This window comes from Bradyrhizobium sp. MI1.4, from assembly GCF_055811315.1.
This window is the reverse complement of the sequence record NZ_JBVVPP010000024.1, coordinates 1-55,266: the sequence shown is the minus strand read 5'-3', so window position 1 is coordinate 55,266 and position 55,266 is coordinate 1. Positions and strand designations below refer to the sequence as shown.

Below are 55,266 nucleotides of genomic sequence, written 5' to 3'. Positions count from 1 at the left end.
AACGCCAATGTCGACCGCCTGCTCGAGATTGAACGCGAGAAGGGCGACAAGCTGAAGATCGACGACATCCACGACCAGGTCGCGGGCGTCTATCCCAGGATCATGCTGGACGGGCAGATGGACGCCGGCGCCTGGAGCTGCGGAATGGTCGCAGGCCTCATCCACGACATCCCCACCTGCAAGGAACTCGTCGACAGGATCATGGCTGAGGCGGAAACCATCATCCGTACCCGTCTAATGGGGTTTCTTGAAGAGACGGGTGCACCGCGAAAGGTCGCCTGACACCGCCAAACTTCTTAACGACGGCGGCAGCTGACCGCTGGAATTGCGCGCGACGCCTCCTAAATAGAGGTAAATTACCTCTTAACAATCAATTTCAGGAGGCGTCCGTGATTCTGAAGAGCGCTCCTTTTGCAATGGCCGTTGCCCTCGTGCTCGCATGGGGCGGCGTCGCGCGCGCTGACGACTACAAGCCCGACGACTATCTCGGCCTCGATCTTTCGAAGGCGGTGTTGTCGCCCAAGCGGCTCGGGCCCGAAACCCGGTTCGCGCCTGTCGCGCTGGAGGCGCGCGGTGGCAACGAGGCGCAGGCGCGCGCCGAGCCGGTCGACGTGCCGAAGAAGGTCGCCGCCGAACGCGTGCGCGTGTCGGAGCCGAAGGTCGCGCACGTCAAGCCCGCGCAGCCACGCGGCGCGGCACGCACCAAGCTCGCGCATCGCCACGGCAATCCGCTCGACGCGCAGGCGATGGACACCCGGATCCAGACCTGGCCGTGCCGCAGCGGCGGCATCTGCAACTGGAAGCACTAGGTCAGCTCCGAGCCGTCATCCGGCACGTTGCAAAACCGTAGGCCCGCGGTCAAGAAACCGTAAGCCGGGGGACGGTGAGGAAGCACCTAACCCGATCTTGATTGGCCGCCGTGCGTCTGCCGCACTATGCTGTCCGCTCCCGCCACCTCTTTTCCATCCCCGAAGAGTCTGCTCACGCAGCATCGCTGCTGGCCTCCGGCGGGCCGAACGATGTCAGGAACTTGTTCATGGATAATCTCAAGACACAGGGCATCAGCATGCCCAAGCTCGGCCTCGGGACCTTCCGCATGCAGGGCGATACCTGCCGCGCGGCGGTCGAGAGCGCACTGTCGATCGGCTATCGCCATATCGATACCGCCGAGATGTACGGCAACGAAGAACCGATCGGCGCGGCGCTCGCCGCGGCCCGGCTGCCGCGGGGCGAGCTGCACGTCACGACGAAAGTCTGGCACGAGAACCTCAGCCCCGACGCCATCCGCCGCTCTTTCGACGCCAGCCTGACCAAGCTCAGGCTTGACCATGTCGACCTCTATCTCGTGCACTGGCCGTCCAAGGCGGCGAACTGGGGTGCTGTGTTCGAGACCTTGATGACGCTGAAGCAGGAGGGGCGGACGCGGGCGATCGGCGTCGCCAACTTCACCACGGCGCTGCTGAAGATCGCGGTCGAGGACATCAAGGCGCCGATCGCATGCAATCAGATCGAATACCACGCCCTGCTCGATCAATCGAAGGTGCTGGCCTATCTCAACGCCAAGTCGATCCCGCTGGTCGCCTATTGCCCGCTGGCGCAGGGACGCATCGCGTCAGATGAGGTGCTGGCCGAGATCGGCGTCAAGCATAATGCAACTGCGGCGCAGGTCGCGCTGAAATGGCTGCTGGACCAGGACGGTGTGGCCGCGATCCCGAAAGCCTCGCGCCGAGAGAGCCAGCAGGCCAATCTCGACGCGCTGAAGATCACGCTCGACGATGCCGACCGCAACAAGATCGCCGCGCTGCCGAAGGACAGGCGCTGCGTCAATCCCGGCTTCGCACCGGCATGGGACTGAGAGTCGACGCTGGGCCGCACCGCCGGACCCTCTCCCCTTGTGGGAGAGGGTGGCTCGCCGCGCAGCGGCGAGACGGGTGCGGGGTCTCTCTCCGCGCGCACATTTGTCAGTTTGAATTCGCGGAGGGATACCTCTCATCCGGCGCTTCGCGCCACCTTCTCCCACAAGGGGAGAAGGAAGAAGGCACGCAAAGAAAATGGCCCCGTGAAGGGCCATTTCCATATTGCGTTGCGCATTAGTCCCAATGATGACGGTGACCACGCTTGATCACGACGACGCGGTCGCGATGGCGCCAGCCGCGATGCCAGCCGTGATCGCGATGCATGCCGTATTCGGCGCGGGCGCCATACATGCCGTGATGATGACCACCGCGCTTGATCACTACCGTCTCCGCGCTGGCGAGCGTCGGCATTGCAACCGCGAGCGCGCCGACAGCGGCAAGCACATAACCAATCTTCTTCATGATGTCCTCCTCCAATGGAATGCAAATCTAAACGGCGCATTCGCGGGAACGTTCCGGAGGAATCGCAGGAGATTTCTGAACGCCTGTTCAGGTGGGTTAATCGCAGCGCTGTTGTGAAGGTGTTGGCGCGCCGGTCGCGACGTATTTGCCGTCCCTGATCGTGTACTCGCCGCGCTCACTGCGATTGTAGATTGCGCGCAAGCTGCCTTGCTTCGAGAGTAGCAGACCGAACTCGCGCGTCTGCTGCAGCAAGGGGAAGTACACCATCACATTGAGCAGGCCGTCGGGGTTGACCATCGCCGATACCACTTCGTTTTCGTCCTTGGCCTCGCCGAAATTGCGCCGGTACATCACCCTTCCGTCCTTCCGGATCTCGTAAGTCAAGAGCGCGCCCTTCTCGCGGTCGGGCCGGCCGGCGCAATCGACCGCCCATGAGCCGAGCAGGCCCCATTGCTCGACGGTCGCCGCAAGCGACTCGGCACCGGCCGCGGGCGTGAACGCAACCCACAGCACTGCTGCCGCGATAGAGCGGCACAAACAACGTCTCATGTCCTGAAAGGCCCCACCTGCAAAGAATTCCGAAGTGTAGCATCCCGCGCGCCATCGTCCACGCTGACCGCCATTCGCGCGCGAATTTGATCCGCGTCAATGAGGCAGCCCGTTTCCCCGGTAGGATGGCGCTCCCGAAGGGAAATTGGATAAACCGATGCTGAATCAAGTCAGGGATTTCGCAGGCGAGGTGCTGCCGGGGAGCTGCGCCGTGCCGCCTTATTCCGAGAGCGCGTTTCTGGCCGAGCTGGGCGACCGCTTGAAGTCCTCGCGCATGCGCTGCGTCCTGTCGCGGCGGGAGCTCGCCCGCCGCTCCGGGATATCCGAGCGCTACATCGCCCAGATCGAGGCCGGAAAGGGCAACGTCTCGATTGTGCTGCTGCTGCGGCTGGCCTCCGCGATCCACGGCAGCCAGCCCCAGATCGTCTGAAGGCTCAAGCTCGATTCTCCACATTGGCACTGCGGGCCGGCACGCCGAACTCCTTGCGGCAGACCTCGGCCAGCACGGCCACGCCCTCGCGGATCTGCTGATGCGAGGGGCTCGCAAAGCACAGCCGCAGTCGCGATCTGGAGTGGTTTTTGTCAGTCGACCATTCCGGCCCCGGATTGATCGATACGCCGGCGGCAAGCGCGGCCTGATACAGCTTCAGCGTATCCACCTGATCGGGCAGCTTCACCCACAGGAAGATCCCGCCCTTGGGCTCCTCGAACTCGGCGGCCGTCCCGAACTGCTCGTTGACGGCCTCCATCAGCGTATCAAGCTTGGTCCGTAGCGCCTTCGTCAGTGCCGGCACGTGGGTCGAAAAATGCGGCTTGCAATAGGCAGCGAGCACCATCTGCTCCAGCGCGCCTGAGCCGGCGTCCGTCTTCAGCGCCAGCATCCGCGACATCACATCCCAGGGCGCGACGATGAAGCCCACGCGCAGCGCCGGCGCGATCGACTTGGAGAACGAGCCGATATGGATCACGCCGCCGTTCGGGCTCATCGCATGGATCGCCGGCGGCCGCTGTCCCGACCAGACCAGATCGGCATAGCAATCGTCCTCGAAAACAGGCACGCCGTAGTCTGCCGACAGCCGCAACAGCTCGGTGCGGCGGCCCTCCGGCATGATGCTGCCGGTCGGGTTCTGCACGGTCGGAATGGTGTAGATGTATTTCGGACGGATGCCGCGGCCCTTGAGGTCGGCCAGCGTCGTGGCCAGCACGTCCATGCGCATGCCGTCGTTGTCGAGGGGAATGCCAATCACGTTGACTCCGAGCCGTGCCAGGCGGGTCAGCGAGCCCTGATAGCTATCCTGCTCGAAGATCACGGTGTCGCCGCGCGTCAGCAGCGTGGCGTTGACGAGGTCGAGCGCCTGCAGCGAGCCGGACACGATCAGGAGATCGTCGACCGTGCAGTTGATGCCGGCATCGCGCTTGAGTTTTGCCACCAGGAATTCGCGCAAGGGCAGATAGCCCTGGGGACCATGTGCCAGCCCGTAAGTGGCGAGCGAGCGGCCTTCGCGTTGCAGAGCCAGATTGGCCGCCTCGATCAGATCATCGAGCGGCACCTGCTCGGAGTCGTTGTTGCCGCCGACAAAACTGTATTTGGCGAGGCCCGTCCAGCGCGCAGAGGGGGCCGGCAGCCCTGCGGGAAACAGGGGCGCAAAATCGAAGCTGGACGTCATGGGAGCGTTCCTCGTTATTTTCTTTTTGAGCCGGCCGGCGTTGCGTCGGCCATGCCTATTTCTTTTGCCCGCATCCGGCGGACAGACGGCCTTAGTTCTTGCCGGCCGTCCGGGTCGGACGGCCTTGGCTGATGAAAGCGTAATGCGCATTGGCGACGCCGCCAACCATCAAGGCCTCGACAGCAGGCTCGGCGATCTCGCTTGCTGCGGCCCAATCGACCAGGAAATTGGCTCCGGTCCCGCCGCGTACGTCGTCGGTCGGAATGAAGATCGAGACGGTGGCGAGGGGCTTCAACGCGACGGGCGCCTTCAGATAGCTCTCGACCTGCTTGCCTGCGGTGTCGAAATAGGCGATGCGTTTGACGACCAGCGGCTGGGTCTCGGAGGCGTTGTGCACGCTCAAGGTCACCGAGAAGTCGACGCGCAGCTTGCCCTGGCTCATCGCGACACTGGAATAGGCGGGCACGTAGAACCCGCCGGCGACGGCGAGTTCTTCTTTCGGCAGCGCGGTGAGGGAATCTGCAAAGTTTTGTTCGATATTGACCTTGGATTGAGCGGCTGCGGGCACGGAGCAGGCGAGGGGGCATAGCAGCAGTGCAATGGCGAGCCCCATCCGCATGTGACGAATTGCTCGCTTGCCGCAACGCACTCGATCACTAGGGTGCGGCAAAACGGACCAATCTGGCATGCACGAGCTCATTCGCGACATCACTCTCTGTATCCTGTTTGCCTGGATGCTGGGCCTGCTTGCCCACTTCTCCAGGCAACCGCTGATCCTGGCCTATCTTATCGCAGGCTTCTGCATTGGTCCATTTGGCGCCGGCTGGGTCAAGTCGCAGGAATCGATCAGCGTCATCTCCGAGCTTGGCCTGATCTTCATGCTGTTCATGATCGGCCTGGAGATCGACCTGAAGAAGATCGTGCGGGCGGGAAAGGTCATCCTGTTCGCGGCGGGCGGCCAGCTCCTCGGCGGCTGCCTGCTCGGGGTGCTGTTCTTCGTCGGCATCGGCCTGTCGCTCGGGGGCGGACAGTTCGATGCGGTTTACCTCTGTGTCGCCTGCGCGCTGTCGAGCACCGTCATCATCGTCAAGGTGCTCTACGAGAAGCGCGAGCTCGACACGCTGCCCGGCCGCATCACCCTCGGCGTGCTGGTGCTCCAGGACATCTTCGCCATCCTGTTTCTGGCGGTGCAGCCGAGCCTTGCCAATCTGGAAATCAGCGTGATCCTGCTCTCGATCGGGCGGGTCGCGGTGCTGGTCGCCGCGGCACTGCTGGTGAGCCGCTACGTGCTGCCGCGCCTGTTTCACCAGATCGCCCGCCGCCCCGAGTTGATCCTGCTCGGCGCGCTCGCCTGGTGCTTCCTGGTCGCCGAGACCGCCGAGCGGCTGTCGCTGTCGCGCGAGATGGGCGCCCTGATCGCCGGCGTCTCGCTCTCGACCTTTCCCTACGCGCTCGATGTCACGGCCAAGGTCACCACGCTTCGCGATTTCTTCATCACGCTGTTCTTCGTCGCGCTCGGCATGACCATTCCCGTGCCCGGCCTCTCCGTGATCGGACTTGCCCTGATGATCGCGGCGTTCACGGTGGTGAGCCGCCTCGTGACCACCTTCGTCCCGCTCTATCTGATGAAGCAGGGCCTGCGCGCCAGCCTGTTGCCGGCCCTGAATCTCGCGCAGATCTCCGAGTTCTCGCTGGTGGTGATCCAGACCGGCGTTGCCGACCACCACATCGCAGCCCAGACGGCGAACGCGGCCTCCTTCGCCTTCGTGGTGCTGGCGGTGCTCTCGACCTTCGTGATGACCCGCAGCGACGAGATCACCCGCTGGGCGATCGGTCCCCTGAAGCGGATCGGCCTGCGCGATCTCGACCACGGCAATGGCCACGGCGAGGAAGGACACGAGGGCCATGGCGAGGCGCGCCGCATCGTCATCCTCGGCTTTTTCCGTGCGGCGAGCGCGCTGCTGGCCGAGATCGAGCGGCAGGCACCGGTGCTGCTCGAGCAGATCACCGTGATCGACTTCAATCCCAATGTGTACCAGACGCTGCTGTCGCGCGGCCTGCACGTGATCTATGGCGATATCAGCAGCGCCGACACGCTGCTCCATGCCGGCGTCGGCAAATCCGAGATGATCATCCTCAGCGTCCCGGATGCGCTTCTGAAGGGTGCCAGCAACGAGAAGCTGGTCCGCCACGTCCGCACCCTCAACCCGACCGCCATGATCATTGCCACGGCCGATCTGTTGTCGGATGTAGACGAACTCTACGCGGCTGGCGCCAGCTATGTCACCGTGACCCGGCTCAGCGACGCCCATGAGCTGTTCACGGTGATCGAGGCCGCCCAGGCCGGCCTGTTGGCCGACAAGCGGGCCGAGCTCGATCAGCGGCTCGGCGAGCGGCGCGAAGTGCTGCCCTGACCGCTCCCGGCCGGCTTCTCACCGGGCTTAGGCCCGACGCGAGCCGCCCGTCGGGCAGGGCTGCGGTCCGGCATATGCGGTTGCGCCGGGGACACTAGCGCCCCGGCTCAAGTCCGGCTAAGCCTCCGGGCCATAACCGATAGAGATTGGGAAATGCCGGATAACGTCCAGGAAGTCTTGCAGGCCTTTGCCCGGGGTGAGCTCGTGGTCGTCACCGACGACGAAGACCGCGAGGGCGAGGGCGATCTGATCGTCGCCGCCTCGTTCTGCACCGCCGAGAAGATGGCGTTCATCATCCGCCACACCTCCGGCATCGTTTGCGCCCCGATCACCAGCGAAGATGCGCGCCGCCTGCGGCTCGATCCGATGGTGGCCCACAACGACTCAGCGCACACCACCGCATTCACGGTCTCGATCGACTACAAGCCCGACGGCGGCACCGGCATCTCGGCCGAGGAGCGCGCCTCGTGCTGCCGCGCGCTGTCCAATCCCAATGCCGGCGCCAACGACTTCGCCCGTCCCGGTCACATCTTCCCGCTGATCGCCAAGGACGGCGGCGTGCTGCTGCGCTCCGGCCATACCGAGGCCGCGGTCGACCTGTGCAAGCTCTCCGGCCTGCCGCCGGTCGGCGTCATCAGCGAGTTGATGAACGACGACGGCAGCGTGATGAAGGGCGAGCAGGTCGCCCGCTTCGCCGCCCAGCACAAGCTCAAGCACGTCACCATCGCCGACATGATCGCCTACCGCCAGGTGCGCGAGAAACTGATCGAGCGGGTCTCGACCTTCGTCACCGAGAGCCCGATCGGGCCGCTGCAGGGCTATGCCTACCGCTCGCCGTTCGATTCCATCGCCCATGTCGCCTTCGTCTACAACGGCGTCGGCGACGGCAAGAACGTCCTGACACGCTTTCACAAGCCGAACATCGTCAAGGACATCTTCACCGGCCACAAGCGCATGGCGGCGGTGCTCGAGCACTTCAAGAAATCGGGCCGTGGCGTTCTGGTCTATCTGCGCGACGGTGCGGCCGGTGTCCCTGTGGCGCCGCTGCCCGATGAGAGCGCGACCGAGGCCGACCGCAACCGCCAGTGGCGCGAAGTCGGCGTCGGTGCACAGATCCTGCGCGATCTCGGCGTCACCTCGATCCGGCATCTCACCTCCTCGGTGCACGACTACAAGGGCCTTTCGGGCTTCGGCATCGAGATCGTCGCCAACGAGCTACTCGAAAGCTAGCGCTGTGATCCAGGGGTGCGCGAAGCGCATCCCCCGAGGCGCGCCTCGCGGGTCCCCGGGAATCACGCAGACCCGTACATCTGCAACGCAATTGCACTTGTTGCCGCGGCGCTTTACTTTGTCGGGCAAATTTTGACGGAACCAGACGAAAGGACGTTTCATGACCGCGCGCCCTCAGGCCAAGGACAAGCCGGCTTCGGCTTCTTTCCAGTGGGACGATCCGTTCCTGCTCGACGAGCAGCTCACCGAAGACGAGCGCATGGTGCGCGACACCGCGCGCGCCTACGCCCAGGACAAGCTGCTGCCGCGCGTCGCCAAGGCCTATCTCGAAGAGAAGACGGATCGCGAGATCTTCAACGAGATGGGCGAACTCGGCCTGATCGGCATCACGTTGCCGGAGGAATATGGCTGTGCCAATGCAGGCTATGTCGCCTATGGTCTGGTCGCGCGCGAGATCGAGCGGGTCGATTCCGGCTACCGCTCGATGAACTCGGTGCAGTCCTCGCTGGTGATGTATCCGATCTACGCCTATGGCGACGAGAACCAGCGCAAGAAGTACCTGCCGAAGCTCGCCAGCGGCGAGTGGGTCGGCTGCTTCGGGCTGACCGAGCCTGATGCCGGCTCCGATCCGGCCGGCATGAAAACGCGCGCCGAGAAGGTGTCGGACGGCTATCGCCTGACCGGCAGCAAGATGTGGATCTCGAACGCGCCGATCGCCGACGTGTTCGTGGTCTGGGCCAAGTCGGCCGCGCACGACAACCAGATCCGCGGCTTCGTGCTGGAGAAGGGCATGAAGGGCCTGTCGGCACCGAAGATCGGCGGCAAGCTGTCGCTTCGCGCCTCCATCACCGGCGAGGTCGTGATGGACGGTGTCGTGGTTCCGGAAGACGCGCTGCTGCCCAACGTCTCCGGCCTAAAAGGCCCGTTCGGCTGCCTCAACCGCGCCCGCTACGGCATTTCCTGGGGCGTGCTCGGCGCGGCCGAGGACTGCATGCACCGCGCCCGCCAGTATACGCTCGACCGCAAGCAGTTCGGCAAGCCGCTCGCCGCGACCCAGCTCGTGCAGAAGAAGCTCGCGGACATGCAGACCGAGATCGCGCTGGGCCTTCAGGGCTCGCTGCGCGTCGGTCGCCTGATGGACGAGGGCAAGTTCGCTCCCGAGATGATCTCGATCATGAAGCGCAACAATTGCGGCAAGGCGCTCGACATCGCCCGCGTCGCGCGCGACATGCACGGCGGCAACGGCATCTCGATCGAGTATCACGTGATGCGCCACGTCCATAACCTCGAGACCGTCAACACCTACGAGGGCACCCACGACGTCCACGCCCTGATCCTGGGCCGCGCGATCACGGGCATTCAGGCGTTTTTCTGAGCAAACCGCCCCAGTGTGGGATGCGACTGAACTCTCCAATCGCGTCATGGCCGGGCTTGTCCCGGCCATCCACGTCTTAGACCACGCGAAGAACGTGGATGCCCGGCACGAGGCCGGGCATGACGAAGTCAGCAAGGTACGAGCAAGCCATGTCCGGCAACGACGACGTCCCGTTCAACCGCGACTTTCCGCTGAAGCCCGGCATCGTCGAGGAAGTCCGCCCCGGCGTGCGGCGCGTGCTCTGTAACAATCCGAGTCCGTTCACTTTCACCGGCACGGTCAGCTACATCGTGGGCCGGGGCAACGTCGCGATCATCGATCCCGGTCCGGACGACGAGGCGCATGCGGCGGCGCTGCTCGATGCCGTCAGCGGCGAGACGGTGAGCCATATCTTCGTCACCCACACCCACCGCGACCATTCGCCGAACACCGCGCGGATCAAGCGGTCGACCGGCGCGCCAGTTTACGCCGAAGGCCCGCACCGCGCCTCGCGCCCGCGCTTCGAGAGCGAGAAGCACAACCCGGAATCCGGCGCCGACCGCGACTTCGCGCCCGATATCAGGATCGGCCATGGCGACGTGGTCGAAGGAGATGGCTGGCGGCTCGAGGCCGTGGCGACACCCGGCCATACCGCCAACCACCTCGCTTTTGCCTGGCCCGAGCGAAAATTCAACTTCGTCGGCGATCACGTGATGGGATGGTCGACCTCGATCGTGGCCCCGCCCGACGGCTCGATGATCGACTACATGGAATCGCTGGATCGTCTCGCCGCGCGCGAGGAGGATGTGTATTTCTCCGGTCACGGCCCCGAAATTCCAGAAGGCCCGCGCTTCGTGCGCTTCCTGATCCGTCACCGCAAGGCGCGCGAGGCCTCCATCCTGCACCGCCTTGCCAAGGGCGAGACCGACATCCCGACCATGGTCCGGGCGATCTATATCGGCATCGATCCGAGGCTCACCACCGCGGCGGGCTATTCCGTGCTGGCGCATCTGGAAGACCTGGTCGCCCGCGGCGTGGTGGCGACGGACGGCGATCCCGTGATCGGCGGGACCTATCGGATGGCGAACGCTTAGCCTTCCGTCACTTCTTCACCGTCTTCGCCGGCGCCTTCGGCGGCGCCACCGGCGTCTTCTTCACCGGCTTGAGTGCGTCGGCATCGGCGGCGGTGTTGAGATCGTCGATGAATTTCTTCACGCGTGCGGCGTTGCTGCCGAGGTCGCTCTCGAAATAGCGCGAGGCGGAGCGGATATCGACGCGGGAATCCTCGCCGTCGGGCACGACCCGGATGGCGATGTCCTCGCGGAAACCCATGATCGGTGAGCGCGCCACCGCCTCGATGCGGCCGATGCGGCGCGGGGGCTGCGGCGCGCGCTCGTCGATGATCAACCATTTGCGCTTGTTGACCAGCTGAAGCGCGATCGCATAGGCGCGGTCGACTGAAATCTCGAGCTCGATCGGCTCGATATCGGGATAGAATTGACGCTGCTGCTCGGCCGAATAGAGGCCGGCATACACAGCGGTATTGGCACCATCGCCGGTGCGCAGGCGGGCCAGGGCGTCGAAGCGCGGCGGGTCGATCGGGTCGGTGGTGATGTCGTGGATCGCCGGCAGCTTGCGGTATTGCAGGCCGAGATAAGCGGGATAGGCGAGGATCGCGCCGTCGATCAGGAACGCAAGCAGGATGCGCGCCATGCCGCGCGAGCCGTTCTGCCAGATCGCGGCGAAGCCGGCGAGCCCGAACAGGATCGAGAGCGCGGCAATCCCGAGCCCGCCGAAGAAGGTCGCGAGCGCCGGCTTCATCTCCAGGAAGCCGAACCGGACGATGATGATCGAGACAACCACCGCCACCACGGCGAACACGGCCAGATTGCGCGCCCAGCTCGCGAGGCTGGAGACGGGCTCCGACTGGTAGGGAGCGGAAAACCTGCGGGCCATCGGGTCAGCTCTGCCGGGATCTTGGGGACGGTGCCGGCCGATCTGGCACGACGATGGGCCGTTGAGACCACGGCCCGCGGGCAAATTCAAGAGTTCCGCAGAAGGCTGCATCGTCATGGCCGGGCTTGACCGGCCATTCACGTCTTTTTGCCATGAGGACGCGGATGTCCGGGCCGTCGCCGCGCCGAAGGGGCTTTGGCCCCGCAGGCGGGACGAAGCCCGGGCACGACGTCCGAGATGGCCTACGCCGCCGCGTTCGGGAAGCGGTATTCCCTAAACTGATCGCGCAGCGCGGTCTTCAGGATCTTGCCCGTCGCCGTGTGGGGGATACCGTCGACGAAGGCAACGTCGTCGGGCATCCACCATTTGGCGATCTTGCCATCCATGAACTTCAGGATGTCCTCGCGGCTGGCCTGCTGGCCCTGCTTCAGCTGCACGATCAGCAGCGGACGCTCGTCCCATTTGGGATGGAACACGCCGATCACGGCGGCTTCCGCCACCGCGGGATGGCCGACTGCGAGGTTCTCCAGCTCGATCGAGGAAATCCACTCGCCGCCGGACTTGATCACGTCCTTGGAGCGGTCGGTGATCCGCATGTAGCCGGCTTCGTCGATGGTCGCGACGTCGCCGGTGTCGAAGAAGCCGTCCTCGTCGAGAATGTTGGCGTCGACCCGGTAATAGGCCTTGGCGACGGCCGGGCCGGCGACCTTGAGGCGGCCGAAGGTCGTGCCGTCCCACGGCAGTTCCTTGCCGGCATCGTCGGTGATCTTCATCTCGACGGCGAACGGCGCGTAGCCCTGCATCTGGAGCACGTCGAGCCGCGCCTCGCCGGTCGCATTCTGGAACGGCGGCTTCAGCGCCGCGACGCTGCCGATCGGGCTCATCTCGGTCATGCCCCAGGCGTGACGGACGTTCGAGCCCATGTCGAGGAAGGCCTTGATCATCGAACGCGGCATCGCCGAGCCGCCGCAGATCACCATCTTCAGGTCCGGCAGCTTCAGATTGTTCGCGGTCATGTGCTGGAGCAGCATCAGCCACACCGTGGGCACGCCGGCGGTATGCGTCACCCTCTCGGTCGAGAGCAGCTCATAGACCGAGGCGCCGTCGAGCTTGGCGCCGGGCATGACGAGCTTGGTGCCCTGCGACGGCGCGGAGAAGGCGATGCCCCAGCTGTTGGCGTGGAAGAGCGGCACCACGGGAAGCATGGTTTCGGAGGCGCTGGTACCGAGCGCGTCGACATTGTTGGCCATCAGCGCGTGCAGCACGTTGGAGCGATGCGAATACAGCACGCCTTTGGGATCGCCGGTGGTGCCCGATGTGTAGCACATCGCGGCCGCCGTGTTCTCGTCAAAGTCCTTCCATTTAAACTTGCCGTCGGCCTCCGCAATCCAGTCCTCGTAGGCGACCACGTTCTTCAGCGTCGTCTGCGGCATGTGCGCCTTGTCGGTGAGCACGACATAGCGTTCCACGCTTGTCAGCTTGTCGGCGATCTTCTCCAGGACCGGAATGAACGTGATATCGGTCATCACGATGCGGTCCTGCGCATGGTTGATGATCCAGGCGATCTGCTCGGGGAAAAGGCGGGGATTGACGGTATGGCAGATGGCGCCGATCCCCATGATGCCGTACCAGACCTCAAGATGGCGCCAGGTGTTCCAGGCGATCGTTGCGACACGGTCGCCGAGCTTGATGCCGTCGCGCTCCAGCATCTGCGAGACCTTGAGCGCGCGCTTGTGGATATCGGCATAGGTGGTGCGATGGATCGGTCCCTCGACCGAGCGCGTCACGACCTCCTGCTTGCCATGAATCTTGGCGGCGTGTTCGATGATCCTGTGGCAGAGCAGGGGCCAGTCTTGCATCAAACCAAGCATTCCGTCGTTCCTCCGAGAAGCCGCTGGGCGGATTGTCGCTCTCAGCGTTGGGCCAAAGAATTGTCATGAGTTTTAGCCTGCCCGCCTTTCGCCGCAAATGGTCTTATCGCGGCTATATGTCCGTCGGCGCGGCAATGGTTACCGTCGCGCTCGGGCTCGCGGATCGGGCAGAGGCGCGCAAATATGGGTCCCCGCTGGACATCTTTGGTATTGCGGCACCACGGCCGCGCGCCACGGTTCATTCTGCCAATATCTCTGGCAGGATCCCGCTCCCAAGACCTCGCCCCGAGGAGGCCCCCAAGGGGTCGGCCAAGGCATCGGACGAGGCTCCTGCGGAGACCGAAGACAAGCCTTCCGCGGACAAACCTGGCGCCGCCCAGCCCGCCGAAGCCGCGCCGCCGCCCGAGAAGCAGGCCTCGGCGTGCCGCCTCGCGCTGACCGAGGAGATCGCGATCGCGCCTTCGATCCCGGATATCCGCGGCCCCGGCGCCTGTGGCGGCGAGGATCTGGTGCGGCTCGAGGCCATCGTGCTGCCGGACAAGCGCAAGGTGGCGGTCAAGCCGGCGGCGATCCTCCGCTGCACCATGGCATCCGCAATCGCCGATTGGGTGCGCAAGGACGTGGTGCCGCTGGCCGCGAGCCTCGGCTCGACCATCAGCGATCTCGACAATTTCGACAGCTTCGAGTGTCGTGGCCGCAACCGCGTCGTCGGCGCCATGCTGTCCGAGCACGGCAAGGCCAATGCGATCGATGTGCGCGCCATCAAGCTCGCTAACGGGCAGTCGATCGGCCTGACCGACCGCACCATGCCGCGCGAGGTGCGCGAGCGCGTGCTGCATTCGGTCTGCTCGCGCTTTTCGACCGTGCTCGGCCCCGGCTCGGATTGGTACCACGAGGACCATATCCATCTCGATCTCGCGCAGCGGCGCAACGACTACCGGATCTGCCAGTGGAACGTCTGGGATCCGCTGCCGCAGGTTGCCCCGCTGCTGCCGGCGGAACGGCCCGAGGAGGCGCCGCCGCGTGAGGTCGCGGCCAAACCCGAAGCGAAGCCCGAGGCCAAGCCCGAGACGAAGCAAGGAATTGACGACGAGGCGTCGGAGAAGTCGGCTGCCTCCCCAGACAAGCCGGCGGCCGACGGCCAAAAAGCCCGGCCGCACAAGCCGGCAACAAAAAAGCGCCGGTGAGACCGGCGCTTTTGAATGTCAGAGATCAGGTACCTGATCAGTAGCTGCCCGCCTGGCCAGTTTGGCTGCCGCCGAGCGCAAGCCGTGAATTGTAGGGCGAGTCGCCATGCTTGGGCTCGAGCACCACAACGAGGGTGCCGACCTTGACGCGATCATAGAGGTCGATCGCGTCCTCGTTGGTCAGGCGGATGCAGCCCGACGAGATCGACGCGCCGATATATTCCGGCTGGTTGGTGCCGTGAATGCGGAACAATGTGTCCTTGCCGCCGGAGTAGAGATACATCGCGCGGGAGCCCATTGGATTGTCCGGACCGGGGGCGACGAAGGTGGGCACGCCCAGGCGCGAAATTTCGCCGGGGGTGGGGTGCCAGGCCGGCCACTCGGTCTTGCTGCCCACCTTGGCGATGCCCGACCAAGCCATGGCTTCTTCACCGACGGTGATGCCGTAGCGGATCGCCTTGCCGCCATCCAGAACGTAGTAGAGGTAATGGTTGTCGGAATCGACCACGATCGAGCCCGGCGATTCCTTGCGGTGGTACTCAACGATGGCGCGGCGGAACGGCTCTGCGACCGGGGTGTTCTCGTACCGAACCTTGGCAAGGAGTTCCTTGTCCTTCGGCTTGAAGGCCTTGGTGTCGGTCGCTTCAAAATGCGTGGCCTGCATGCAGCCCGACAGCATCAGGCCAGCAGCCAAAATACCCAGCGTAACTTTCAGCGACGACATGATTTGGTTCCAATCGACAACAACAAGCTTTCGTGGAGCTTGAGTAAGCCCAATTCCACGATTCCGTTGGCCCCATTATCGTTGAAATCTGCCACAATTCCAGCCTGACGACGCTTCTCCCGCGCTGCGAGACCTTACCTGTGGCTTTTCTGCCGCAAGTTTTGCGGGCCATAGCCGATTTCTGGGCAAAACGGTCGTAAGTGTCGATTCCGTGCCACAGTTGGGCCATGGCGTCGCCACAAATGCAAACGCTCCGTTAATGTGCTTGTCATCATCAACTTGTCAGAATCGCGCTAAGCGCTGTCAGTCTGTCGCAGGCCCCTGCTGGAGTTGTGCATGTTTTCTGTGTTCGTTCCCTTCGAGTCCTCCCTCAAGAAGGCCGTCATCGAGGATCTCGCAGCAGTCCCGGAGCATGCGGTCTGGATCGACCTGGTCAACCCCACCGCGGCCGAGGACAAAGCCGTCGAGAAGCTCTCGGGGATCGCAATCCCGACCCGGGAGGACATGCAGGAGATCGAGATCTCGAGCCGCCTCTATATGGAGAACGGCGCGCGCTACATGACCGCAACGCTGATGTGCCAATCCGATACCGATATGCCGAGGACCACGGCGGTCACGTTCATTCTGGGCGACCACCGCCTGGTAACGGTGCGCTATGACCAGCCCAAGCCCTTTGCGCTGGTCGAGGCCAAGCTGGCCCGTTCCTGCACACCGGCCATCACCGGCGAGATGGTGCTGATGGAGCTGCTCGATGCCGTGATCGACCGCTGCGCCGACATCCTGGAGCGCTGCGGCGCCGAGATCGATCAGGTCTCCCATGACATTTTCGAGCCGGAGAGCGAGCGCCACGGTCACGCCAAGCAATATTCGCAAATCCTGATCTCGATCGGCCGCAAGGGCGATCTGACCTCCAAGGTTCGCGAGAGCCTGGTCTCGATCGGCCGCGTCGTCGCCTTCCTTTCCGCGGTGGTGGAGGGCGTGAAATGGTCGAAGGACATGCGCGAGCAGCTCAAGACCATGCAGCGTGACGTCGTCTCGCTGACCGATCATGCCTCCTATCTCTCCAGCAAGATCACCTTTGTGCTCGACGCCATGCTCGGCGTCGTCAATCTCGAGCAGAACAACATCATCAAGCTGTTTTCGGTCATGGCGGTTGTCCTGATGCCGCCGACGCTAATCGCCTCGATCTACGGCATGAACTTCAAGTCGATGCCGGAACTCGAATGGGTGCACGGTTATCCGTTCGCGCTGGTGCTGATGCTGATTGCGGCGATCGTTCCGTACTGGATCTTCAAGTGGAAGAAGTGGCTGTAATAGTGACCGAGACCTTACGCCGGACGCAGAGACACAGTGTCTGGTGTCGCAGAATAGAGCGGGATTGCGGCCGCACGGCGATGTGTGCTCGCCGCCCCAATTCCTCCGGTAAAATTTGAGCGGTGGGCTGAACGTTTGCGCGAAACTTGTCTGCGATAAGGAGCAGGTAAGCCGCGAGGAACAGCCATGGTTGAAAAACACATAACGACGCCCCCCAACGTCATCGATCTGGCGAGCTATCGCCACGTCGCGACGAGCGGCAAGGCGTCGTCGATGTCGGCGCGCATGTGCCGGCACTGTGGTGCTCCGCTGCTCGACGGCGAGAACGACGACGATTGCTCGACTGCAATCAGCACGGCCGCTCCGCAGCCACGCGAGAGGTCACGTCGGATTCGACTCGATTGAGGAACGGAAAGCTAAGGGCGATCCAGGTCTTGCGGCGGCGTTGTCTGGATCGCCTTGCTTCTCCGGCGTAATTTCCAGCATCATCATTGCGAGGAGCTCGCGACAAAATTGCGAAGCAATTTTGCACTGAAGCGACGAGGCAATCCAGACTGTCCTCACCGAGGCAGTCTGGATTGCTTCGCTTGCGCTTGCAATGACGCGGTAGCCTACACGTGCTGGCCGCCGTTGATGTGGATCTCGGCGCCGTTGACGTAAGAACTGGTGTCCGTGCACAGCACGTAGATGATCTTGGCGACCTCGTCCGGTGTGCCGAGCCGGTGCATCGGGATCTGCTGGTCGACGATCTTCTCGGTGCCCGGCGACAGGATCGAGGTGTCGATCTCGCCCGGCGCGATCGCGTTGACGCGCACGCCGACGCGGCCGAAGTCGGAGGCCATTTCGCGCGTCAGGGACGCCAGCGCGGCCTTCGAGGTGGCGTAGGCCGCGCCCGCGAAGGGATGCACGCGCGAGCCCGCGATCGAGGTGACGTTCACGACAGAGCCCTTGGCCGCCTTCAATTCCTCGATCAGCCCGCGCGCCATCATGATCGGCGCGAAGAAGTTGACATTGAACACGTGCGTCCAGGTGTCGAGGTCGGTGTCGATCGAGCCGAGCCTGGAGCCGCCGGCCCCCTTCGGCGAGATCGCGGCGTTGTTGACCAGCGCATGCAGCATGCCGCCTTCGAGACGGTCGCGGATGTCGGAGATCGCGCGCGTGGTATCTGCGGGGGTGGCGAGGTCGACCTGGATATGGTCCTCAGGGCCCGCGTCCCAGGGACAATCCTCCGGGAACGGATGCCGCGAGCAGGTGATCACGCGCCAGCCGGCCGAGGAGAAACGGATCACGGTGGCATGGCCGATGCCGCGGCTCGCCCCGGTCAGGAGCAGCGTACGGCGCGGCGCATTGGACGACTGCGGCATGGACATCTTTCAGGCTGGAGCATGATCCGGACCCGGAGGGCCGCGTTAGCGCAAACTGTGCAGCGGTTTTCCGAAGGGATCATTCTCGAACAAAGTTCTAGGGATACATTCGCGTCTTGGACCATTTCTGGCCGGCCGCGTCACGGCGAAATTCAATGCGGTCGTGCAGGCGGAACGGGCGGTCGTGCCAGAACTCGATACGCGACGGTGTTATACGCCAGCCGCTCCAGCCCGGCGGACGCGGCACCTTGCCGATCATGTGCTTGGCGGCGACCTTGGCGATCGCCTGCTCGAAAGCGAAGCGGCTCTCGAGCTCCTGCGACTGCTTGCTCGCCCAGGCGCCGATCTGCGCCTGCTTGGGACGGGTGGCGAAATAGGCGTCGGCTTCGGCCTCGGTCACCGGCGTCACGTTGCCGCGGATGCGGACCTGACGACGCAGCGACTTCCAGTGAAAAAGTAACGCCGCCTTAGGATTTGCGGCGAGTTCGCGGCCCTTCTGGCTGGCGATGTGGCTGTAGAAGACGAAACCATCGGTATCGAAGCCCTTCATCAGCACCATGCGCACGTCCGGCAGGCCGTCGGGATCGACGGTCGCGAGCGCCATGGCGTTCGGATCGTTCGGCTCGCTCTTGATGGCTTCGTTCAGCCAGGCCTCGAACAGCGCAAACGGCTCGTCGGCGGCGGTGAAATCACCGGATGTTAAGGGTGTCTGGTGTTTCATCGAGGTCGTGTCGGTCATGTCTGGGGTCCGAGTTGCGTCCTGCGGTCCAAAACGCGTTGTTGTCTGCTACCGCCCTATATAGGGTATGGGGACGCGTTGGCCTATCGGCGATCCGGCCGTCCGGCTTCGTCATGACGATCATTCTGATCGGACTCGGCACCGGCGGTTGCAGCTTTTCCCGCAACGACAAGAGTGCCTACGCCAAGGCCGATGACAGCGACCTTACCGGCTCGATCGCAATGCCGGCCAGGGTGGCGGCACCGACCGAGACCGATCTCGCCTTCGCCCGCAACGCCGCCTCCGACGTCCTCAGCAAGAACGATAAGGATTCCAGCCAGCATTGGGAGAATCCGGAAACCGGGGCGCGCGGTTCGGTCACGCCGATCGCGCAATCCTATGCCGCCGAGGACGGCCGCAAGTGCCGCGACTTCCTGGCGAGCTACGTCAATGGCAGCACCGAAAGCTGGCTCCAGGGCGCGGGCTGCCAAAGCAGCCGTGGCAGTTGGGAGATTCATACGCTAAAGCCGTGGCGGAGCTAGGAATCGCTTCACCAGGCTAGTTGCAAAAATACCACTCGCCCCCCACATGAGGCTCAGTTGGGGCGGGGAGCCCTTTGAACAATTCGATTTCTTGAAGGAGACGTGACGGATGCGCGACCCCTATGAGGTCTTGGGGGTGCCGCGGAGCGCCAACGCTGCCGCGATCAAGAGCGCCTATCGCAAGCTTGCCAAGAAGCACCATCCCGACAGCAACAAGAACGACCCGAAGGCTGCCGAGCGCTTCGCTGAACTCAATACGGCCAATGAGATCCTCGGCGACGAGGACAAGCGCAAGCAATTCGACCGCGGCGAGATCGACGCCGACGGCAAGCCGCGCTTCCAGGGTTTTCCGGGCGGCGGCGGTGGGCCGCGCGGGCGCGCGGGTCCCGGCGGGTTCGAGAGCTATACGTTCCGCGGTGGCGGCGCGGGCCCTGGTCCGGGCGGCGGCGCGTTCGAGGATATCCTCAACAGCATGTTCGGAGGAGGGCCGCGTCCGCGCCCCGGGGCCGGCGGCGGTGCCCAGTTCGAATTCGACACCGGCGGGATCGGGCTCGATCTCGACGTCAATGTCGCCATGACCGTCTCGCTGGAGGAGGCGGTGAAGGGCGGCGAGAAGCGCGTCCGGCTGCCGAACGGCAAGGAGCTCAACGTCAAGATTCCGGCCGGCGTGACCGAAGGCCAGCAGATCCGGTTGCGGGGGCAGGGCGAGAGCGCTCAGGGCCATCCGCCGGGCGATCTCCTGATCACGATCGGCATCGCGCAGCATCCGTTCTTCAAGATCGAGGGCGCCGATCTCAGGATCGACCTGCCGGTCACGCTCTACGAGGCGGTGCTTGGCGGCAAGGTCCGCGTGCCCACCCTCGGCAATGCCGTGGAGCTTTCGGTCCCGCAAAACACCTCCAGCGGCCGGACCTTCCGCCTCAAGGGCAAGGGACTGCCAAAAGCTGGCGGAACCGGGGATCTCTTCGTCACCGTCAGGATTATGCTACCGGACGGGAACGACGCCGAGCTGGAAGCATTGATGCAGAAGTGGCGGGACCAGCACCCCTACAATCCACGTAGCGGGTTTGGCTAAGCGTGATCCGGAAAATATGAAGGGGTTCTCCTAAAGACTGAGAGCGTCGTCCGTCGAGATGATGCTCATCATATGCTTGAGGCGTGGTAGCCCTTCTTGGTCCACGTGCTCGATGTGTCGGCTGTCCGGCGGGGCAGCCGATAAAAAGGTGCGGCCTCGAGAGGGGGACCAGCGCGGTACCAAAAACCCCAATCGAGGCCGCCCGCGTCGATCGGCGGATCGAACGCTGCTCATTTTCGCGTGATCATCCGGTGCGATAATGAGACGCGCCGATGTCTTCATTCCAAATTTTCAATGTCGGAATCGAGGCACCGCGTTGGCGTGGTTGTCTAGGTGCCGCTTTTCTCTGCCTGGTCGTAGACCGCCTGCGCCACTTTGGTGAGCCGATCCCGGTCGCCGCCACCGCTGACGACGTAGCCGACGCCGCGCTCCGACCAGAACAGCGCCCCGTCCTTGTCCGTTCTGGCGTAGCGCATCTGCGTCGCGCCATTCTCGGTCTTGGCGGTGTAGATCGTGTACCGCTCGCCCGAGGCGCCCTCATACATCAGGAACGACGCTGGCCCGTTCGGCCCCGGCAAGAGCCGGCCACCGACGAGCTTCAGTCCACTCGCCTCTAGGTTCGGTGCAAACACGGTCCAGCCGCAACGTCTGGTCAGCCAGGCCTGGAGGTGGTCGCGCTCGTTGCCGCCGACCTCGACGGGATGGCGAACCTCGACGACATAGAGGCGGTGGGCGTCGAGCGCGTCAGTCGTAAAACTCTGGAAGGTCGACGGCGCGTTGGCGGCGCCATGCCCCAGCCAGCCGGCGGTGCCGCCGGCGACGAAGGCCACCAGCACGGCCGCGGCGGCGCCATAGAGCCAGTGCCGCGGGCGGCGCTCCAGCCGTTCGAGCTCGAGCCGCGCCGGCACCGGCTCCTGGGCGACGGAATCGTAGCGGGCGTGCAGCATCTCGGCCATGGCGCGCCAGGACTGCACGCGCTCGCCATCCTCGGGCTGCGCGGCAAGCCAGGCCTCGACATCGGCGCGGCGCTCGGCCGGCAGCTCGCCGTCGACATAGGCGTGCAGTTCGTCCTCGGTCACTGGGATCTTGCGGTCGTTCATATCGATCGTCTCTGGCTCTGCGGCCCAAAATGTTCTTCGTGGTTCAACTGCGCCGCTTCCCATGCCATGCAGGAGGAACGACCGGCGCGATGCATCAATCCTGCCATCATTTCACCCGCCTGAGCGCCGGGCGCTCGCCCTCCAGCGAGGCTTTGACGTGGGCGCGTGCGCGTGCCAGGCGCGACATCACGGTGCCGATCGGCACGCCCTGGATGTCGGCGACCTCGCGGTAACTCATGCCCTCCAGCATGACCAGGAGCAGCACCGAGCGTTGCTCCTCGACGAGCGTCGCCAGCGCCCTCTCGATATCGCGCCCTTCGGCTTCGGTCCCGCTGGCATCCGGGTTATTCTCCGTCAGCTGCATGAATTGCGGCCGCCGTGCCAGCGAGCGCCGCCGGTTCTTGTTGAGGTTGGTCAGGATCGTATAGAGCCAGCTCCTGACGTCGCCCCCGAGAAACAGGCGCTCCGAACGCAGCGCTCGCACCAGCGTATCCTGCACCAGATCATCGGCCGCATCCGCCTCGCGCGTGAGCGCGCGGGCGTAGCGGCGCAACGCCGGGATCATGGCTTCAACACTCTGGCGAAACGCACTCATTGCGGTCTTGACGTCCTGATGTTCGGCGCGAGCGCCACAACGATCATAACACCCGAGCGGAACGGCTATTCCGGCCCTTGAAACAGCGTTAACGCCGCGTATTAGGACTGTACCGCAACGGAGGGCTGGTGTACCTCCAAACCTCACCGGGAGCTCGACGGGACGTTAGCAAAATGGCGCAGAATTCAGGTCTGATGCAGGGCAAGCGAGGCGTGGTCCTCGGCGTTGCCAACAACCGCTCGATCGCCTGGGGCATTGCCAAGGCATGCCACGCGGCCGGCGCCGAGCTCGCCTTCACCTATCAGGGCGATGCGCTGAAGAAGCGCGTCGAGCCGCTCGCCGCCGAGATCGGCGGGCTCGTGCTCGGCCATTGCGACGTCACCGATGCCGCGACCATCGATGCGGCCTTCGCGGTGCTGAAGGAGAAGTGGGGCAAGATCGACTTCCTCGTGCATGCGATCGCCTATGGCGAGCAGCTCGACGGCCGCTACGTCGACACCACGCAGGAGAATTTTTCGAAGTCCATGCTGATCTCCTGCTACTCGTTCACAGCCGTGGCGCAGCGCGCCGAGAAGCTGATGACCGACGGCGGCTCGCTCATCACGCTCAGCTATTACGGCGCCGAGAAGTGGATGCCGCATTACAACGTCATGGGCGTTGCGAAAGCGGCGCTCGAAGCGAGCGTGCGTTATCTCGCCGCCGATCTCGGCGAGAAGAACATCCGCGTCAACGCGATCTCCGCGGGGCCGATCAAAACCCTCGCGGCGTCCGGCATCGGCGATTTCCGCTATATCCTGAAGTGGAACGAGGCCAACGCACCGCTGCGGCGCAACGTCTCCACGGAAGACGTCGGCGGCAGCGCGCTGTATTTCCTCTCCGACCTCTCGCGCGGCGTCACCGGCGAGGTGCACCACGTCGATTCCGGCTATCACGTGCTCGGCATGAAGCGCCCGGAGGCGCCGGACATTTCGTTTGGCGGGAAGGACTAACTTTTCACCCAGCAATGCCCGTGCCCACGATCTATTACCTTCGCCACGGCGAGACCGAGTGGAATGCGCTCGGGAGGCTTCAGGGCATCAAGGACATTCCGCTGAACGCGCGCGGTCGCGATCAGGCCGTGCAGGCCGGCGGCATTCTCGCCGATTTGTTCAAGCGCGAGGGCCGCGACAAGGCTGCATTACCCTACGTGTCGAGTCCGCTTGGCCGCGCGCGAGTGACTATGGAACTGGCGCGGAGCACGCTCGACCTGCCGACTGCGGACTATACGCTCGACGATCGCCTGCGCGAGATCGGCTACGGCACCTGGGAGGGGCTGACGCTAGCCGAGAGTGAGGCCTCCGATCCCGACATCTACGCCCGGCGCCTCGCCGACAAATGGACGGTGGGCCCCGCGGGCGGGGAGACCTACGCCGATGTCCAGGTCCGCGTGCGCGCCTGGTACGACCAGCTCCGGACCGACACCGTCGCGGTCGCCCATGGCGGGACCTGCCGGGCCCTGATGGTTTCACTCGGCCTGGAGACGCCGGCGACCGCCGCCGAACTCTACATCGAGCAGGGCGCCGTCTACGTGTTCCGGGACGGGCGGCTGGAGAAGTACGTTTAATTTTGCATCAGCGCGTATTTCTCGATTGATGGAGGCCGTCGACATGTTCCCAATTTTGCAACAACGTCAATGGGTTGAATGATCAGTCGGCTGTCACTAAATCTCTCGAGAAAGTAATCGAGTCGCTTCATAACCTTTGAGGAATTTCGCGCGAAGGTTGCGGGGTTCCCTTTTCCTGTCGATTGACTGTAGGGGAGCGTGTATAGGCCTGAACGAACCAATACTGTCAGCGACGATGGAGAATTGATGCCTGGGAAGGGGGGGCCTACGCTTATTCTTGCCCTGGACGAGACTTTTGGAGAAGCACTAGCTCCCGACAGGGTTGACCCATTGGAAGGAGAACTTCGACCGCAGAGTCTTCACAGACTTTCGCGCGATACAGCTCGGCTGTTGAAGCAACTGATGGTGGTGACCGAGAAAGGTCTCGGTGTTACGCGCTATGTCTACTCCGAATTGCCGATCCTGTGGGTCGTGGATAGTGTAGGCAAGTTCTGGTTTTCTATCGAGGAAGTCGTGAACGCGACGACGCGAGAATACATCTTTCCACGAGCGCGGTATTTCCGAACTGCGGAAGGTACGCAAAAGCTTGGCCACCCCGCCCTCATCGAAGCCGGTCCGGGAAGGATTGGTGGAGAAATTCTATTCGATCTTCATTATAAGCCATCTGCTGCCTGGTGCATCACGAATGGTTCCGGCCGATATGGCACGCGTCCCGGCCGCACTCCTGATCACTTGGCAAATGCGGCAAAGGAGTTTGCCCGATACGGTATCAAGCTGCAGGACGTGTTCATCCCGACGATGGCGAGGAATAGAACGTGAAAGCTGCAACGTCGGTATCTCTCGATAGACTGCATCGTTTGCGGCCGAGCGACATAGAAGCGATAAGAGGTCGGTCGGATCGAGACGACGCGCTTGCCGGAGTTGTTGCGACCTTTGTGAGGTATTTAGCCGATCTCAAGGACCCCCACGAAGTCGAGCTCGATGATGTCATTCGGATCGCTCTGCAACTCAAAGCGGCGACCGTTTGGGATAGAGTGAAACCATCCGATTTTGGCGCCGTCTTCAAGGATCATATTGATCCCAAAATATTCGCGGCTTTGAATGATGCGCTCAATGATTCATCTGAGGACGTGCCTTCTGCCGTAGCCAAGGCAAGTTCGTCGATCCTCCAGGCAGCAAAGCGTAAGCTGAGCGAGAGCGAACTGACGCTCGGTCGCCGTCTGCCGGACGACAGACGTCATGCTGTTGCAGAGAAGTACGTGCCGGAGCTCAGACGCAAGGCACCAAGTCCGGCTGTGTCCCAGCACAGCTCGCACACGCAAATGTCGAAGTCGGCTCTCATCGAGAAGATTGCAACTGCCACCGAGCTCTCCAAGCGCGACGTTAAGAGCGTTATGGAGACGCTGACGGATGTTGGCCACAAAGAGCTGAAGAAGAATGGCTTGTTCCTGGTACCGGGCTTCGCCAAGTTCGTGGTCGTCAAGAAGCCTGCGACCAAGGCGCGCAAGGGTACAAACCCCTTTACGGGTGAGGAAATGATGTTCAAGGCCAAGCCGGCCCGGAAGATTGTTCGCGCCCGTCCCGTCAAGGCTACGAGAGATTCGGCATAGACCGATCGAGCCTTATTCCCGAATTAGTGAGATACGAATGTCCTTCAACACCTTCGGCCACATGTTCCGCGTCACGACCTTCGGCGAGAGCCATGGGGTGGCGATCGGCTGCGTGGTCGATGGCTGCCCGCCCATGATTCCGCTCGTCGAGGCCGACATCCAGGGTGATCTTGATCGCCGCCGGCCCGGCCAGTCGCGCTTCACGACCCAGCGTCAGGAGCCGGACCAGGTCAAGATCCTCTCCGGCGTGATGGCGCATCCGGAGACCGGCGTGCAGGTGACGACGGGCACGCCGATCGGGCTCCTGATCGAGAACACCGACCAGCGCTCGAAGGACTATTCCGAGATCAAGGACAAGTTTCGCCCTGGTCATGCCGACTTCACCTATGAAGCGAAGTACGGCCTGCGCGACTATCGCGGCGGCGGTCGCTCGTCGGCGCGCGAGACTGCGACGCGCGTCGCCGCCGGCGCGATCGCGCGAAAAGTGCTGCCCGACGTGAAGGTACGCGGCGCGCTGGTGCAGATGGGCCCGCACAAGATCGACCGCGCGAAGTGGGACTGGGACGAGATTGCGAAAAACCCGTTCTTCTGTCCCGACAAGGACAAGGCCGCGTTCTTCGAGACCTATCTCGACGGCATCCGCAAGAGCGGCTCCTCGATCGGCGCTGTGATCGAGGTCGTCGCCGAAGGTGTGCCGGCCGGCCTTGGCGCCCCGATCTACGCCAAGCTCGATGCCGAGCTCGCCGCCGCAATGATGAGCATCAATGCCGTGAAGGGCGTCGAGATCGGCGCCGGCTTCGGCGCGGCCGAACTCACCGGGGAAGAGAACGCCGACGAGATGCGCACCGGCAATGACGGCACGCGTTTTCTCTCCAATCACGCCGGCGGCGTGCTGGGCGGCATCTCCACGGGGCAGCCGGTGGTGGTGCGTTTCGCGGTCAAACCGACCTCGTCGATCCTGCAGCCGCGTCTCACCGTCGATCGCAACGGCGCCGACACCGAGATCATGACCAAGGGCCGCCACGATCCCTGCGTCGGCATCCGCGCCGTCCCCGTCGGCGAAGCCATGATGGCCTGCGTGCTGGCGGATCATTTCCTGCGCGACCGCGGCCAGGTCGGGCGGTAGCGTTGCGCGAGGCGCTTGTACCGCGCCACTAGCCCACCGCGCAGCTTGACGATCCCACAACTTCGTCCGCAAATGCGCGCATGGAAAGCTCCGAGCTCCAACGTATCACCAGCTGGCTGATCGACGGCGCCTGGTCGTCGAAGGCCCCGGCCGAGATGACGGCGGAAGCCTGCGAACGGATGGTCGCAGCCGGTCTGCCGCTATGGCGGTTCGGCATCTTCATCCGCACGCTGCATCCCGAAATTTTCGGTCGCAACTTCATCTGGCGGGAGGGCGAGGAGGTCGAGATCGGCACGGTCGATTTCGAGATCCTGGAGACGCCGGAATTCGCCAGAAGTCCGCTGCGGGTCGTGTTCGAGCAGGGACTTGAGGTGCGGGGACGCATGGAGGATCCCCGCAGCAAGCATTTCCCTTTTTTCGACGACATGCGTGCCGAAGGCGTCACCGACTACGTCGCGACGCCAATGCAGTTTCTCGACGGCTCGGTCCACGCGACCAGCTGGACCACGCGCCATCCAGGCGGCTTCACCGATGACCACATCGCGGCGATTCACGCCATCATCAAGCCGCTGGCGCGCATCACCGAGATCATCAGCCTGCGCCGCACCGCCGAGATGCTTCTCGACACCTATGTCGGCAATCGTGCCGGCGCGCGCATCCTCGGCGGTCAGATCCGCCGCGGCCACAACGACACCATGCAGGCTGCGATCTGGCTCTCCGATCTGCGTGGCTTCACCGCACTGTCGGACCGGCTGCCGGCCGAGACCGTGGTCGAGATCCTCAACCATTATTTCGACTGCCAGGTCGCCGCGATCCGCGGTCATGGCGGCGAGGTGCTGAAATTCATGGGCGACGGCCTGCTCGCGGTATTCCCGATCGACGAATATGTCGGCGATGCCGCGCATGTCTGCACGCGCGTGCTGGAAGCGGCGCGCGAATCCCGCGCCAGCGTCGAGGCGCTCGCGTATCCTGTCGGCGACGTCGTCGAGCGCTTCCGCTTCGGCGTGGCGCTCCACGTCGGCAACATCCTCTACGGCAATATTGGAGGCGGCAACCGCCTCGACTTCACCTGCATCGGCCCCGCCGTGAACCTTGCCGCCAGGCTCGAGAAGATCACGGGTCGCCTGGGGCGGACCGTCGTCGCCTCGGAAATGTTCGCCAATGTCTGCCGGCACGACTGGCACGAGCTCGGCGAATTCCCGATCGCAGGCTTTTCAAAGGCGCAACGCGTGTACGGGCTGACGGAGGAGACGCCGGTGGCGATGGCCTGAGGTCGTCCTCGGATGACCGCCGCCAAGCCGGTAAGCAGAATTCAGGCGTTCGACGCCATCACCGACCTCAGCGGGACATCCAGCTGATAGACGAATCCGGACGGTTCATAGGCCAGCCGCACCTGCCCGTTCAGTTGCTGGCCGAGCGATTCGATCATCCGGGTGCCGTAGCTTCGCCGTGTTGGCGGCGCCACCGCAGGGCCGCCGCTTTCGCTCCACTTCAGGCGCAGCCTTTGCTCGATCTCGTCCACCGTCCATGCGATCTCGACATGACCGGAGGAACTGGACAGCGCGCCGAACTTCGTGGTGTTGGTGCAGAGCTCGTTGAACGTCATCGCGAGCGCTATCACGGCACCGGACGTGATCCGGAGATCCGGCCCATTGAAATGGAATCGTCGACCCCCCTGACTGTCAAAAGGATCGGTGGCGCCGCTCAGGGTGTGAGTGAGGCTCGCATTTGACCAGCTGACCTGTATCAACAGGTCGTGGGCGCGCCCCAACGCCAGCAAGCGGCCATCCATGGCCTTTTGGCCTTGCTCGAGATTGATTGCGGCCCGAAAGCTCTGGGCTGCGATCGCGCTCACCGTCGCAAGCGTATTCTTGATGCGATGATGCAGCTCTCCGAGGATCAGCTTTTGCAACTTGTCGGCAGCCTCGCGTTCGTGGGCTTCGATGCCGGCTTGAGCGAGCAGGACCTTGGCGTCGGTGTCGGCCTGTTCCAGCAACAGGCGCAGATTGTCGTTCTCCGCGACCAGGACCGATTCCTGTGGCGATCGCGCAACCTCGAGGTTTTCCCCGGGATCCGTTGTGGTCGGAAGGATTTTTAGCGCGCCCGCTCCGATCATCGTCTGCAACTGCGAGATCATTTCGTCGACGGCGAGCGGCTTGCGAAAGAAGCGGCTGTCCGCCGGCGTTTCGGTTTCAGACGGCTTTACCTGACCGGAGACCAGTACGATCTTGATGGCAGGCCAGCGATCGTGCACCGCGTGGGCCAGCTTCAGGCCGTCCATGGTCCCGGGCATCTGGATGTCGCTGAACAGAAGCGAGATGTCCGACCGCGACTCGAGGATCGAGATGGCTTCGTCGGCGTTGACGGCCTCCACAGGGCAGAAGCCTGCATCCTCTACGATATCGACCGCGCGCATGCGCAGGATCATCTCGTCTTCGACGACGAGAACGTTCGGCAAGGAGGTTGGGGGCGTTGACATCTGTGCACGACACTTTCCTGGATCATCCGACAAGCTCGGCCGGCGCTTTGCGATGGTTGGTCTAGCGGCGAGCCGTCACCAAACGAGCTTCATGAACCCTGACATCGGATTCACCCCGGCGCAGACACGATGCTTCGAAGTCCGGCCAGACCTGGCCCAGGCAATTCCGCGCCACCGGAAGGCTCGCCAGCCGGTCCGCCTTCGCCAAAGCAACGGTTTCGCGCGCTTTTACTTGCGGAGCAAAACCGGGCAGCACCATTACGGACACTCCGAGGAGCGCGAACATCGCGAACGCGACAAGAGATTTCATCATTTGGGCTGCTTTGGCTGTTGACCGCCCCGTTTCGTTTGGGGACGCTGTTATAACAACCAAAATGAAATATAGTTCATTTCATACAACTTATATTTGAAGTGCGATTTGAAGGCGGATGCCGCCCTTGGCCCGGATCGTCGCTCGACGTGAACAGGCGGTCGACAAGGTTTGCTTGCCATTACCTCGGGGTTTTGGGGCCAGGCAGGCTTATCCAATCATGAATGTGCGAGGCCGTTTCACTCAATCGCGCCGCCTTGAGCAGCGATTCCCGCTGAACGCCGGGCGGGGCAATCTCTGCGCGACGGCGAGCCTCGGCTGCCAATTGGGCAAGGCGATTGCTCAGAGGGATGGTGCGCTTGGTGGTGTCTTGCATAGGACGCTCCGCATTGGGCGGGAGCGCAAAGACTCTCTCAGTCACCGATGGATGCCGTGATGAGCCGGTGATGGCTCAGCATGCGCCTGTTGACAGCCAATAGATACACTATTCGGCAGAGCAGATTCGGCGCCGAAATCGAAAGCGGGCGCAAAAGCACCAAAGCCGGACCGGTGCACTATTCCTCCGGCTCCGTGGTGAACAGCAGGGGATAGCCCTTGGTGCGGCCGGCATCCGTTGCGCGGGTAGCCTTGGTCTCGGCGACGTCCTTGGTGAAGACCGCGACCACGCAGGCGCCGAGCTTGTGGGCGGTGATCATCACCTTGTAGGCCTGATCCTCGGTCATGCGGAACTCGGCCTTGAGGATCATCGTGACGAATTCGCGGGGCGTAAAGTCGTCGTTGATCAGGATGACCTTATGCAGCTTCGGCCGCTCGACCTTGGTCTTCGTCCTGGTTTTCGGTTTGGCAACGGTATCGTTCATTCCGCCTCCCGGATATGGCGGGCTCGGGTTCCTGCCGGCGCGCTCAGCGCGCGGCCTTCTCACCATATTGCAGGACCTGCACCTTCTCCAAGGTGATCAGGCCGCTCGACATCATGCCATCCAGGATGGGCAGGAATGCATTGATGTTGTCCTCGCTGTCGACGATCTCGATCAGCAACGGCAAGTCTTCCGAGAGCCGCAGAATCTTGGAAGTGTGGAGCCGGCTGGACTTGCCGAAGCCCATCGGGCCGCGCAGCACGGTGGCGCCGGCCAGATGCCGCTCGCGCGCCGTCATCACGATCGCTTCATAGAGCGGCTTGCCGTCGAATTGGTCGTTCTCGCCAAGGAAGATCCGGAGCGAAACTGCCTGATTAAGGATTTGCATGGTCAGCTCCTTCGCAAGCGGTTGGTGCCGCTGGCTATCATGTGGCCTGCCCATACCGACACCAGCCAGCAGATGACGGATGCCGCGATATAGGCGAGCGCCGTATATTTCATGCCGCCGTGGAACAGGCGGAAGGTCTCCAGGCTGAAGGTTGAAAAGGTCGTGTAGCCGCCGCAGAACCCGGTCATGACGAACTGCCGGTGCTCGGGCCGCGCCAGCAGGCGGCCGTCGGGCCCGGTCAGCGTCGCGTAGAAGCCGATGACTAGTGAGCCGGTGGCGTTGATGAACAGCGTCGCGACCGGGAAGCCGGAGCCGGTGTCGAGCGCGAGCCCGACCAGATAGCGCGTTAGCCCGCCGACCATGCTGCCGGCGGCAATCCAGGCATAGAGCGTCGCGGTGCGCCAGCGATCGGCAGAGGAGGGGGACTTCATCTGCCTCTAGCCTCCCAGAGTGTCCGCGAGGAGGAAGCCGCAACTGACGGCCGCGAGGCAGAGCACGACCGAGACCGCGAGATTCCCGAGCGCGTGCATCGCCTCGCCGTTGCGCGCCAGCGTCAGCGTTTGCAGGCTGAACGAGGACACCGTGGTGTAGCAGCCAAGAAAGCCGGTGACCGCGAACAGCCATGGATCGGGCGCGGCGAAGACCGAGCCGGGATGGGTCGCCAATGCGCCAAAAATGCCGATCAGGAAGGCGCCGGTGACGTTGACGGTCACGGTGCCCCACGGAAACGTCTCGCCCAGCCGCCGCGCGATCGCGCCGGAGATGAAATAGCGCGCACAGCCGCCCAGCACGCTGCCGATCATAATCGCAAGCACTCCGCTCAGCACGGCGAACAGCCCCCCGTCATCGTTTCTCCTCCGTTGCCAGCCCGTTGCCGACGGCAAATAGTCCCATGAGCGCGACCAGCGCGAAGCCGAGCCCCGCCAGGAACGTGCCGGCCGGACCATAGGCATCCCACAAGGCGCCGGCGATCACGCTTGCGGCCAGCAAGGCAAGGCCGGTGAACAGGTTGAAATAGCCGAACGCGGTGCCGCGCAAGCTCGGTGGCGCTGCGTCGGCGACGAGGGCCGAGAGCAGGCCTTGCGTCAATCCCATATGCAGTCCCCACAGCACGACGCCGAGGGCGAGGCCGCCAAGGTTTGGCAGCAGCGCGAGCGCGAGATCGGCGCCGGCGAGGAAGACGAGGCCGAGCGCGAGCAGGCCGGTGCGGTTGATCCGGTCCGAGAGCACGCCGGCCGGATAGGCCGACAACGCATAGACGATGTTCATCAGCACCAGCACGGCCGGCACCCACATCGCATTGAGCCCGATATTCTGCGCACGCAGGATCAGGAAGGCCTCGCTGAAACGTGCCAGCGTGAACACGACGCCAACCGCGACCACGCGCCAGTACACGGACCCGAGCTGGCGCATCGCAGCGGTATTCAGCGGATTCCTTGACGGCTCCCGGCCGGGGTCCGGCTCCGGCTCGCTCACCGCGAACGCGATCAGTCCGAACGACAGGAAGCCCGGCAGCACGGCCACCCAGAACACCATCGTAAAATTGTCCGCCGTCCACCACATCAGGCCGATCGCCATCAGCGGCCCGACGAACGCACCGATGGTGTCGAGCGACTGCCGCAGGCCGAAGCTCGCGCCGCGCAGACCGATAGGTGCTATATCGGCGATCAGCGCATCGCGCGGCGCGCCGCGAATGCCCTTGCCGACGCGATCGATGAAGCGCGCGGCAACCAGCCATTCGACGCTGGGGGCAAGCGGGAACAGCGGTTTTGTCAGCGCGGCCAGCCCGTAGCCGAGCGCAGCGAGCAATTTGCGCCGACCGAGCCAGTCGGACAACGCGCCGGAGAAGATCTTCGTGATCGAGGCGGTCGCCTCGGCAATGCCCTCGATGAAGCCGACGGTGAGCGTGGAGGCGCCGAGCACGGTGACGAGATAGACCGGCAGCAGCGCGTGGATCATCTCGGAAGAGACGTCCATCAGCATCGAGACGAAACCGAGCACCCAGATCCCCCTGGGCAGCCCCGCACGCGCAGCATTCGGTGTTGTCGTCATCACGTCCAGGACTTCTCCTCGGCCTCTGCTTGACCTCTCCTCGGCCTTCATCCAGGCAACAAAAAACCCGCCGGCGGCGGGTTTGTCCATGCTCCCGCCGAAGGCAGAGGCCTAGAAATTGCCTCTCCTCAAGCAGGAGTCATCAGCCCACTACGGTCACAGGCCGCCGGGCGGTTGTCGGGGGACTCCATCCCCATCTGTCCGGCCAGCCTAACATGGAAATCGCGCCGGACAAGTGGGCGAGGTGCGCTGTCCAGTGGCCCGTCAGTCCGGGAGCGGACCGCACATGACGGCATGCCGGCGCCAGCGATCGCGCAGTCCAGCGGCGCGAGCGCGGCAACATCGCGGCCGCTTTGCGTACTGCTTCGCAATTCCGCCTGCAAATGCCTAACTGGCAAATGCCTAACCGGAATGTGAAGCGCGAGCGATCTTCGGACTTTGCGGCAAGGCGATTGCATGTCACCATCAGGTCATACGACGGGAGGCTGCGATGCGCTTGCTGTTCTCGATCGGGGCTGTGCTGGTGACCGGCATGTTCGCCGGAGGGGATGTCGCGGGCATCGCGGCACCAGGACCCAAGTTTGAGTCGCCCAGACTGGCGCTACTCAAAAATCAGCCGCAGCGGCAAGCAGCCGACAGAGACGCGCAGACGGTCGATGTCGAGCTGATCCTCGCCGTCGACGTCTCCTACTCCATGGACATGGACGAGCTCGCGGTCCAGCGTGAAGGCTATGCGCAGGCGATCCAGTCGAAGGAATTCCTGCAGGCGCTGAAGCTGGGCTCGAACGGCCGGATCGCGGTGACCTATTTCGAGTGGGCCGCTTCGACCGACCAGAAGATCATCATTCCGTGGCGGCTGGTCGACGGACCGGAGACCGCCGATGCCGTCGCCGCCGAAATCCTGAAGACGCCGATCCGGCGTGCCTCGCGCACCTCGATCTCCGGCGCGATCAGTTTCGCGATGCCGCTGTTCGACGAGGATCCCTATCGGGGCTTGCGCCGCGTGATCGACATTTCCGGCGACGGTCCCAACAACAATGGCACTCCGGTCACGATTGCGCGCGACGCAGCGATCGAGAAGGGTATCGTCATCAACGGCCTGCCGATCATGGTCAAGGAACCCTCCTACTCGACTATGGATATCGACAATCTCGATTTCTACTATGAGGATTGCGTCATCGGCGGCCCCGGTTCCTTCGTCATCACGATCAAGGACCGCGATAAGTTCAAGGAAGCCATCCGCACCAAGCTCTTGATGGAGGTTGCGGGCCGTATGCCGGAGCGTCCCGTGATGCGGGTTGCGGAGAAGGACAAGGAGCCGCGTGTGAACTGCATGATCGGCGAGAAGATCTGGTCGGACCGCTGGGGTCGCTGAGCGCGGCCACCGGACGAGACCTTTTGCCCTATTTGCCGGCGATGGAATTTTAACCATGCGTTTACCGTTGCGTGGCCCTAATCGGCTGCTTTCATTTGTTTCCGGATAAGGTTCTGACGTTGCTGTCGGGGCGCGAAAGAAGCGGGCCTGTCAGACACATCCGCCGAGCAACCCAATGGCCATCGTCACCTCGAGCACCAGCCAGATTTCTCCCGCTCTCGAGCGAGTGTATCACCAGAGCTCCCTGCTCGGTGAGTGGAAGGGCAATTGGGCTGGCAACAACCAGCCCGTCAGCTTCAAGGTCGTGAACATCCGCGGGGCCCGGGCGCAAGTCGAGTACACCCATAACGGGCGCACCGAGCGCGGCTTTGGCGAGGTCGCCGGTTCGCTTCTCACCTTCGGCACGGTCACGGTCGGCACCAAGGACGGCAAGAGTCTGGTGCTGTTGTCATCTGCAGGCGCGGGCAAGCAGACCGCGACTCTCGAGAAGCAGGCGCCGCCGGCCTCCGACAGCCGCCTGATGGGAAGCTGGGGCGGCTATTCCAGTGACAATGGCAAGAGCGCGAGCTTCAGGGTGCTCGCTGTCAACGGCAACGAAGCGCAGGTCAGCGTCACCACAGATGGCGTCACCCGTCAGGGCACCGGCACCGTCTACAAGAACGTCATCATGTTCGGCCAGGCGCAGATTGCGACCGACGACGGGCAGAATGGCAAGATCATCTACCAGGTCCGCAACAAGTCCTTCGTGGTGCCCGTGACCAAATATCCGCCGTCGGATACATCGTCCTCGGTGGACAGGACGGCGTAGCAGATCACGGCTGCTGCTCGCTGGACCGCGTCAGCGCCTTCAATTGCCGGTCGATCTGACGCAAGACGTCGCAGGCGGTCGCCAAAGCGCCATTGCCGATCAGTCGCCAGATCTCCGTCGCCTGCTCGTCCAGATACGGAATTGTCAGCGGTAACCGCGCTGCTTCCATAGCGCACCCTTCTCGTTGATGAGATAGCGCTCGTTCAGTGCGAACACGATCTGCGCAACGCAGGCCAGCGACCGGTAGACGCATCCGGCGATAATGGGTCTGCTCGTTACGTGCGGCCGCAAGCTCCGCATTCTCGATGCCGAAGAGGATTTCCCACTGGAAGCGCCGGATCAGAGCATTCCACAACGGTTGCGGGTAGGGCAGCGCGATCGATTTCAACCGGTTGATCAGGTCTTGCGGATCGCGCAGTGGTTGGCAATGCGATCTCGCCCATCCAGATCGCCGAGCAGAAGCCGTGTGGATGGCCGGGTTGGTAGTCCATGGTGATGATGCCGGCCCGACAGGATTCCATGACGACACAGCGTCGGCGTTGCGATAGAGCAGGTCGACCCTTTGTCCGCCAACGGACAGCCAGGCACCTCCGATGATCCACGGCCCCCATTCAGCGCCATCGCAAATTCATGGAGAGCGGCTTCGTCGTCCTCCCGTCATGACGGACTCGCGTCGCCTTGTCCGATCGCCAGCTTACGTTGCGGCGAGCGAGGGAGGGTGTCGGCGCCGGGCGTGGCTGCAGCATCGGCATGGCATATGCCGCGGCCACGCGCCGGAATCGGAAGATCAGATCCGCGCCTCCAGAATCAGATTGAAGGGCGTTTCAGCGGCGCGGCGGAAGCGCGTCAGTCCGCCCTCTCGCGCGACCTTGCGCAGCCTTGCCTCGCCCGCTTGCGCGCCCAGTGCGAGGCCCACCTCCTGGTCGAGCGAGGCCGGCGTGCAGATCATGGTCGACGCCGCATAATAGACCCGCCCGACCGGGTTGAGATTGTCCTCGAGGCGGTCGCCTGCGAACGGCTCGACCAGCATGCAGGTGCCGTCCTTTGCCATGGTCTCGCGCACGTGGCCGATGGCGCCGACGGGATCGCCCATGTCATGCAGGCAATCGAAGAAGCAGACGAGATCATAGCCCTCGGCCGGATAGGTCTTGGCGGAATGAACAGCGAAGCTGACCCGGTCGCCCAATCCGGCTTCGGTGGCCGCCTTTCGCGCGGCCTCGATCGAACCCTCGTGATAGTCGAAGCCGTAGAAGCGGGAGTTCGGGAAGGCTTCCGCCATCAGCCGTGTCGAGACGCCGTGCCCGCAGCCGACATCGGCGACCTTGGCGCCGCGCTTCAGCTTGTCCACGACGCCGTCGAGCGCGGGCAACCATTCCTGCACCAGATGATGCATGTACCCGGTCCGGAAGAAGCGGGCGGTGCCGCAGAACAGGCACTCGCTGCGCCGGTTCCAGCCGACGCCCTTGCCGGATTTGAATGCGTCCGAGATCTTCGGCTCGTCGAGAAACGCCGAGGCAATGACATTGCCGAACGCGCCGAGGAACACCGGACTGTCCTCATCGGCAAGCGCCATCGCCTGCTCCGGTAGCATCGAGAATTTTGCCGAAGCGGAATCGTATTCGATGTAGCCGGACGCCGCCTGACTCGCGAGCCATTCGCGGACGTAGCGCTCCGCCGTCCCGGTGGCGCTTGCGAGCTCGGACGAGTTCATCGGTCCCTTGGCGGCAAGGGTACGGTAGAGACCGAGCTTGTCCCCGAGCAGGACCAGCGACGCATTCATCGCCGCCCCGAATTCGGTGACCATCTTGCCCATAAAGGCATTCAACTTGTCGGAATTGACCTCCATGACAGCCTCCGTGCTGACGCGCCCCCTTAGGTGGGTCAATCCGGCATGGGGGAAGTTCAAATTGGCAGAAAAACGTGATCCCGGAACTCAGGGAAGAATGGTGTCGCTATGCTGGCATTCATGATGTCTGGTGGGTATAATTCGCAAGCTTTGCGACGGTTATTTGAATGTTCAGGCTTACACCCTCTTGCGGTCTCGCGGTTTTTCTTGCCCTGCTCTGCCTCGGCGAAGCGCCGGCTCATGCGCAAGCCGCACCCCTGCAATATTGGATCCCCGGCGGACCTTTCGGCTTCGGCGGTGTTGCCGGCCAGAGCGCCGATAGCTACGGCATTTTCCCGAGCTTCAATGGCGGCGACGCAAGCGGCCGCAGCAATTCTGCGAACGGCTTCTTTGTCGGCAGCCAGCATGGCAATCTCAATTGGAGCGGCCTCAGCCCGGCCGGACTGAGCGGCAATTTCAGCGCGCTCTCCTACGACAGCACGCAGTTCGGCTACAACACCAAGACCGCGGGGGGCATGCCCGTCACGTTCTTTGCCGGGTTCGACACCCTGAAATACGGCGGCGGCATTGGCAGCTCGCTTGCGCCGCTCACCTCCAGCGCCTCGCCCGGCTACGGCGCATTTGCGGGTGTCGAGTTCAAGCCGACCTCCAACCTCAGCCTGTCGTTCGGCGCCGGCTTCACCCAGCAGGACTCGGGCCGCATGGATAGCGATCTCAGATCGAACATGCTGCCCGGCGAGTCGCCGGCGTTGAGTGGCCTTCGGCGCTAACTAGCGCGTGAACTTCGCCACCAGTTCGACATGCGGCGTGTGGCGGAACTGATCCACCGGCACGACTACGTCGATCTTGTAGCCGCCATCGATCAGCAGCCGCGCGTCGCGGGCAAAGGTCGCGACGTTGCAGGAGACCGCGACCACCACCGGCACCTTGCTCGCGGCGAGCTTCAAGGCCTGCGCCTGCGCGCCCTGACGCGGCGGGTCGAACGCGACGGCGTCGAAATCGCGCAGCTCCGGTGCCACCAGGGGACGGCGAAACAGATCGCGCGGCTCGGCCTTGATCGGCTTGAGACCCGGCGTGCGCGCGGCCTTTGCGAGCGCTGCAATGGCGCTGGCGTCGTTGTCATGGGCGGTGATGCGGGCCTTCTCGGCGAGCCGCAATGCGAACGGCCCGACGCCGCAGAAGAGATCGAGAACGTTCTTCGCCTTGCCGATGCGCTCGGCGACCAGCGACGCGAGCGTCTCTTCGCCGGCGACGGTCGCCTGCAGGAACGAGCCCGGCGGCAGCGTCACCTCGGCGCGGCCCATCTGCAGGGTCGGTGGCAGGCGTTGCAGCACCAGTTCGCCGTGCCGTGTCAGCCGCGCCAGGCGGTGCTGCTCGGCGACGCGCGACAGCGCCGTCACGAGCGACGTGGGCAGCGGGCCGGAGCCGCGCACGTCGACATCGAGACCGTTGGCGGTCGCGGTGACCTGGATGTCCAGCGGTTTCGTCACCGGCATTTTGGACGTCAGCAGCTCGGCGAGCGCCCAACCGGCATCGAGTGCACCCTCGAGCCCGGGATCGAGGATCGGGCAGCGATCAATCGGGATGACGTCGTGCGCGCTGGCAGCCGAAAAGCCGACCTTGAGGATGTCATGGGTGCCGAACCGGCCGTGCAGCGTGATGCGCCTGCGCCCCGCGCCGTGAGCGTCGACCAGCGGCGTCACCTCGCAGTCGATGCCGGCCTGGGCCAGGGTCTCGACCACGATGCCGCGCTTCCAGGCGTGATACGGTTCAGTCGCCCAGTGCTGGATCGCGCAGCCGCCGCAGACGCCGAAATGCGGACAGAACGGCGCGACGCGCTCGGGACTGGCGACGTCCACTACCAGCAGCTTGCGGCGGTCGGGATGATTGCCGACGACATGATCGACTTCGACGGTCTCGCCGCCGAGCGTGTAGGGCACATAGATGGCATCGCCAGCGTCGAGCGAGACGCCGTCGCCGCGATGGCCGACGTGATCGATCGTCACGCGCTCAACCACGGCGCGCGCCCAGGAAGAATTCGATGTTGCCGTCGCCGCCGGTGATCGTCGACGGGAACACCTCGATACCGGTGCAGCCGAGCGAGGCAGCAAAGGCGGCGATGTCGTCGCAGATCTCGCGGTGCACGGCGGCGTCGCGGACGATGCCCTTCTTGTTGTGCTTCCGGTCCGCCTCGAATTGCGGCTTGATCAGCGCCAGCAGGCTCATCGGCGCGGCGGCCAGCGACAGCGCGATGGGCAGCACCGTCTTGAGCGAGATGAAGCTGACGTCGATCACGACGACATCGGGCCGCGCCGGCAGGCGCTTGCCGTCATAGGCGCGGATGTCGGTCTCTTCCATCGACACGATCTTGGCGTGACCGCGCAGCGAGGGATGCAACTGGCTGGTGCCGACATCGACGGCAAAGACGAGGCTCGCGCCATTCGCCAGCAGTACCTCGGTGAATCCGCCGGTGGAGGCGCCGACGTCGAGGCAGACATGGTCCTCGATCTCGATCGGGTAGCGCTCCAGCGCGCCGGCGAGCTTGACGCCGCCGCGGGAGACGTAGGGGTGCGCGGGCTCGGCCTGGATCACGGCGTCCTCGGCGATGGTCTCCGACGGCTTTGCGACCTGCTTGTCGTCGGCGGTGACGAGCCCGGCCTCGATCGCCGCGCGCGCCCGCGCCCGGCTCTCGAACAGGCCGCGCTCGACCAGCAGAACATCCGCGCGCTTGCGGGCAGGGGACATCATCTCTCCGAAGACGCCTGAGGCGCTTATGTAGCGATCAATCGCGCGGCCGCCATCCGGACGCAAGCCTCGAACGCGGCCAGATCGTGCCAGACGTCGATCGGCATCTGCGCCGGCGTCACCAGCGGGCAGCCATGCAGCTCCAGCGCGTGGATCATCATGAGATTATCGACGAGGCCAAAATCCTCGACCGTCAGCCCCTGCGCATCGACCAGCCGTCCGTCTTCGGACGTCACGTCCATGAAGCGACTGACACGGTCGGCATAGGCGGCACCGTCATTGGAATAGGCGAGGCAGAACTTGCGGCGGCCGGCCATGTAGCCGAGCTCGTAGACGGTGCCGGGATCGGCGCCGGCGCCGCGGAACGGCGTGAGGTTGGCGATGATCGCATCGGCCGCGTCCATCATCGCCTCGTTGCCGCAAAAGATCTGCCGCGAGGCGTCGGGCGCGGCGAGGTCGATTTCGTTGTCGAGGGGATAGAGGCCGGTGACGCCGTGCGCGGCACAGACCGCGACTTTGTGCCGGCCGATCTCGACCGCATCTGGCAGGAACACGTCGGGGCCTGCCAGATAGATTCTCATCACAGCTGCTTCGCGGAAGGTCGAAGCTCGCTATCAGGCGAGCTTGACCGTCTCGGCCTTGACGTCCTTGCCGAGCGCCTCGAACACCTTGGCGACGATGCCCTTGGCGTCGAGACCGGCACGACCGTACATCGCCGCCGGGGTGTCGTGGTCCTGGAACACGTCGGGCAGTACCATGGTGCGGAACCGCACCAGGCCGCTGTCGAGCGCGCCCTGATCGGTCAGATATTGCGCGACATGCGAGCCGAAACCGCCGACCGAGCCTTCCTCGATCGTGATCAGGATCTCGTGGTCGCGCGCGAGCTTGAGCACGAGTTCGGTGTCCAGCGGTTTCATGAAGCGCGCATCAGCGATCGTGGTCGAAAGGCCGTGGGCTGCAAGCTCGTCGGCGGCCTTCTCGCATTCGGCGAGGCGCGTGCCGAAGGAGAGCAGGGCGATCTTGCTGCCCTGGCGGACGATGCGGCCCTTGCCGATCTCGAGCGGAATGCCGACTTCGGGCATCTCGATGCCTCGGCCTTCGCCGCGCGGATAGCGCAGCGAGCTCGGACGATCATTGATCGCGACCTGGGTTGCAACCATGTGCACCAGCTCGGCTTCATCGGACGCGGCCATGATCACCATGTTCGGCAGACAACCGAGATAGGCGTTGTCGAACGAACCGGCATGGGTGGCGCCGTCGGCGCCGACGAGGCCGGCGCGGTCGATGGCGAAGCGAACCGGCAGGCTCTGGATCGCGACGTCATGCACGATCTGGTCGTAGCCGCGCTGCAGGAACGTCGAGTAGATCGCGCAGAACGGCTTGTAGCCCTCGGTGGCGAGACCGGCGGCGAACGTCACTGCGTGCTGCTCGGCGATGCCGACGTCGAAGGTGCGGTCCGGGAACGCCTTGTTGAAGATGTCGACGCCGGTGCCGGAAGGCATGGCCGCGGTGATGGCGACGATCTTGTCGTCCTTCTCCGCTTCCTTGACGAGGCTCTGGCCGAATACGTTCTGATAGGCCGGCGCGTTCGGCTTGGACTTGGCCTGGGTGCCGGTCGCGACGTCGAACTTGACGACCGCGTGGTACTTGTCGGCGGAGGCTTCCGCCGGGCCGTAGCCCTTGCCCTTCTGCGTCACGACGTGGAGCAGGATCGGGCCGGTCTCCATGTCGCGCACGTTCTTCAGCACCGGCAGGAGATGGTCGAGGTTGTGGCCGTCGATCGGGCCCACGTAATAGAAGCCGAGCTCCTCGAACAGCGTGCCGCCATCCATCATGAAGCCGCGGGAATATTCCTCGACGCGGTTGGCTCGGTTGGCGAGGATCTTGGGCAGGCGCTGGTTGATCTGCTTGGCCACATCGCGCAGCGTGCGATAGGTCTTGCCCGAGTAGAGCCGCGACAGATAGGCGCTCATCGCGCCGACCGGCGGCGCGATCGACATGTCGTTGTCGTTGAGGATGACGATCAGGCGCGAGTTCATCGCCCCCGCATTGTTCATGGCCTCATAGGCCATGCCCGCCGACATCGCGCCGTCACCGATGACGGCGATAACGTTGTTCTTGCCGCCGGAGAGGTCGCGCGCGACCGCCATGCCGAGGCCGGCGGAGATCGAGGTCGAGGAATGCGCGGCGCCGAACGGATCGTAATCGCTCTCGCTGCGCTTGGTGAAGCCGGACAGGCCGCCGCCGGTGCGCAGCGTGCGGATGCGATCGCGCCGGCCGGTGAGGATCTTGTGCGGATAGGCCTGGTGGCCGACGTCCCAGATCAGCCGGTCGCGCGGGGTGTCGAAGACGTAATGGATTGCAGTGGTGAGCTCGACCACACCAAGGCCTGCGCCGAAGTGACCGCCGGTCACCGAGACGGCATCGATGGTCTCCTGACGCAGCTCGTCGGCGACCTGGCGAACCTGCTCGACCTTGAGTTTGCGCAGGTCGTCCGGCGTCCGGATGGTGTCGAGAAGCGGCGTTTTACTATATGCGTTCACGGCGATTTCCAATTTGTCAGCGCCGGAAGATCGTTCCGGCGCGCGATGGGTTTGCTCAATATCGGCGCAGCGCGAGTCCTTAAACCGTCGGAGCCACCTGCATGGGGCAAAGCCCCGTCTTCAAGCTTAGGTGAGCTTAAGTGCTCTCCGGTTCAGTCTCTGTGATCCCTGTCACTTAGATCGGCTTCGTCCATCCCAGCCAATTCATCAGCAGTTTGAAGCGCTTGTCGTCGGTAATCAGTGCCCACGCAAGGCTTACAAAAAGCCACACTCCGCGCAGCTTTACACCAAAGCTTGGGCCAAAGCCAACCCGCTGGGCCCGATTACGGGCATGCACCTGCAACCCGCGGGCCAGAGTCGTTAATCCTGGCGCCATCGGAAGGGTTCCAAGCTAGCCCGGTTCCTCGGCAAGGTTTTTCGCGTGGGGAAGCTATTTTTAGGCCGGATTCAGGAGGACAAGGGGCGCTCTGAGGGAGGTTCCATAATCTCCGGAGCGCCGGTTCCCTGGAATCAGGCAGCAGCAACGCCGACGGCGGCGTGCGATCATGAAAAATTGCCGGTGCGCGCTGCGTGAGATAGGCGGCTTTGAAGGCGGCCCTTACTGGACGTCGAGCGGCGCGGTGCCGGTCGCCTGGCCGCTGGCATCGGTGGTGATCTTGTCGACGCGCGCCTCGGCCTGGCGCAGCAACTCCTCGCAGCGGCGCTTCAGGGCCTCGCCGCGCTCGTAGATCGTCACGGATTCCTCGAGCGGCACCTTGCCGTCCTCGAGCCGTTTCACGATCGTTTCGAGCTCCTCGATGGCGCGTTCGAAGGTCAGCCTGGAGATGTCGATTTGGGTATTTTCGGCCATATAAGTTTCCGATTGCCCGATTCGCTTCACGTCGGAGAAAGCAAAGTTTTGCGGGCGCAATGTGGCGGGTGTGTCAGGCGCCCATCAGGGCGCCGACATGCGCCGTAACAGATTCTTTCAGTCCTTGCAGGTCGTAGCCGCCCTCGAGCACAGAAACAACGCGCCCTCCGGCGGTCTTGTCAGCGAGGTCCATCAACTTACGCGTCACCCAGGCATAATCCTCCGCGCGCAAATTCAGCGACGCCAGCGGATCGCGATAATGCGCGTCGAAGCCGGCAGAGATGACGAGCAGCTCCGGGCTGAATTTTTCGAGCTGCGGCAGGATCAGATTCTCGAACGCGATGCGGAATTCCGGCCCGCCGTCCTCGGAGGCGAGCGGTGCGTTGACGATGGTGTCGTGGTCGCCGCGCTCGCTCTTGGCACCGGTGCCCGGAAACAGCGGCATCTGGTGCGTCGAGCAGTACATCACGGTCGGGTCCGACCAGAAAATATCCTGCGTGCCGTTGCCGTGATGCACGTCGAAATCGACGATGGCCGCGCGCTTGATGCCGTATTTACGCTGCGCGTGGCGCGCGGCGATGGCGACGTTGTCGAAGAAGCAGAAACCCATCGGCTTGCCGATCTCGGCGTGGTGGCCGGGCGGGCGCACCGCGACGAAGGCGTTGCGATGCTCGCCCGCCATCACCGCTTCGGTCGCCGCGACCGCGCCGCCGACGCCGCGCATCACCGCTTCCCACGTGCCAGGCGACATCGAGGTGTCGCCATCGATATAGACCTGTCCGCTGGTCGGCGCGATGTGGCGCAGCTCCGTGACGTAGTGCTCGTTGTGGCAGAGCGTGACGAAGTCGAGATCGCCCTCCGGGGCCTGGTCGCGCACCAGGAACTGGAAGCGCTCATGCGACAGCGCTTCCTCCACCGCGCGCAGGCGGTCCGGCCTTTCAGGGTGTCCCGGCGGCGTGACGTGGTCGAGGCAGGCCTTGTGGGAGAGGAGAAGCGTACTCATCAGTCGGCCTCATGGGATGCGGGCTCTCGATGTCGCTTGGCGCATCCGGCGCCAAAACGCAAATGCAAAACCCAATCTATGCGTTCCCCCGGGAATGGCAAAGGGTGTCCCGGAGCGGCCTGTTTGATCCGGATCAATTCACGCGCAGGATGCGGCTCAGCGGCAGCGGTCCGATCGGTCCGTGCGCCCGGAAGAACGCGAACAGCGCGTCAGCGTCGTAGCCGCCATATTGCGGCCCCGTGCCTTGTTTGGCGACCGTAAACCCGTCGCCCCCGACTGCGAGGTAATCGTTGAGGGTGACGCGGTAGCCGCTTCCGGCTTCGATCAGCCTGCCATTGAGCGTCATCTTCTCGTTGATCACGCGCTCGCCGTATGGCTTCGCCGCATCCCAGGCGTAACTGAACCCGTTCGAGACCTGGAGAATCCGCGGCCGCTTCGGATCGAGCCATTGCTGCTCCAGCATGTCCTTGAGCTGGCTGCCCGTGAGCGTCATGGTGACGAGCCGGTTGCGGAACGGCTGGCTGGCGAAAACGTCGCCGAAGGTGATCGCGCCGTTCTCCTTTGGCACGATGTCGGTGCGGATGCCGCCGGGATTGGTGAGCGCGATGACGGCGCTGCCGTCCTTGGCGTCCCTGGTCGCGGCCAGCTGCGCGTCCGCAATGACGTCACCGAGCGGGCTTTCGCCGGCCTCGTTCGGCACGCGTGACAGCGTCTGCGTCACCGATCCAGCCGGGCGATTGGCGATCGGCGCCGAAAGCCTGTCGTAAGCGTCGATCAATGCGGTCTGCTCGGGATCCCTAGGCAGCGAGGCATTGGCGACGAGGACGTTCTCGGCCCTAGCGCTGACGATGTCGCGCGTTGCCGGATCGAGCTTGAGGTCGATCGCGGTGACCAGAGTACCGTATTTGTCGCCGCTGGTGACGAGCCGCCCGTCAATATCGCAGACATAAGCACGATGGGTGTGGCCGCTGACGACGAGGTCGACGGCGCGATCGATTTTTTTCACGATGTCGACGATCGGCCCCGTGATAGCAGGGCATTCATTGTAGTCGCCGGCCGGCTCGCCGCCCTGGTGGATCAGCACTACGATCGCCTCGACCCCACCCGCTTTCAGCTGCGGCACCAGCGCGTTCACCGTTTCGGCTTCGTCGCGGAATTCGAGGCCGGTGATGCCCGATGGCGAGACGATGCCCGCGGTGTCCTTCAAGGTCAGCCCGATGAAGGCGATGGGGATGCCTTCGAATTCCCTGATCTCGTAAGGCGGCAGCACGCTCTTGCCCGTCGCCGTCTCGATGGTGGACGCCGCTAGATAGCGGAATCTGGCGCCCGTAAAGGAATGCGGCCCCTGACAGCCGTCGACGGGATGACAGCCCCCGTTCTGCATCCGCAGGAGCTCGGTCTTGCCTTCGTCGAATTCGTGATTGCCGACCGAGCTGATCGCGAGCCCCATCATCGAGAGCGACTCGATCGAAGGTTCGTCGTGGAACATCGCCGACAGGAACGGGCTCGCGCCGATCAGGTCGCCGGCGGCGACGAAGATCGTGTTCTTGTGGCCCTCGCGCAGCTGCTTCACCAGCGTCGCCATGTATTCGGCACCGCCGGCCGCCACCATCACCTTCCTGGCCTTGTCCTCGGGATCGCTGATCCGGATGCCGCCCGGCGGCGGGCGCAGATTGCCGTGGAAATCGTTGATCGCAAGGATGCGCAGCTCGACGGGTGCGGCGGTTTGGGCGGACGCGGGCAGGGCGGCGAGCGCGAGCGAGAAGACGGTCAGCCGGAGAACATGTTGCATGAAACCAGACTAGTCGTTCCGCACGAAGATTTCACGAAGCTTTCTTCCTTCTCCCCTTCTCGAGAAGGTGTCGCGAAGCGCCGGATGAGGGGGTGTCTCCGCAAATTCAAATGTGAGTTCGACTCGCGGATAGAACCCGTCACCCGTCTCGCCGCTTTGCGGCGAGCCAGGCTCTCCCGCCATGGGAGAGGGAAGACAGCCTACCGCTTCTTCCTGTTCATAAACGCGTTGAACGCGGCGGTGGCTTCTTCCGACTTCAGCCGCTCGCCGAACAGATGGGCCTCCTGATCGATGCGGCGGGTGAGCTCCTCGGATGCGACGCGGAGCAGTTTGCGCGAGATCGCGACCGCTTCGGCGGGAAGCCGGCAGATATCGCGCGCCACCTTGCGTGCCTCGACCTCGGTATGACCCGGCGAGACCACGGTGTTGACGAAGCCGGCGGCATGCGCTTCCGCGGCCGTAAAAGTCCGTCCCATCACCAGCATGGCGAAGGCGCGCTGGTAGCCCATCGTGTTCGGCATCAAGAGGCTGGACGCGCCGACCGGCACGAGCCCGAGATGGATGTAGGGCGCGGAGAAGGTCGCCGCGTTCGAGGCCAGCACATAGTCGCAATGGAACAGCATCACGGTGCCCATGCCGATCGACGCGCCGTCCACGGCCGCGATCACCGGCTTGGCGTTGAGAGCTAGCGAATAGAGAAACTTGGCGCCGTCGGACAGCGTCTCGGGGCGCGACGTGTCGGCGTGCATGAAATCGTCGATGTCGTCGCCGGCGGTGAACACGCCGGAGCCCCCGGTGATGATCATGCAGCGGATGTCGGGATTGTTCTGCGCGGTGTCGATCGCGCGGCTCATCTCCCGATACATGTCCTGCGTGATCGCGTTCTTCTTGCTCGGGCGGCGCAGGGTGATCACGCGCGTTCCGCGCTCTTCGCTGACGACGATATTGCCATTCGGCATGAGGGGCCCCTGCGGTCGCCGCGATACTGACATTGCTAGACTCGCGAAACGTCAGCCTACATCATCTTGCAGGCGTGCCAATGCGCTAGCGCGACCTTTTGGAGACCGAATTCGCCCGAGACGGGCGCATCACGCTCGCCGCCGTGTTCCGCGTTGCAATGATCAACCGCCATTTTCGATTGAAAAACCACTGGTTGTGGTGCACGATCGCCTCGCGCCGTTCCATTTGGCCGATTGCCCGATTGATGATTGCCGCCACTCGTGTTGACGAATCCTCGCTGCACTATCGCGGCTGGCGCGTCGTGCTGGCCTGCTTCCTGATGGCTTTCTTCATGTTCGGCTTCGGCCTGTACGGTCAGGGCGTCTATCTCGCGGAACTGCAGCGCGCCCATGGCTGGCCGGGCACGCTGGTCTCCGCGGCCAGCACCTTCTCCTTTCTCCTGACTGCCGTCCTCGTCATCTTCACCGACGATCTGCTCGCCCGCATCGGGCTGCGGTCGCTGATCCTGTGCGGCCTGTCGGCGCTCGGCGCTTCGACGGTGCTGCTGGCGCTGCTGCAGACGCCGTGGCAGCTCTATCTCGCTTATGCGCTGATGTCGGTCGGCTGGACCGGCATGGGCACGGTGGTGATCGCGACCGTGCTGAACTCCTGGTTCGAACGGCGCCGCGGTCTCGCGCTCAGCCTCGCCTACAACGGCGCGACCTGCGGGGGCATCGTGCTCGTGCCGCTGCTGCTGTCGCTGAGCGGCAGCATCGGCTTTCGTTCCGCGATGCTGGCGGCCACGCTGGCGATGGTGGTGCTGGTGCTGCCGGTGGTGGTCATCTTCACCGGGTGGCGAACCGAAATGCCGCCGACGTCGGGTGGGAATTCATCCACTGGCGGCACTGCCTTGCCTTCGGTTCACTCACGCAAGACGCTGCTCGCCAACGCGGCGTTCTGGACCATGGTGCTGCCGATCGCGGTCGCGCTGCTGGCGCAGATGGGATTCATCATCCATCAGGTGACGTTCCTCGAACCGCTGATCGGCCGCGCCAGTGCGGGCCTTGCCGTCACCGTCATGGCGGCGATGGCGGTGGTCGGGCGCCTCTCGCTCGGCCTGTTCGTGGACCGGCTCGATCCGCGGCTCGCCTGCGCGGCATCGATGACGAGCCAGGCGGCGGCGCTGTTCGTGCTTCTGCAAAGCACGAATCCGACCGTGCTGCTCGTGTGCTGCGCCGTCTACGGTTTCTCGATCGGCAACATGATCACGTTTCCGCCCTTGATCATCCAGCGGGAGATCGGCGCGAGCGCCTTCGCCGCTGCGATGGGGCTGGGCACCTCGATCAGCGGCATTGTCAGCGCCTTCGGCCCCGGCATCGTCGGTCTCGTGCGCAGCGTAAGCGGCGACTACACGAGCGCGTTTGCGATGTGCGTGGTGCTCGACGTGGTGGCGGCGAGCGTCGTACTATGGCGGCCGGGGCGACGTACGAAGCTTGCGGCTTCGTAGCCCGGATGGAGCGCAGCGCAATCCGGAATTCGTGTCACCAGCAATGATGGCCCCGGATTGCGCTGCGCTCCATCCGGGCTACGCGTCCCGGCTACCCCAACAGCACCGCATCCGCTGCGGCGACCGACTCCGCACTCTCCGTCACGGTGCGCTCGAGCGCGCCGGCCTGCACGGCGATGTTCTCGGCGAAGAAGCGCGCCAGCGAGACGTAGCGCCCGGCGTCCGCGATGCCGTCGGATTTCGCGGCGAGCGCTTCGGACGCCAGCATGCAGCCGCCGAGCGTGGCGCCGAACTGTTGCAGATACGGCGTCGCGCCGGCCAGCGCCTCGTTCGGCGCGGAAGGAAGCCGCTCCAGCAGCCATTTGCTGGTGCGCGTCAGCGCCTCAAGTGCCTCACGCAATTTCACGCCCGTGGTGCCGAAGGCGGGATCGTTGGAGGCTTCGACCTGCTTCACGATTGCGGAGAGTTCGTCGAGCAGCGCCCACACCGACGCGCCGCCGTTGGCCGCGAGCTTTCGCGTGACGAGGTCGATGGCCTGGATGCCGTTGGTGCCCTCGTAGATCGCGGTGATGCGGGCATCGCGATAGTGCTGCGCCGCGCCGGTCTCCTCGATGAAGCCCATGCCGCCATGCACCTGCACGCCGAGATAGGCGACCTCGTTGCCGATGTCGGTCGAATAGCCCTTGGCCATCGGCGTCAGCAATGCCGCACGCGCGGCAGCGTCGGCGCGGACCTTCGGATCCCTGGCACGCGTCGAGACGTCGATCGCCACCGCGGTCGCATAGCAGATGGTGCGCGCCGCAGCGGTCTGCGCCCGCATCCGCATCAGCATGCGCTTGACGTCGGGATGCACGAAGATCGCATCGGAACCGTCACCCTTGTTGCCGAGGGCGCGGCCCTGCTTGCGCTCTTGTGCGTACGACAATGCCTGCTGATAGGCACGGTCGGCAACACCGACGCCTTCGAGGCCGACGCCGAGGCGGGCCTGGTTCATCATCGTGAACATGCAGCGCATGCCCTGGTTCTCTTCGCCGACCAGGAAGCCGATCGCGCCGCCATGATCGCCCATGGTCATGGTGCAGGTGGGGGAGGCATGCATGCCGAGCTTGTGCTCGACGCCGGAGGCAAAGATGTCGTTGCGCGCACCCAGCGAGCCGTCTTCGTTGACCATGAATTTCGGCACGAGGAACAGCGATATCCCCTTGGTCCCTGCGGGCGCGTCCGGCAGGCGCGCCAGCACGAAATGCACGATGTTGTCGGTCATGTCGTGCTCGCCGTAGGTGATGAAGATCTTCGTCCCCTTGATGCGATAGGTGCCGTCGGCCTGCTTCTCGGCGCGGGTGCGCAACGCGCCGACATCGGAGCCGGCCTGCGGCTCGGTCAGCTGCATCGTGCCGGTCCATTCGCCGGAGACGAGCTTCTCGAGATAGATTTTCTTCAGCTCGTCGCTGCCATGCGCGTCCAGCGCCTCCATCGCCGACGCCGTCAGCAGCGGGCAGAGGCCGAAGGCGACGTTGGCGGCGCTCCAGATCTCGCTGCAGGCGGCGTTGATCGCGAGCGGCAGGCCCTGGCCGCCGAAATCCTCGGGGCCGGAGACCGCGTTCCAGCCGCCCTCGGTCCAGCGCTTGTAGGCGTCCGGCCAGCCCGGCGCGGTCGTGACCTTGCCGTCGCTGAGCTTGATGCCGTGCTCGTCGCCGACTTTGTTGAGCGGCGCCAGCACGTCGGTTGCGAACTTGCCGGCTTCCTCCAGCACGGCGCTCACGATATCGCCGTCGAAATCGCCGTAATGGCCGGCCTCCATGGCAGCTTTCAGGCCGGCGCCGTGGTTGAGCGACAGCAGCATGTCAGAGATCGGCGCGCGGTAGGTCATGGCTCACTCCCGTGGACAGTTCTTGGCGCCGTATTCCCATGAAACGGGGGAGGTCTCAACTGTCAGGAGGGTGGCGGAACGCCCGTCGGCAACGGGCTGGCGTAGCGCTCCTGTAAGGCATGGCGCGGCGCCACCGGCGCCTGTGGTATTTTGCCCCTCCGGGCGGTTGAAATGCCGCGCCTCTCCCTATAGACCGGCACCACTCGAGGGAATCCGCGGACGCTCCTGTCGCCGCCGTTTCCCGAGGGCCTGATGGGGCGTAGCCAAGTGGTAAGGCAGCGGATTTTGATTCCGCCATTCGGAGGTTCGATCCCTCCCGCCCCAGCCAGCGCTTAAGCTGCTGAGTTCGTTATGTAAGCAGCTCTGATGCCGCCGAATTTTTTGAACGCGTTTGGAAATGGAGCTTCTGATGCTCGTTCCCGAATCAAACTAAACGGCGTCGTGCATTACATCGACCATAGTGGCCTATCTCCGTGGCTTTCATCTCAGTATATACCGCCGAGGCTACTTGGGGTGGTCTGTTACGCCCTCATCGTAGGATAGGGTACTACAGCGAACAATCGGACAAGCAGTCGAAATAATGCATTGGTGCGGAATTCGCCGTGCTGTCCATCATTTCCTACAACACAGTGGAGGAGGCGATCGAGATCGCCAACGACACTGTCTACGGCCTCGGCGCCCACGTGCAGGGCACGGATATGGAAACGGTGCGGGCCGTAGCCGGAGAGATCCGGTCTGGTCAGGTCCATGTGAACTATCCTGACTGGGACCCGAACGCACCTTTCGGTGGATACAAGCCTTCCGGCAACGGCCGGGAGTACGGCCTAGAGGGGTTTGGAAGAATATCTCGAGACAAAGGCCGTTCTCGGATTCTACTCATGAAGTTGCTCTCGTCGCATCGGGTCTTGGCGCTCGTCACGACTAGCGTCCGCCAATGCAAAAGTGTTTCCGGCCGTGATGGCACACGCGTCGGAATCCGCAGAACACCTTCTGGCTCAAGGTCGGGGCTTTGACGGCTGGCTGAGTTGGCCCGTGAGTTCAGTTCGCCCGACATGTGGAGCGGTATCTCATATTTCTCCAGGCCATGCCGAAATCAATCTGTCGCGAGAAACCCGTGCGGCCGTGGATAGATGGCTCCGCGTCGCTGAAGCAAACCGATGGTTCGCGCGATCTTGGGTTGGAAGATGGGCACGGCCGTTATGTTTCGATATCGTACGGTTGCCGTTGAGCCCGGGAAGTCGATTCCTGGATGCACTGATCGATTCAGGAATTTCGCTTGTGGAAGGTGGCTGCGGAACCTGCGAGACACGCGTGATCGAAGGCATGCCGGATCACCGCGAGCAGTTTCTGAGCAAGCAGGAACAAGAGACAAACAAGACGATCATGATTTGCTATTCGGGTGCAAAGTCGAAAAAGCTGACCTTGGACCTCTAAATAGGCCCAACCGACTGCCAACGTCTAATGACAGAACGTGCGCCTTGTCCGATGCGGGGATTCGCGAGGCGATGCCCGCGGCACGAACGGCGGCGGTAACGGCCGAAGGGGACAGCCCCAGCACGGAAACAGTGCCTACTGCTCCCTCGCGCCCTATTGCGGCGCTGGCGACCGTCTGTCCGTTGGCCATGTCGATCATCACAGAAATGGCGCCACTATGAGGAAAGAGGACGTGCTCGGTCTGGTCACCCGCCTGCGAGACGACCGCATCCCGATCGAGCGCTACCATCTCTAGCTCGGGCGCCAGCAGTTCGAGGTCCGCCGCCGGCAGTGTTGCCAGAAGTCGGTTGCCAATTTCGGCGGGAAGCGTCACTGCGGCCTACCTCGAACGATCCGCCGCATCGCATTTCGAGCGTCATAGGGCGGCCAACTCGAACTTTGTTTGAATCCGCCTACGCCTCGCGCCCCGAAGTCCAATTCAGCTGCGGAAGCTCTCAATCTCAAAAACTCCAACCACACGCCCTCGGAGGCGAATTGTTGTCTCTCAGGGTGATTGAGGAGTTAGGTCCCAGCGCGCCGCTGCACAATTGCGAAATGCGCATGGGTAATACCATAGGGTCCGGTTCCCGGGACGCGGCAAACGCCGCGGCGATCTCGGAAGTGTGGGGCTCGGCTTGACCTAGAAGCTCAACAGCTACGTGATGAAGTCCGGTCATTTCCGCCAGGACACAAACGAGACAGTCTGCTTAGGAAGGTCCGGCAGAACGAAATCACGTCTCAGTAACCGAGTGGCTGACCTTGCCAAGATGGCAGCCACCGAAATAGGGCGCCTCCGTTGGCAGCATGAGTGGCGGCTCAAACGAGCATCCACATCGTAAACGCGGCGCAGAGGCAGATCGTGACCACGACAGTCATTCCGGCAAAGAAGCGCTCGGTCCGGTCCATGTCGATCATCTTCCAGATCGATCCACGTCCATAAACGTTTAAGGCTCCTGCTTGCGCCTGTCGTAATCTGTCAGAGCTTACGTCCCATTAGATGGTGTGAGCGCTCTGCGAACTGGCATTCCAGCAAATTCGATCTGAGGGGCTTCGAAACCAACTGAATCAGCTGGTTGCTAACCGCTATCTGCAAGCCCGCACCGAGCAGCTCTTGACCCTGAGTACGGCAACGCTCGTTGCGTGTGTCGGGCTCTTAGTGTCCAAGTTGCAGTAACTGATAGCCCTCCGAGGCTCGCGCAATAGCGGGGGTTGTGTTGATCAATTGGCATCGGTCGTCGAGCAGGTTCGTGGTCCAATGCGGCGAGACAAAGTAAGGATCAAACGTCGGAGTGATGAAAAGCTAACCATAATCGAAGAAGGATCGCTCAAAAGTTCACTGCTGCTGGTGCGAACCTTATTGCATGCCTGCGCAGAGCACAGGCGGACGACGCTCTGGCGCTGACACTCGACATTGCACTCAGCGCTGGGACTGCTCACCTGCTTTGATGGATGGCGGACAAAAGGCTCCAGTCATCGGACTGGAGCCGCCACCTTCCTAAGCGCCTCCGCGAGGGGGATTGCGGGCAGTCGGAAGAGCGGGGTTTATCGATCTAGTCAATGTTTCAACCGGATGCACGCTAGCGGCAAAAGTCAGACTATTGCGCTGTCATAAAACCAGTCAAACACCGGGCTTGTCATTTCAATCTGCGAGACTTTAACTCTGACACTCAGAAATAACAGGTTTGTCAAAAACAAGCCGAAGGGGGTCCGCAGTGGAGAAGGTGCGACGCTTACGCGCGATGGGTTCGCTGTGTCGTCAACAAGCAGCGTACAATGGCGTGAATAAATGGAAGCTCCTCGCGGAAGCAGAATACTGGGAGCACTTGGCTGAGCTTGAGCTGTCGTCCCATTTCCAAGAATGCAACGTCGCTTGTGCAAATGAAAGAACAGAGCCTCAAGCACGCACAGAGGCGAATGATTACTCGCGCCGGGAGACGATTGCCCCCGAAGCAACGGCGACCACGAATGACGCGCAGTGTGCGCTTATGCCCCTATGAGCAAGATACTCGTCGCGGCAATCGAAATGTGGGTTGGTCCAGCGCGCCAGTGTCGGCGACCTTACTCTTCTGACCTATATGTCGCGATTTTGCGCGCGCCTTCCCAAAGCTCGACGTCTTGGCCGTTAACGAGCTGCTTGGCTCGTTCGCTCGCCGTTGGTTCGTCGACGCAATCAAGTTCAAGGCGAAGCTGTATGTGGCCGTCCGATCCAAGAATGTAGGCTCGATACTCCGGCATGAGTTGCTCCAAAACATCAGTTCCGAAGCTGAAACCCGAGAAATTACAACAACATCAAGAAGCTGTCCATTTAATTAGGACGATACTCCCATCCGTTCCCGACGGATCACTGCTCTGGACATACTCAAGAGCGCCACCGCCGTTGAGGAGGTCACGTTCGGATTCACCCAACCCCGAATATTAAGCTGCCTTCGTTGCATGATCGATTAAATACATTTAACAAATTAAATTCGGATAACTGAAAATAATGTGGTACCTCTGTCGGTCCGAAGACGTTCGTGACGTGGATGTCATACCTCGACAGAAGATGACGATCGACGTGAATTTTTGAAGACCTGCGGTAGATTTGCGGCCGTAACGCCGCCCGCCATGACCTTGCTTCTATCGACCTCACTCACGTCAAACGCCATCGCCGCGTCTGGGGCAAAAGGTGTGAACGGAGGTGGGGCAGAGCACCATCACCATGAGCACCACCTCGAACACCATCCTCACGACCGGGACGACGATTAATTGATGAGGGAAGAGGTCCGCCTCAGGCACTCCGGGGCCTCTGCCTTGTAAGCACATGGCCTACTCACCTAGTCGTGAGTTGGGTCGCTGTCGGCGCTCTACACATCTCGGTCGGGTTAATCGAGACGGTCTCTCGCCCATGGGCGCGACCTGCGCCGATAGTGCCACAAACAGCATCAATGTCGTTAGGGCACCATGCCGGCGCATCATGCTCGCGCGCCGAGAGCGTCGTCGGTCGTGGCGACGTGCAGCGTGTTCAGACTGCGGCCATCGGGCAGCGGAACGGATCAGCAATCACGCCGCTGTCAGTCTCGATTGCTCATCATGCTTCGTGCTACTGCAGTTTCTGGTTGTTGGCTACTTCTCGCGCTAAACTAAGCTCAAGCTCAGTGAGCTTTTCGATCAAGTGCTCCACGATCTCCGCGCAGTCCGAATGCGTCAGCGAATGCACTCCGCGCGATGTCAGTTGGTTCTTGAGGATAGTCGCCATCATGGCTTTGACGCTCATGGACCGGCCTCGTCTGAAAAATCGGATCGTCACAAAATCAATCTGAAGTAGACGTTGAATATGGACGACAAGCAACGGCAAGAAGTTTGGTTCAACCTCCGTACAAGTACGGGCGGCGCTCGCGCTATGTTGCGTTGCGAAGCGCGTTGCCGTTGCAACACCAAAGCAGCGCTTCGCTCCGAATTCGGGACTTACGAAACAATTCGTTAGCTTTTATCTGGCTTGCTAGGTGCGTGCCGATTACCGCCGATTGCGGCACATGGAATGGGAATACCGGCCCCGGCTGTTCCTCCCAACCTGCGGCCGGGGCCGTTTGAACTTGCACTGCACCGTTCAACCCGGTCCACGACAATGTTTAGAGGCATTGCCATCACGCTATTTGGGATTTGGGCTGACCATTCTTTCGCAGCTCGATCAGACGCTCTTCTATGGTCGAAATACTGGCGCCGCGCTCAGGCTTGTGCGGGACATTAGTCGTGGTTCCGGCCTGTAGGTCAGCCGTGCTGCGCTCCTTCGGGCGGGGCATGCGCGAGCTTCCTCGACGGCTACTTCTTCAACAATACCCCTATCGTTCGCGCCATTCGCCTCACTGATCCTGCGTGACGGCCCAGCTCGGCTGCAATCTTCGATACGCCAGCGCCCGTCCGTGCCAGCTTCGACAATTGCTGGACCTCGCGGTCGGTCCATTGCTTTGGCTTCGGCGTTTTCATGGTGCGGTGCTCACCCGTACCAGTTAACCAGCGCGCCTCGTTTCGAACACTTGGGAAATTTACGGGTGGGTCCGTGGGCTGCGATCGAGGTTCACCGAGAAATAGTCGACCACTTCCGTAGCCTCGGCGCCTTGCCTGAAACCCCGCTG

At 63.3% G+C, this 55,266-nt stretch carries 54 protein-coding genes, 1 tRNA gene, 2 pseudogenes and 1 riboswitch (1 of these 58 only partly in view); of the genes and pseudogenes, 26 read left to right on the top strand and 31 right to left on the bottom strand.

Features of this window, described 5'->3' with window-relative positions:
- The 3 genes from AC0L23_RS24005 to AC0L23_RS23995 all read left to right on the top strand — a co-directional run.
- Positions 1-282 carry the 3' end of an NAD(P)H-dependent flavin oxidoreductase gene (locus AC0L23_RS24005; protein WP_085361362.1) on the top strand. The gene continues 720 nt to the left of window position 1, outside the view, so 282 of the gene's 1,002 nt are visible here — the last part of the coding sequence; the start codon falls outside the window, past its left edge; it ends in the stop codon at positions 280-282.
- Between the two features lie 107 nt (positions 283-389).
- The gene (locus tag AC0L23_RS24000; protein WP_026233109.1) at positions 390-809 is read left to right on the top strand and encodes a hypothetical protein; all 420 of its coding nucleotides are present in this window, start codon (positions 390-392) and stop codon (positions 807-809) included.
- Positions 810-1,036: 227 nt separating this feature from the next.
- Positions 1,037-1,855 carry an aldo/keto reductase gene (locus AC0L23_RS23995; RefSeq protein ID WP_085361384.1) on the top strand — a complete coding sequence of 273 codons (819 nt, stop codon included), beginning with the start codon at positions 1,037-1,039 and terminating at the stop codon, positions 1,853-1,855.
- A gap of 235 nt (positions 1,856-2,090) precedes the next feature.
- Here the strand turns inward: AC0L23_RS23995 and AC0L23_RS23990 are convergent, their stop codons facing one another.
- Positions 2,091-2,318, bottom strand: a complete 228-nt coding sequence (locus AC0L23_RS23990; protein ID WP_026233110.1) for a hypothetical protein — start codon at positions 2,316-2,318, stop codon at positions 2,091-2,093.
- 96 nt (positions 2,319-2,414) lie between these two features.
- The gene (locus tag AC0L23_RS23985; protein ID WP_473357449.1) at positions 2,415-2,867 is read right to left on the bottom strand and encodes a hypothetical protein; all 453 of its coding nucleotides are present in this window, start codon (positions 2,865-2,867) and stop codon (positions 2,415-2,417) included.
- 157 nt (positions 2,868-3,024) lie between these two features.
- Between AC0L23_RS23985 and AC0L23_RS23980 the strand changes: the two genes are divergently transcribed.
- The gene (locus AC0L23_RS23980; RefSeq protein WP_018456224.1) at positions 3,025-3,297 is read left to right on the top strand and encodes a helix-turn-helix domain-containing protein; all 273 of its coding nucleotides are present in this window, start codon (positions 3,025-3,027) and stop codon (positions 3,295-3,297) included.
- A 4-nt stretch (positions 3,298-3,301) separates the two neighbouring features.
- On the opposite strand, the gene AC0L23_RS23975 is transcribed toward AC0L23_RS23980, so the two are convergent.
- Positions 3,302-4,534 (bottom strand): aminotransferase-like domain-containing protein, encoded by a 1,233-nt coding sequence (locus tag AC0L23_RS23975; protein WP_018456225.1) that lies wholly within the window; start codon positions 4,532-4,534, stop codon positions 3,302-3,304.
- 91 nt (positions 4,535-4,625) lie between these two features.
- Positions 4,626-5,153 (bottom strand): DUF3124 domain-containing protein, encoded by a 528-nt coding sequence (locus AC0L23_RS23970; protein ID WP_085384117.1) that lies wholly within the window; start codon positions 5,151-5,153, stop codon positions 4,626-4,628.
- 67 nt (positions 5,154-5,220) lie between these two features.
- On the opposite strand from AC0L23_RS23970, the gene AC0L23_RS23965 reads away from it, so the two are divergent.
- The 4 genes from AC0L23_RS23965 (at position 5,221) to AC0L23_RS23950 (ending at position 10,626) form a co-directional block, all read left to right on the top strand.
- Positions 5,221-6,948, top strand: coding sequence for a cation:proton antiporter (locus tag AC0L23_RS23965; protein WP_085352555.1), 1,728 nt, complete (start codon positions 5,221-5,223; stop codon positions 6,946-6,948).
- A 153-nt stretch (positions 6,949-7,101) separates the two neighbouring features.
- The gene (gene ribB / locus AC0L23_RS23960; protein WP_018456228.1) at positions 7,102-8,178 is read left to right on the top strand and encodes a 3,4-dihydroxy-2-butanone-4-phosphate synthase; all 1,077 of its coding nucleotides are present in this window, start codon (positions 7,102-7,104) and stop codon (positions 8,176-8,178) included.
- Between the two features lie 160 nt (positions 8,179-8,338).
- On the top strand, positions 8,339-9,553 hold the full coding sequence (locus AC0L23_RS23955) for an acyl-CoA dehydrogenase (protein WP_007594720.1): 1,215 nt from the start codon (positions 8,339-8,341) through the stop codon (positions 9,551-9,553).
- 149 nt (positions 9,554-9,702) lie between these two features.
- Complete coding sequence (locus tag AC0L23_RS23950) at positions 9,703-10,626, top strand: MBL fold metallo-hydrolase (protein WP_473357452.1); 924 nt, start codon at positions 9,703-9,705, stop codon at positions 10,624-10,626.
- A 7-nt stretch (positions 10,627-10,633) separates the two neighbouring features.
- Here the strand turns inward: AC0L23_RS23950 and AC0L23_RS23945 are convergent, their stop codons facing one another.
- Entirely contained in the window at positions 10,634-11,488 is an 855-nt protein-coding gene (locus tag AC0L23_RS23945) for a DUF1499 domain-containing protein (protein WP_085352553.1), read from the bottom strand.
- A gap of 242 nt (positions 11,489-11,730) precedes the next feature.
- A complete protein-coding gene (locus tag AC0L23_RS23940) occupies positions 11,731-13,359 on the bottom strand; it encodes a fatty-acid--CoA ligase (RefSeq protein WP_085352551.1) in 1,629 nt (542 codons plus the stop codon).
- A gap of 65 nt (positions 13,360-13,424) precedes the next feature.
- Here AC0L23_RS23940 and AC0L23_RS23935 point away from each other — a divergent pair, with 65 nt between their 5' ends.
- Positions 13,425-14,546, top strand: coding sequence for an extensin family protein (locus tag AC0L23_RS23935; RefSeq protein ID WP_085352550.1), 1,122 nt, complete (start codon positions 13,425-13,427; stop codon positions 14,544-14,546).
- A 37-nt stretch (positions 14,547-14,583) separates the two neighbouring features.
- On the opposite strand, the gene AC0L23_RS23930 is transcribed toward AC0L23_RS23935, so the two are convergent.
- Positions 14,584-15,270, bottom strand: coding sequence for a L,D-transpeptidase (locus AC0L23_RS23930; protein ID WP_018456233.1), 687 nt, complete (start codon positions 15,268-15,270; stop codon positions 14,584-14,586).
- Between the two features lie 336 nt (positions 15,271-15,606).
- On the opposite strand from AC0L23_RS23930, the gene AC0L23_RS23925 reads away from it, so the two are divergent.
- Positions 15,607-16,584: a magnesium transporter CorA family protein gene (locus tag AC0L23_RS23925; protein WP_018456234.1), complete on the top strand. Its 978-nt coding sequence runs from the start codon at positions 15,607-15,609 to the stop codon at positions 16,582-16,584.
- A gap of 186 nt (positions 16,585-16,770) precedes the next feature.
- The gene (locus tag AC0L23_RS23920) at positions 16,771-16,989 is read left to right on the top strand and encodes a hypothetical protein (protein ID WP_026233114.1); all 219 of its coding nucleotides are present in this window, start codon (positions 16,771-16,773) and stop codon (positions 16,987-16,989) included.
- Between the two features lie 206 nt (positions 16,990-17,195).
- Here the strand turns inward: AC0L23_RS23920 and AC0L23_RS23915 are convergent, their stop codons facing one another.
- Complete coding sequence (locus AC0L23_RS23915; protein WP_026233115.1) at positions 17,196-17,948, bottom strand: SDR family NAD(P)-dependent oxidoreductase; 753 nt, start codon at positions 17,946-17,948, stop codon at positions 17,196-17,198.
- A 97-nt stretch (positions 17,949-18,045) separates the two neighbouring features.
- On the bottom strand, positions 18,046-18,687 hold the full coding sequence (gene pdxH, locus AC0L23_RS23910) for a pyridoxamine 5'-phosphate oxidase (protein ID WP_018456236.1): 642 nt from the start codon (positions 18,685-18,687) through the stop codon (positions 18,046-18,048).
- Between the two features lie 113 nt (positions 18,688-18,800).
- Here pdxH and AC0L23_RS23905 point away from each other — a divergent pair, with 113 nt between their 5' ends.
- Positions 18,801-19,208, top strand: a complete 408-nt coding sequence (locus tag AC0L23_RS23905; RefSeq protein ID WP_018456237.1) for an RT0821/Lpp0805 family surface protein — start codon at positions 18,801-18,803, stop codon at positions 19,206-19,208.
- Positions 19,209-19,317: 109 nt separating this feature from the next.
- Positions 19,318-20,283 (top strand): DnaJ C-terminal domain-containing protein, encoded by a 966-nt coding sequence (locus AC0L23_RS23900; RefSeq protein WP_085361365.1) that lies wholly within the window; start codon positions 19,318-19,320, stop codon positions 20,281-20,283.
- A 329-nt stretch (positions 20,284-20,612) separates the two neighbouring features.
- Here the strand turns inward: AC0L23_RS23900 and AC0L23_RS23895 are convergent, their stop codons facing one another.
- Both AC0L23_RS23895 and AC0L23_RS23890 read right to left on the bottom strand, forming a co-directional pair.
- Positions 20,613-21,383, bottom strand: coding sequence for an anti-sigma factor family protein (locus AC0L23_RS23895; protein ID WP_085361366.1), 771 nt, complete (start codon positions 21,381-21,383; stop codon positions 20,613-20,615).
- Positions 21,384-21,489: 106 nt separating this feature from the next.
- Entirely contained in the window at positions 21,490-21,978 is a 489-nt protein-coding gene (locus AC0L23_RS23890; protein ID WP_007594679.1) for a sigma-70 family RNA polymerase sigma factor, read from the bottom strand.
- 173 nt (positions 21,979-22,151) lie between these two features.
- On the opposite strand from AC0L23_RS23890, the gene fabI reads away from it, so the two are divergent.
- From fabI to AC0L23_RS23860, 6 genes are all read left to right on the top strand, one after another.
- Positions 22,152-22,967 (top strand): enoyl-ACP reductase FabI, encoded by an 816-nt coding sequence (gene fabI, locus AC0L23_RS23885; protein WP_085361367.1) that lies wholly within the window; start codon positions 22,152-22,154, stop codon positions 22,965-22,967.
- A 14-nt stretch (positions 22,968-22,981) separates the two neighbouring features.
- Entirely contained in the window at positions 22,982-23,581 is a 600-nt protein-coding gene (locus AC0L23_RS23880; protein ID WP_085361368.1) for a histidine phosphatase family protein, read from the top strand.
- A gap of 402 nt (positions 23,582-23,983) precedes the next feature.
- Positions 23,984-24,400, top strand: a complete 417-nt coding sequence (locus AC0L23_RS23875; protein WP_143274210.1) for a hypothetical protein — start codon at positions 23,984-23,986, stop codon at positions 24,398-24,400.
- Positions 24,401-24,903: 503 nt separating this feature from the next.
- A complete protein-coding gene (locus AC0L23_RS23870) occupies positions 24,904-25,191 on the top strand; it encodes an HU family DNA-binding protein (RefSeq protein ID WP_085361385.1) in 288 nt (95 codons plus the stop codon).
- Positions 25,192-25,228: 37 nt separating this feature from the next.
- On the top strand, positions 25,229-26,317 hold the full coding sequence (gene aroC, locus AC0L23_RS23865; protein WP_018456243.1) for a chorismate synthase: 1,089 nt from the start codon (positions 25,229-25,231) through the stop codon (positions 26,315-26,317).
- An 80-nt stretch (positions 26,318-26,397) separates the two neighbouring features.
- A complete protein-coding gene (locus tag AC0L23_RS23860; RefSeq protein ID WP_085361370.1) occupies positions 26,398-27,588 on the top strand; it encodes an adenylate/guanylate cyclase domain-containing protein in 1,191 nt (396 codons plus the stop codon).
- Between the two features lie 41 nt (positions 27,589-27,629).
- On the opposite strand, the gene AC0L23_RS23855 is transcribed toward AC0L23_RS23860, so the two are convergent.
- The 7 genes from AC0L23_RS23855 to AC0L23_RS23825 all read right to left on the bottom strand — a co-directional run bounded on the left by AC0L23_RS23855 (position 27,630) and on the right by AC0L23_RS23825 (position 32,403).
- Complete coding sequence (locus AC0L23_RS23855; protein WP_085361371.1) at positions 27,630-28,796, bottom strand: sensor histidine kinase; 1,167 nt, start codon at positions 28,794-28,796, stop codon at positions 27,630-27,632.
- A 61-nt stretch (positions 28,797-28,857) separates the two neighbouring features.
- Positions 28,858-29,109, bottom strand: coding sequence for a hypothetical protein (locus AC0L23_RS23850; RefSeq protein WP_026233118.1), 252 nt, complete (start codon positions 29,107-29,109; stop codon positions 28,858-28,860).
- Positions 29,110-29,660: 551 nt separating this feature from the next.
- Positions 29,661-29,966, bottom strand: a complete 306-nt coding sequence (gene clpS / locus AC0L23_RS23845) for an ATP-dependent Clp protease adapter ClpS (protein WP_007594672.1) — start codon at positions 29,964-29,966, stop codon at positions 29,661-29,663.
- Between the two features lie 43 nt (positions 29,967-30,009).
- The gene (locus tag AC0L23_RS23840; RefSeq protein ID WP_085384121.1) at positions 30,010-30,351 is read right to left on the bottom strand and encodes a DUF190 domain-containing protein; all 342 of its coding nucleotides are present in this window, start codon (positions 30,349-30,351) and stop codon (positions 30,010-30,012) included.
- Between the two features lie 2 nt (positions 30,352-30,353).
- The gene (gene crcB, locus AC0L23_RS23835) at positions 30,354-30,782 is read right to left on the bottom strand and encodes a fluoride efflux transporter CrcB (protein ID WP_085361373.1); all 429 of its coding nucleotides are present in this window, start codon (positions 30,780-30,782) and stop codon (positions 30,354-30,356) included.
- Between the two features lie 6 nt (positions 30,783-30,788).
- Positions 30,789-31,187 (bottom strand): fluoride efflux transporter CrcB, encoded by a 399-nt coding sequence (gene crcB, locus AC0L23_RS23830; RefSeq protein ID WP_162847276.1) that lies wholly within the window; start codon positions 31,185-31,187, stop codon positions 30,789-30,791.
- A gap of 7 nt (positions 31,188-31,194) precedes the next feature.
- Positions 31,195-32,403, bottom strand: a complete 1,209-nt coding sequence (locus AC0L23_RS23825; protein WP_085384122.1) for an MFS transporter — start codon at positions 32,401-32,403, stop codon at positions 31,195-31,197.
- 126 nt (positions 32,404-32,529) lie between these two features.
- Positions 32,530-32,607: riboswitch (Fluoride riboswitch) on the bottom strand.
- A 286-nt stretch (positions 32,608-32,893) separates the two neighbouring features.
- Between AC0L23_RS23825 and AC0L23_RS23820 the strand changes: the two genes are divergently transcribed.
- Both AC0L23_RS23820 and AC0L23_RS23815 read left to right on the top strand, forming a co-directional pair.
- Positions 32,894-33,778 (top strand): DUF1194 domain-containing protein, encoded by an 885-nt coding sequence (locus AC0L23_RS23820; protein WP_473357448.1) that lies wholly within the window; start codon positions 32,894-32,896, stop codon positions 33,776-33,778.
- 175 nt (positions 33,779-33,953) lie between these two features.
- Positions 33,954-34,586, top strand: a complete 633-nt coding sequence (locus AC0L23_RS23815) for a hypothetical protein (protein WP_018456252.1) — start codon at positions 33,954-33,956, stop codon at positions 34,584-34,586.
- A gap of 4 nt (positions 34,587-34,590) precedes the next feature.
- Here AC0L23_RS23815 and AC0L23_RS23810 read toward each other — a convergent pair whose 3' ends face one another.
- On the bottom strand, positions 34,591-34,974 hold the full coding sequence (locus tag AC0L23_RS23810) for a hypothetical protein (RefSeq protein WP_201263223.1): 384 nt from the start codon (positions 34,972-34,974) through the stop codon (positions 34,591-34,593).
- 399 nt (positions 34,975-35,373) lie between these two features.
- On the bottom strand, positions 35,374-36,432 hold the full coding sequence (locus AC0L23_RS23805) for a class I SAM-dependent methyltransferase (protein WP_018456255.1): 1,059 nt from the start codon (positions 36,430-36,432) through the stop codon (positions 35,374-35,376).
- 167 nt (positions 36,433-36,599) lie between these two features.
- Between AC0L23_RS23805 and AC0L23_RS23800 the strand changes: the two genes are divergently transcribed.
- Positions 36,600-37,202: a hypothetical protein gene (locus tag AC0L23_RS23800; RefSeq protein ID WP_085361375.1), complete on the top strand. Its 603-nt coding sequence runs from the start codon at positions 36,600-36,602 to the stop codon at positions 37,200-37,202.
- On the opposite strand, the gene AC0L23_RS23795 is transcribed toward AC0L23_RS23800, so the two are convergent.
- From AC0L23_RS23795 to AC0L23_RS23760, 8 genes are all read right to left on the bottom strand, one after another.
- Positions 37,203-38,450 (bottom strand): class I SAM-dependent RNA methyltransferase, encoded by a 1,248-nt coding sequence (locus AC0L23_RS23795; protein WP_085361376.1) that lies wholly within the window; start codon positions 38,448-38,450, stop codon positions 37,203-37,205. It abuts the gene before it with no gap.
- Positions 38,443-39,177 carry a TlyA family RNA methyltransferase gene (locus tag AC0L23_RS23790; protein WP_085384123.1) on the bottom strand — a complete coding sequence of 245 codons (735 nt, stop codon included), beginning with the start codon at positions 39,175-39,177 and terminating at the stop codon, positions 38,443-38,445. The genes AC0L23_RS23795 and AC0L23_RS23790 overlap by 8 nt, the downstream gene beginning before the upstream one ends.
- Positions 39,178-39,203: 26 nt before the next feature.
- On the bottom strand, positions 39,204-39,758 hold the full coding sequence (locus AC0L23_RS23785; RefSeq protein ID WP_085361377.1) for a nucleoside 2-deoxyribosyltransferase: 555 nt from the start codon (positions 39,756-39,758) through the stop codon (positions 39,204-39,206).
- Between the two features lie 33 nt (positions 39,759-39,791).
- The gene (gene dxs, locus AC0L23_RS23780) at positions 39,792-41,720 is read right to left on the bottom strand and encodes a 1-deoxy-D-xylulose-5-phosphate synthase (RefSeq protein ID WP_026233122.1); all 1,929 of its coding nucleotides are present in this window, start codon (positions 41,718-41,720) and stop codon (positions 39,792-39,794) included.
- 598 nt (positions 41,721-42,318) lie between these two features.
- Entirely contained in the window at positions 42,319-42,570 is a 252-nt protein-coding gene (locus tag AC0L23_RS23775; RefSeq protein WP_007594646.1) for an exodeoxyribonuclease VII small subunit, read from the bottom strand.
- 73 nt (positions 42,571-42,643) lie between these two features.
- Entirely contained in the window at positions 42,644-43,573 is a 930-nt protein-coding gene (locus AC0L23_RS23770) for a histone deacetylase family protein (protein WP_085352539.1), read from the bottom strand.
- Between the two features lie 133 nt (positions 43,574-43,706).
- Positions 43,707-45,365, bottom strand: a complete 1,659-nt coding sequence (locus tag AC0L23_RS23765; protein ID WP_018456263.1) for a bifunctional metallophosphatase/5'-nucleotidase — start codon at positions 45,363-45,365, stop codon at positions 43,707-43,709.
- A gap of 200 nt (positions 45,366-45,565) precedes the next feature.
- Positions 45,566-46,324: an enoyl-CoA hydratase-related protein gene (locus tag AC0L23_RS23760; RefSeq protein ID WP_018456264.1), complete on the bottom strand. Its 759-nt coding sequence runs from the start codon at positions 46,322-46,324 to the stop codon at positions 45,566-45,568.
- Positions 46,325-46,569: 245 nt separating this feature from the next.
- Here AC0L23_RS23760 and AC0L23_RS23755 point away from each other — a divergent pair, with 245 nt between their 5' ends.
- Complete coding sequence (locus AC0L23_RS23755; protein WP_473357447.1) at positions 46,570-47,811, top strand: MFS transporter; 1,242 nt, start codon at positions 46,570-46,572, stop codon at positions 47,809-47,811.
- Between the two features lie 91 nt (positions 47,812-47,902).
- Here AC0L23_RS23755 and AC0L23_RS23750 read toward each other — a convergent pair whose 3' ends face one another.
- Positions 47,903-49,681, bottom strand: coding sequence for an acyl-CoA dehydrogenase (locus AC0L23_RS23750; RefSeq protein WP_085361379.1), 1,779 nt, complete (start codon positions 49,679-49,681; stop codon positions 47,903-47,905).
- Positions 49,682-49,934: 253 nt separating this feature from the next.
- Between AC0L23_RS23750 and AC0L23_RS23745 the strand changes: the two genes are divergently transcribed.
- The 3 genes and pseudogenes from AC0L23_RS23745 to AC0L23_RS23735 all read left to right on the top strand — a co-directional run bounded on the left by AC0L23_RS23745 (position 49,935) and on the right by AC0L23_RS23735 (position 51,115).
- Positions 49,935-50,009, top strand: a tRNA-Gln gene (locus tag AC0L23_RS23745).
- Between the two features lie 274 nt (positions 50,010-50,283).
- Positions 50,284-50,563, top strand: a pseudogene (locus AC0L23_RS23740) (aldehyde dehydrogenase family protein); the annotation flags it as partial.
- 75 nt (positions 50,564-50,638) lie between these two features.
- Positions 50,639-51,115, top strand: coding sequence for a 2Fe-2S iron-sulfur cluster-binding protein (locus AC0L23_RS23735; RefSeq protein ID WP_473357451.1), 477 nt, complete (start codon positions 50,639-50,641; stop codon positions 51,113-51,115).
- 49 nt (positions 51,116-51,164) lie between these two features.
- Here the strand turns inward: AC0L23_RS23735 and AC0L23_RS23730 are convergent.
- Positions 51,165-51,488 (bottom strand): annotated as a pseudogene (locus AC0L23_RS23730) (cyclic nucleotide-binding domain-containing protein); the annotation flags it as partial.
- 2,745 nt (positions 51,489-54,233) lie between these two features.
- Positions 54,234-54,407, bottom strand: a complete 174-nt coding sequence (locus AC0L23_RS23725) for a hypothetical protein (RefSeq protein WP_162847274.1) — start codon at positions 54,405-54,407, stop codon at positions 54,234-54,236.
- Positions 54,408-55,266 lie beyond the last annotated feature (859 nt).

What these genes read in the sequence shown, in the direction of transcription:
- AC0L23_RS23760 (WP_018456264.1), bottom strand. Translation starts at nt 46,324, where the DNA reads ATGCCGAATGGCAATATCGTCGTCAGCGAAGAGCGCGGAACGCGCGTG.
- pdxH (WP_018456236.1), bottom strand. Translation starts at nt 18,687, where the DNA reads ATGACCGACACGACCTCGATGAAACACCAGACACCCTTAACATCCGGT.
- AC0L23_RS23890 (WP_007594679.1), bottom strand. Translation starts at nt 21,978, where the DNA reads ATGAGTGCGTTTCGCCAGAGTGTTGAAGCCATGATCCCGGCGTTGCGC.
- AC0L23_RS23930 (WP_018456233.1), bottom strand. Translation starts at nt 15,270, where the DNA reads ATGTCGTCGCTGAAAGTTACGCTGGGTATTTTGGCTGCTGGCCTGATG.
- AC0L23_RS23970 (WP_085384117.1), bottom strand. Translation starts at nt 5,153, where the DNA reads ATGCGGATGGGGCTCGCCATTGCACTGCTGCTATGCCCCCTCGCCTGC.
- AC0L23_RS23975 (WP_018456225.1), bottom strand. Translation starts at nt 4,534, where the DNA reads ATGACGTCCAGCTTCGATTTTGCGCCCCTGTTTCCCGCAGGGCTGCCG.
- AC0L23_RS23965 (WP_085352555.1), top strand. Translation starts at nt 5,221, where the DNA reads ATGCACGAGCTCATTCGCGACATCACTCTCTGTATCCTGTTTGCCTGG.
- AC0L23_RS23800 (WP_085361375.1), top strand. Translation starts at nt 36,600, where the DNA reads ATGTTCAGGCTTACACCCTCTTGCGGTCTCGCGGTTTTTCTTGCCCTG.
- AC0L23_RS23935 (WP_085352550.1), top strand. Translation starts at nt 13,425, where the DNA reads ATGAGTTTTAGCCTGCCCGCCTTTCGCCGCAAATGGTCTTATCGCGGC.
- AC0L23_RS23825 (WP_085384122.1), bottom strand. Translation starts at nt 32,403, where the DNA reads ATGACGACAACACCGAATGCTGCGCGTGCGGGGCTGCCCAGGGGGATC.
- AC0L23_RS23820 (WP_473357448.1), top strand. Translation starts at nt 32,894, where the DNA reads ATGCGCTTGCTGTTCTCGATCGGGGCTGTGCTGGTGACCGGCATGTTC.
- AC0L23_RS23860 (WP_085361370.1), top strand. Translation starts at nt 26,398, where the DNA reads ATGGAAAGCTCCGAGCTCCAACGTATCACCAGCTGGCTGATCGACGGC.
- AC0L23_RS23755 (WP_473357447.1), top strand. Translation starts at nt 46,570, where the DNA reads ATGATTGCCGCCACTCGTGTTGACGAATCCTCGCTGCACTATCGCGGC.
- AC0L23_RS23875 (WP_143274210.1), top strand. Translation starts at nt 23,984, where the DNA reads ATGGTGGTGACCGAGAAAGGTCTCGGTGTTACGCGCTATGTCTACTCC.
- AC0L23_RS23895 (WP_085361366.1), bottom strand. Translation starts at nt 21,383, where the DNA reads ATGAACGACCGCAAGATCCCAGTGACCGAGGACGAACTGCACGCCTAT.
- AC0L23_RS23985 (WP_473357449.1), bottom strand. Translation starts at nt 2,867, where the DNA reads ATGAGACGTTGTTTGTGCCGCTCTATCGCGGCAGCAGTGCTGTGGGTT.
- AC0L23_RS23955 (WP_007594720.1), top strand. Translation starts at nt 8,339, where the DNA reads ATGACCGCGCGCCCTCAGGCCAAGGACAAGCCGGCTTCGGCTTCTTTC.
- AC0L23_RS23770 (WP_085352539.1), bottom strand. Translation starts at nt 43,573, where the DNA reads ATGAGTACGCTTCTCCTCTCCCACAAGGCCTGCCTCGACCACGTCACG.
- AC0L23_RS23850 (WP_026233118.1), bottom strand. Translation starts at nt 29,109, where the DNA reads ATGATGAAATCTCTTGTCGCGTTCGCGATGTTCGCGCTCCTCGGAGTG.
- AC0L23_RS23785 (WP_085361377.1), bottom strand. Translation starts at nt 39,758, where the DNA reads ATGAGAATCTATCTGGCAGGCCCCGACGTGTTCCTGCCAGATGCGGTC.
- AC0L23_RS23775 (WP_007594646.1), bottom strand. Translation starts at nt 42,570, where the DNA reads ATGGCCGAAAATACCCAAATCGACATCTCCAGGCTGACCTTCGAACGC.
- AC0L23_RS23735 (WP_473357451.1), top strand. Translation starts at nt 50,639, where the DNA reads ATGGCACACGCGTCGGAATCCGCAGAACACCTTCTGGCTCAAGGTCGG.
- AC0L23_RS23725 (WP_162847274.1), bottom strand. Translation starts at nt 54,407, where the DNA reads ATGAGCGTCAAAGCCATGATGGCGACTATCCTCAAGAACCAACTGACA.
- AC0L23_RS23905 (WP_018456237.1), top strand. Translation starts at nt 18,801, where the DNA reads ATGACGATCATTCTGATCGGACTCGGCACCGGCGGTTGCAGCTTTTCC.
- AC0L23_RS23815 (WP_018456252.1), top strand. Translation starts at nt 33,954, where the DNA reads ATGGCCATCGTCACCTCGAGCACCAGCCAGATTTCTCCCGCTCTCGAG.
- AC0L23_RS23915 (WP_026233115.1), bottom strand. Translation starts at nt 17,948, where the DNA reads ATGCCGCAGTCGTCCAATGCGCCGCGCCGTACGCTGCTCCTGACCGGG.
- AC0L23_RS23980 (WP_018456224.1), top strand. Translation starts at nt 3,025, where the DNA reads ATGCTGAATCAAGTCAGGGATTTCGCAGGCGAGGTGCTGCCGGGGAGC.
- AC0L23_RS23945 (WP_085352553.1), bottom strand. Translation starts at nt 11,488, where the DNA reads ATGGCCCGCAGGTTTTCCGCTCCCTACCAGTCGGAGCCCGTCTCCAGC.
- crcB (WP_085361373.1), bottom strand. Translation starts at nt 30,782, where the DNA reads ATGAAGTCCCCCTCCTCTGCCGATCGCTGGCGCACCGCGACGCTCTAT.
- ribB (WP_018456228.1), top strand. Translation starts at nt 7,102, where the DNA reads ATGCCGGATAACGTCCAGGAAGTCTTGCAGGCCTTTGCCCGGGGTGAG.
- AC0L23_RS23790 (WP_085384123.1), bottom strand. Translation starts at nt 39,177, where the DNA reads ATGTCCCCTGCCCGCAAGCGCGCGGATGTTCTGCTGGTCGAGCGCGGC.
- AC0L23_RS23855 (WP_085361371.1), bottom strand. Translation starts at nt 28,796, where the DNA reads ATGTCAACGCCCCCAACCTCCTTGCCGAACGTTCTCGTCGTCGAAGAC.
- clpS (WP_007594672.1), bottom strand. Translation starts at nt 29,966, where the DNA reads ATGAACGATACCGTTGCCAAACCGAAAACCAGGACGAAGACCAAGGTC.
- AC0L23_RS23940 (WP_085352551.1), bottom strand. Translation starts at nt 13,359, where the DNA reads ATGCTTGGTTTGATGCAAGACTGGCCCCTGCTCTGCCACAGGATCATC.
- AC0L23_RS23840 (WP_085384121.1), bottom strand. Translation starts at nt 30,351, where the DNA reads ATGCAAATCCTTAATCAGGCAGTTTCGCTCCGGATCTTCCTTGGCGAG.
- AC0L23_RS23765 (WP_018456263.1), bottom strand. Translation starts at nt 45,365, where the DNA reads ATGCAACATGTTCTCCGGCTGACCGTCTTCTCGCTCGCGCTCGCCGCC.
- AC0L23_RS23920 (WP_026233114.1), top strand. Translation starts at nt 16,771, where the DNA reads ATGGTTGAAAAACACATAACGACGCCCCCCAACGTCATCGATCTGGCG.
- AC0L23_RS23990 (WP_026233110.1), bottom strand. Translation starts at nt 2,318, where the DNA reads ATGAAGAAGATTGGTTATGTGCTTGCCGCTGTCGGCGCGCTCGCGGTT.
- AC0L23_RS23925 (WP_018456234.1), top strand. Translation starts at nt 15,607, where the DNA reads ATGTTTTCTGTGTTCGTTCCCTTCGAGTCCTCCCTCAAGAAGGCCGTC.
- fabI (WP_085361367.1), top strand. Translation starts at nt 22,152, where the DNA reads ATGGCGCAGAATTCAGGTCTGATGCAGGGCAAGCGAGGCGTGGTCCTC.
- AC0L23_RS23995 (WP_085361384.1), top strand. Translation starts at nt 1,037, where the DNA reads ATGGATAATCTCAAGACACAGGGCATCAGCATGCCCAAGCTCGGCCTC.
- AC0L23_RS23805 (WP_018456255.1), bottom strand. Translation starts at nt 36,432, where the DNA reads ATGGAGGTCAATTCCGACAAGTTGAATGCCTTTATGGGCAAGATGGTC.
- AC0L23_RS23950 (WP_473357452.1), top strand. Translation starts at nt 9,703, where the DNA reads ATGTCCGGCAACGACGACGTCCCGTTCAACCGCGACTTTCCGCTGAAG.
- aroC (WP_018456243.1), top strand. Translation starts at nt 25,229, where the DNA reads ATGTCCTTCAACACCTTCGGCCACATGTTCCGCGTCACGACCTTCGGC.
- AC0L23_RS23870 (WP_085361385.1), top strand. Translation starts at nt 24,904, where the DNA reads ATGTCGAAGTCGGCTCTCATCGAGAAGATTGCAACTGCCACCGAGCTC.
- AC0L23_RS23750 (WP_085361379.1), bottom strand. Translation starts at nt 49,681, where the DNA reads ATGACCTACCGCGCGCCGATCTCTGACATGCTGCTGTCGCTCAACCAC.
- AC0L23_RS23880 (WP_085361368.1), top strand. Translation starts at nt 22,982, where the DNA reads ATGCCCGTGCCCACGATCTATTACCTTCGCCACGGCGAGACCGAGTGG.
- AC0L23_RS23900 (WP_085361365.1), top strand. Translation starts at nt 19,318, where the DNA reads ATGCGCGACCCCTATGAGGTCTTGGGGGTGCCGCGGAGCGCCAACGCT.